This is a genomic window from Pseudomonas poae (assembly GCF_001439785.1).
GTDB lineage: Bacteria > Pseudomonadota > Gammaproteobacteria > Pseudomonadales > Pseudomonadaceae > Aquipseudomonas > Aquipseudomonas poae.
In genome coordinates this window covers 1-56510 of sequence record NZ_JYLI01000013.1, presented here as the reverse complement: position 1 = coordinate 56510, position 56510 = coordinate 1, and the positions used below count along the sequence as shown (strand labels likewise).

The window sequence follows — 56510 nt, the reverse complement described above, 5'->3', positions numbered from 1 at the left end:
GGGCTACAGTGCTGTGAATAAGCCTGGCATTCTACCGGACGCGACGCCGGCTGCCTGATCAAAAAACGTACACTTTCCTGTAGGCCTTATGGATAAAAGCCTACAGGCGCTTACGCTCAAGTTATCCACAGGCCGCTCCACAGCCATTGTGGGTAACGCCCAGCATTCAGTGACACCCTGATGACGTCCACACCCGCTGCGCGCTGTGGTGCAGGATGCCGTGGCGGCGCGCGAGGGCAGGGCGGTCCTTGCTGTAGCCGCCGCCGATCACGCCCATCACTGGAATGTCGCGGCCCAGGCAGTGGCGCATCACGGCTTCATCGCGGGCGGCGACGCCTGAGTCTGTCAGCTTGAGGTAGCCGAGCGCGTCGTCCTTGTGCACATCCACGCCGGCGTCATACAGCACCAGGTCGGGCTGGTACAGCGGCAGCAGATAGTTGAGGGCATCGTCGACGACCTTGAGGTAATCGGCGTCGCCCATGCCCATGGGCAGCGCAATGTCCCAGTCGCTTTGGGCCTTGCGCGCGGGAAAGTTCTTTTCGCAGTGCAGCGACACGGTGATGGCGTCCGGCGTGTCGTGGAGGATGCGTGCGGTGCCGTCGCCCTGGTGCACGTCGCAGTCGAAGATCAGTACGCGGTTGACGCGCCCGCTGGCCAGCAGGTAATGGCTGATCACGGCCAGGTCGTTGAAGATGCAGAAGCCTGCCGGGTAATCGTAGTGGGCATGGTGGGTGCCGCCGGCCAGGTGGCAAGCCAGGCCGTGTTCGAGGGCTTGCTCGGCGGCGAGCAGGGAACCGCCGACCGCCCGCACGGTGCGCCTGGCCAGGGCTTCGCTCCAGGGCAGGCCCAGACGGCGCTGGTCTTCGCGGGACAGTTCGCCGCTCATGTAGCGTGCGATATAGCCAGGTTCGTGGGCCAGGGCCAGAATCTGCGGCGGGCACAACTCCGGGCGCAGCAGGCGGCTGTCTTCGGTCAGCCCGGTGGACACCAGGTGGTCGCGCAGCAGGCGAAACTTGTCCATGGGAAACCGATGGTCTGCCGGGAACTCAGGGCTGTAGTCATCGTGGTAGATCAGTGGCAAAGGCATGGGATTTTCTGACGGGAACCTGCGAAGGATCTTACCAGCGCTGTACACTCACAAACACATGCCTCACGCACATGGCAAGGGAAGGGGACCCATGGAGCCGATACTCGAACTGCACAGCGCACGCCTGATCATGCGCCAATGGCGTGACAGCGACCTGCCGGAATTTGCGCGCATGTGCGCCGACCCACAGGTGATGCGCTATTTCCCGGCGACCTTGAGCCACCTCGAAAGCGCCGCGTTGATCGGCCGTATTCGCGGCCATTTCGCTGAATACGGCTTTGGCCTGTGGGCGCTGCAACGCAAGGACAGCGGCGAGTTCATCGGCCTCACCGGGTTGCAGCCTGTCAGCTTTGCGGCGGGCTTTACCCCTGCGGTGGAAATCGGCTGGCGCCTGGCCCGTGAACATTGGGGTTTGGGCTATGCCAGTGAGGCGGCTTGGACCGCGCTGCGCTGTGGGTTCGACCGCTTGCAGCTGGATGACATCGTCGCCTTCACCACCGAGGCCAATCTGCCATCACAAAAAGTCATGCAGGCCATCGGTATGCATTACGATCCCCAGGCAGATTTTGAACACCCCAAGGTCGCAGCCGATGATCCGCTGCGGCCACATGTTTTGTATCGCATCACCCGCGCCCAATGGTTGGACACGCTGCACGGATAAGCAGCCCGGAATGCCCCTAAGATTGTAGGAGTTGCTCTATGAGCCAAGTATTGGAAGATCTGGTGGACTTGCTGACCCTGGAGCCGATTGAGGAAAACCTCTTTCGCGGCCGCAGCCAGGACCTGGGTTTTCGCCAGTTGTTCGGCGGCCAGGTGCTCGGCCAGTCGTTGTCTGCCGCGAGCCAGACCGTTGAAGAAGCGCGCCATGTGCATTCCCTGCACGGCTATTTCCTGCGCCCCGGCGACGCGGCCCTGCCGGTGGTGTATTCGGTGGACCGCGTGCGTGACGGCGGCAGTTTCAGCACGCGTCGCGTGACGGCGATCCAGAAAGGCAACCCGATTTTCACCTGCAGTGCGTCATTCCAGTATGACGAGCAAGGCTTCGAACACCAGACCACCATGCCCGTTGTGGTGGGGCCGGAAAACCTGCCGTCGGAGCTGGAGCTGACCCAGCAGCGCGCGCACCTGATCCCCGAGCACATGCGCGACAAGCTGCTGTGCCCCAAGCCCATCGAAGTGCGCCCGGTCACCGAGCGGGACCCGTTCAATCCGCAGCCGTCCGACCCGGTCAAATACGTGTGGTTTCGCGCCGATGGTGCCCTGGCGGATGCGCCGGCGCTGCACAAGTACCTGTTGGCCTACGCCTCGGACTTCGGCCTGCTGACCACCTCGTTGCTGCCTCATGGCAAGACCGTGTGGCAAAAAGATATGCAGGTCGCAAGCCTCGATCACGCGCTGTGGTTCCACGCCGATCTGCGCGCCGACGATTGGCTGCTCTACGCCATGGACAGCCCGTGGGCCGGCAATTCCCGTGGTTTTTCGCGGGGCAGCGTGTACAACCGCGCCGGGCAACTGGTGGCGTCGGTGACCCAGGAAGGCCTGATTCGCCATCGCAAGGATTGGGCATGAGCCTGGCAGAGGTTAAGCACTGGGTGTTCGATATGGACGGCACCCTCACCGTGGCAGTGCACGACTTTGCGGCCATCCGCGTGGCCCTGGACATACCGCCCGAAGACGACATCCTTACCCATCTGGCCGCGTTGCCGGCCGATATCGCGGCGGCCAAACATGCCTGGCTGTTGGAGCACGAGCGCGATCTGGCGCTGGGCTCGACGGCAGCGGAGGGTGCCGTGGCGCTGGTGCGCGAACTGGCTGCGCGCGGCTATCGCCTGGGCATTCTCACCCGCAACGCGCGGGAGCTGGCCCATGTCACGCTGGCGGCGATTGGCCTGGCGGACTGCTTTGCGGTAGCGGATGTGCTGGGCCGTGAAGACGCACCGCCCAAGCCCGAGCCGGGTGGGTTGTTGAAGCTGGCGGCCGCCTGGGGTGTGGCGCCGAGCGAGATGGTGATGGTGGGGGATTACCGCTTCGACCTGGACTGCGGACGGGCGGCGGGGACGCGCACGGTGTTGGTGAACCTGCCGCAGAACCCGTGGCCGGAGCTGGCGGATTGGCATGCCCAGGATTGCACGGCTTTGCGCCGGATGATCCAGGCCAGTCAATAGACATCAACAGGTGGGAGGGGGCAAGCCCCACCCACCTTTTTTATCCGGTTTCGTCAGTTGAACAGGGCTTTCTGGCCCTCAGGCGAGGTAAACATCTTGTCGCCGTCATGCCCCACGCCGGGTACTTCCACCAGCCTGTGGCTCAACTGCGGATGGCGCAGCTTGAGGTAGTCAAAGTAGTTGTGTCCACGAATCAACCGATACGCGCCCTGGGTTTCAGCTTCGCAGCTTTTATCCAGCGCCGGGTGGTTGGGGTCGGTGTCTTGCTGGCCCAGCAAGTAGATGATATCCCGCGACACATAGGCCTGTTCCAACTGCTGGGGGCCCTGGCCCTTGGCGTAGTCGGGCAGGTTCTGCATGCCGTATTTCCAGTCGTTGAAGTCCGGGCAGCGGGCAGCGTCGAACTTCACCGGGCGTTGCGGGCTGAAGTACGCGTAGGACGAGGGGTTGGCCACCACGTAACGCAGGCTGATGCCTTCGGTTTGAAGGGTCGGATGAGCATGGCCGGTGAGGGCGAAGCGCTGCACCACTTGGCCGCCGCCGGAGTGGCCAGCGACCACGATCTGTTTCAGCGCCGGGAACAGTTTACGGTCGCTCAGGTGCTTGATGATCTGATCCAGTGCGCCAAACGAGCTGATCTGGCCTGGGCCGGTGGATGATGCGCCGCCCATCCAGTCATTGCCATGCCAGCGCAGCACCTGATCGCTCAAGTGGTTGCGTTTCACGTCTGCCTGGTTGAGAAACTGCGGCGCGATCACCAGCGTTTCAGCGCCGACGCCGGCCTGGCGGGCAGCGTCGACCCCGCTGTGCAGGTAGGTCTGCGCGTTGCGCAGGCGACCATGCACGATGATCAGCGCGCGCGTGACCTGGGGCATCGGCTGGCGCCAGTCCTGGCTCAAGCCCACACTCAGGTCGCCGGCCTGCAGGTGAAAGCGCTCAGGGCTGACCTCCTTGACGCCGTATTCGGCCGCCAGGGTTGAACAGCACACCAGTAAACCCAGTAGCACACCCCATCGTTTATTCATTCAAAGACTCTTGGCGGCAAAGGTGTCGCATTGAGTGATCTGGCCCCCTGCAAAGCCGGTCTTGAACCAGCGAACCCTTTGCGCCGAGGTGCCGTGGGTAAACGAGTCAGGCACCACGCGGCCTTGACCCTGTTGCTGCAAGCGATCGTCGCCAATCGCATTGGCCGCATTCAACGCTTCTTCGATATCGCCCGGTTCGAGCCAGTTCAAGCGCTTTTGCGCGCGGTTGGCCCATACCCCAGCGAAGCAGTCGGCTTGTAGCTCCTGGCGCACCAGCAGGCCGCCGTCGCCTTCCATCGGACGGCCCTGTTGACGAGCGGTCTGAATCTTGGCCGAGATGCCGAGCAGCGTCTGCACGTGATGCCCGACTTCGTGGGCGATCACGTAGGCCTGGGCGAAGTCGCCGGCGGCCTGGAAACGTTGCGACATTTCGCGGAAGAAATCCAGGTCCAGGTACACCTGCTGGTCGGCCGGGCAATAGAACGGGCCGCTGGCCGAGGTGGCGCCACCGCAGGCGGAATTCACCCGGCCACGGAACAGAATCAGTTTCGGGTTGGTGTAGGTCAGGCCGTTCTCCTGGAACACTTGGCCCCAGGTGTCTTCGGTGTCGCCCAGCACGGCACGCACGAAGTCAGCCTGCTCATCATTGGCCGGTGGTGCCTGGCGCGTTTGCGGGCTCACCGAAGGCGCCTGCTCGGCCTGGCCGGTCAACTGGCCGAGGATCTCCATCGGGTTCTGGCCGGTCAGCCAGCCAATGCCGACGATCAGCACAATCGCCGTGAGGCTCAGGCCCTTGCCACCGCCGAAGCGCATGCCGCCACCACCGCCGCCACTGTCATCCCGGGCATCCACCACGTTGTCGCTGCGTCGGCCTTTTTTCCATAGCATGGTGCAATCCTCTTGATGAAAGGTCCTACAAAAATATTGATGGAGTATGGCCTTATTGGCGGCAATACCCTTCGCCGGTGGCGACGATCAGGCAGTCTTTTTTATCCGCCAGCCATTTAAGGCCAGTGGCCTCACCGTCACCGGCGCGCAGCATCTGCGGGCCGTCCGGACGGGTGAAGGCGATACCGTTGTCGGCTTCTTCACCCTTGAAGGTGCCGGCGTCCTCGGCATCCAGACCATATTGCATGGTCAACAAGTAGTGCCCGCGGCCAACGGCGTCGTCTTTGGCGATGGTGAGGTTCAGGCCCTCGACGCCGATCCATTTGCCCACCCATTGGTCGGTGGGCGGGGTTGGTGGCACCAGGGTCGCTTGCACCGATGGCGGCGCGGGTTTGGTGGGTGCCTTGTGTTCCTGGTTACAGGCGGCGAGCAAGGCCAGGGTGGAGAGTAGAAACAAGGTTTTTTTCATGGCAGGCAGGCCTTGGTTAAAAAATGCGCAATACGGGCGTGAACGTGCAGGGTTGGACCCAAAGCCGGTGATTTAGTGCGCTGTTCGCCCGGTGTTTGGTTATGCTCGTGGGGCAGACGCCTGCCCGGCTGCTAGATTATTTGGTTGAGTGCCATCGCATTTGACTCGCCACACAAGAGAATTCAATGACTGTCAGTACCCCGCTTTCCGGCGTCAACCATCCGTTCAAAGGCATCCTGTTGATCGTGGTGGCGACGTTCCTGTTCTCCAGCCACGACGCGCTGTCCAAATACCTGGCCGGGTTCTACCCGATCGTGATGGTGGTGTGGGCGCGCTACCTGGTGCACACCTTGCTGATGGCCGGGATCTTCCTCCCGCAGTCGGGCCTGCGCGTACTGCGCAGCAAACGCCCCGGCATGCAGGTGGTGCGGGCATTGTGCCTGTTGGGCACCAGCCTGTTTTTCACCACGGCGCTGCATTACATCCCGCTGGCGGAAGCCACGGCGGTGAACTTCCTCGCGCCCATCCTGGTGACCGCGCTGTCGGTGCCGCTGCTGGGCGAGCACGTTACGCGGGGCCAGTGGCTGGCGGTGATCTGCGGGTTTATCGGCGTGGTGATCATCATCCACCCCGGCGGTGAACTGTTTACCCCGGCGGTGCTGCTGCCGTTGTGCTCGGCGCTGTTCTTCTGCTTCTACCAGTTGCTCACGCGCATCCTCAGCCAATACGACACGCCCACCACCAGCAACTTTTTCGCCGGGCTGTGCAACACCCTGGTGATGAGTGCGATGGTGCCGTTCTTCTGGCATGTGCCGAGCCTGTGGCATGGGGTGATGATGCTGGCGCTGGGCACTTGCGGCATGACCGCCCACCTGATGCTGACCCAGGCGTTCCGCTTCGCGGCGCCGGCATTGCTGGCGCCGTTCGGCTATTGCCAGATCGTGTTTGCGGGGTTGTTGGGCTGGCTGGTGTTCAGCCATACCCCCGACATGACCACGGTAGTCGGCATCGGGGTGATCTGCATGAGCGGGCTGGCCGCTGCCTGGCAGCAGCGGCGTCGCTGAATTACTCGTCTACCGTCGGGATCTTGCGCGGGGCCATGAAGTACATCCAGGTCAGCGCAATGAAGTACATCGCCGGGATCAGGGTGAACAGCACCGTGTAGTTGTTGTTGGTCACCGTGAGGATGTGGCCGACGATCTGAGTCATGAACATGCCGCCGATGGCCGCGCACATTCCGCCGAACCCGAACACTGTGCTCATCATGTGCTTGGGCGTGTAGTCCATCACCAGGCTCCAGATGTTGGCGGTCCAGGCCTGGTGCGCGCCGATGGCCAGGGAAATGGCAAACACCGCGACCCACAGCTGGCTGGAGCCGGCCGCCATGATCACGCCGACGATGCAGCAGGCGAACAGCAGCATCGACAGCAGCCGCGCCTTGATCGAGTTCATGCCACGGCCGATCAGGAATGACGACAGGATGCCACCGCCCACGCTGCCGAAGTCGGCGGTGAGGTAGATGATGATCAGCGGGATGCCCATCTGCGTCACGTTGATGCCCAGATTGTATTGCTGGTTCAGGAACGGCGGCAGCCAGTACAGGTAGAACCAGAACACCGGGGCGGTCAGGGCATAGGCGATGGCGAAGGCCCAGGTGCCGCGCATGCGCAGGATGCGGCTGAACGGTACGCCGGGTTGTTCCGGCTCGACTTCCCGTTGCACGTAGTCCAGTTCCGATTGTTTAACGCTCGGATGGTCTTCCGGGTTGTAGTACTTCAAACCCCAGAACACCAGCCAGATTGCGCCGAGTGATGCCATGCACAGGAACGCCGCCTGCCAGCCCCACACGTGCAGGATCAACGGCAGCAGCATCGGCGTCATCATTGCCCCGACGTTGGTGCCGGCGTTGAAAATGCCGGTGGCCACGGCGCGCTCACCGGCCGGGAACCACAGGCGGGTGGTCTTGACGCAGGCCGGGTAGTTGGCGGCTTCGGTCAGGCCCAGGATAAAGCGGCACACCATAAAGCCCACTGCCGAGGTGGCCAGGCCATGGGCGCCGGTGGCCAGGCTCCACAACAGCACGGCGCAGAAGAACACGCGTTTGACACCCACCCGGTCGATCAGGCGGCCCTGCAGCACGAAGCCGACGGCGTAGCCCACCTGAAACCAGAAGTTGATGTTGGCGTAGTCCATCGCCGTCCAGCTCATTTCCTTGGCGAGGATCGGTTGCATCACGCCCAGGGCGGCGCGGTCGATGTAGTTGAGGGTGGTGGCGAAGAACACCAGGGCCAGCATGCCCCAGCGAGTTTTACCCACGGCCAGGGCGCCGCGGATCTTGTCGCCGATGCCGGCGTGCGGGGTGCCCGGGCGCGTGGCCAGGGTAGGGTTTTGCAAAGGCATGAGGTCGTACCCGTTTTTTTGAAATTTTTATGGTGTGTTCTGGGTCTTTTCTTACGAGATCGATGGTGCGCAGCGGTTAAAAAATCGTCAATTCGCCAAATCGGCTAGTGTTCGATAATCGCACCAAAAACTAACCGGTTCGTACATTATGATTGCTGCGTGTTGGCTGGGGGCGAATAATTTGCCACAAACAACACGTGCCGGGAGAACTCCATGCAACGATCCATCGCTACCGTTTCCTTGAGCGGCACCCTGCCGGAAAAGCTCGAAGCCATTGCCGCCGCCGGTTTTGATGGGGTTGAGATCTTCGAGAACGACCTGTTGTATTACGACGGCAGCCCGCGCGAAGTTAGGCAAATGTGTGCCGACCTGGGGATTGCCATCACCTTGTTCCAGCCATTTCGCGACTTTGAAGGCTGCCGCCGCGACCGTCTGGCGCGCAACCTTGAGCGCGCCGAACGCAAGTTTGACCTGATGCAGGAGCTGGGCACCGACCTGGTGCTGGTGTGCAGCAACGCGTCCGCCGATTGCGTGGGCGATGAACGCATCCTGCTCGATGACCTCAGCCTTTTGGCCGAACACGCCGGTCGTCGTGGCTTGCGCATCGGCTATGAAGCGCTGGCCTGGGGCAAGCATGTGAACACCTGGCAGCAGGTGTGGAACCTGGTGCGCCAGGTCGATCATCCTGCCCTGGGTGTGCTGCTCGACAGTTTCCACACGCTGTCGCTCAAGGGCGACCCGAGTGGCATCGCCCAGATACCCGGCGACAAGATTTTCTTTGTGCAAATGGCCGACGCGCCGATCCTGGCCATGGACGTGCTGGAGTGGAGCCGGCATTTTCGCTGTTTCCCGGGCCAGGGCGAGTTCGACCTGGCGGGGTTTCTCGCGCCGATCATCCAAAGCGGCTACAGCGGGCCGTTGTCCCTGGAAATTTTCAACGATGGTTTTCGCGCCGCCCCCACGCGCGCGAATGCGGCCGATGGCCTGCGCTCGTTGCTGTACCTGGAAGAGAAAACCCGCCAGCGTCTGGCTGAGCAAGCGCCTGCGGCGCCAGTCGATATCCTCTTTGAAACACCTGCCGCCAGCGAGTACGACGGCATTGAGTTCCTCGAATTCGCCGTGGATGAAAGCCTTGGTGCCAAGCTCACCCACTGGCTGGAACGCCTGGGTTTTGCCAAGGCCGGGCAGCACCGCTCGAAAAATGTGAGCCTGCTGCGCCAGGGCGATATCAACCTGATCCTTAATTGCGAACCCTATTCTTTCGCCCACAACTTCTTCGAGGCCCATGGGCCGTCGTTGTGTGCCACGGCGATTCGGGTCAAGGACAGCGCCAAGGCACTGCAACGGGCAGTGGCCTACAAGGGCCAGCCCTATCGCGGCCTGGTCGGGCCCAATGAACTGGAACTGGCGGCCGTGCGTGCCCCGGATGGCAGCCTTATCTACTTGGTGGACCCGAGCGAAGGCGGCCTGTACGACACTGATTTCAACCTGCAATCGGCGCCGTCCGCCAGTGGCGGGCTGCTGCGCATCGACCATATGGCCATGGCGTTGCCGGCCGACAGTCTCGACAGCTGGGTGCTGTTCTACAAGAGCCTGCTGGATTTCGAAGCCGATGATGAAGTGGTGCTGCCTGACCCTTATGGCTTGGTGAAAAGCCGGGCGCTGCGCAGCCGTTGCAGCTCGATTCGCCTGCCGCTGAATATCTCCGAGAACCGCAACACGGCCATTTCCCACGCGCTGTCGAGCTATCGCGGCTCGGGCGTGCACCACATTGCCTTCGACTGCGCAGATATTTTCGCAGAGGTGCGCCGAGCCAAGGACGCCGGGGTGCCGCTGCTGGATATCCCGCTCAATTACTACGACGACCTCGCCGCCCGTTTTGATTTCGACGACGAGTTTCTCAGCGAGTTGGCGTATTACAACGTGCTGTACGACCGCGACGCCCAGGGCGGTGAGCTGTTTCACGTGTACACCGAAGCGTTCGAGGGCCGGTTTTTCTTCGAGATTTTGCAGCGCAAGAACGGCTATGCCGGTTATGGCGCGGCAAATGTGGCAGTGCGCCTGGCGGCTATGGCCAAGTCGCGCAGCGGCGCGGTTCGTCAGGCGCGCTTGTGATACACGGGGGCGGTGCTTCCTTCGGGAGGCGCCGCGCCCCATAATCGCAGCCTGCATAACACTCCGCCATGAGCGCACCATGACCCTGACTCCCGATCTCTCCGCCGTGTCAGACGCACCGCGCAAGAGTCGCAAGAACAATCCGGAAAAGACCCGCGAGAATATTCTCCAGGAAGCCATCGTCGAGTTTGTTCAGCAGGGCCTGTCCGGCGCCCGCGTGGACGCCATCGCCGAGCGCATCCACACCTCCAAACGCATGATCTATTACTACTTCGGCAGCAAGGAGCAGTTGTACGTCGAGGTGCTTGAAAAACTCTACGGCGACATCCGCAACACCGAAACCCGCATGAACCTCACCGCCCTGGAGCCGCGCGAAGCGATCCGGCGGCTGGTGGAGTTCACCTTTGATCACCATGATCAGAATGTGGATTTTGTGCGCATTGTGAGCATCGAAAATATCCACAATGCCGAGTACGTGAAGCGCACCGACACGATCAAGGCGATGAACAGCAAGATCCTCGAGGGCCTTGGTGAAACCCTGCGCCGGGGCGCCGAGTTGGGGTTGTTTCGCGAGGGGCTGGAGCCATTGGACGTGCACCTGCTGATCAACTCGTTCAGCTTTTACCGGGTGTCCAATCGCCATACCTTCAGTGAGATCTTTCAGATCGAGCTGTCGGATGAGGCGGTTAAACAGCGGCACCGCGAGATGATCTGTGAGTCGGTGCTGCGTTACCTGCAGGCCTGATTAAACGTTTTGAAATGCAATCCATGTGGGAGGAGGCAAGCTCCCGCTTATCAAACACAAAATAAAGTGTTGATTAAAAAAATGAAATTTCAGGAATCCACATTCCTGTGGCGAGCAGGCTTGTCCTGCATTGGGCTGCGCAGCAGCCCCAAATCCAGGCGCTGAGCCGTATCAGGTACACCGCGTGTTGCTGGATTGGGGGCGCTTCGCACCCCAACGCGGGGCAAGCCCGCTCGCCACAGAGGCTCCAGTTTGCTGCGCGATAGCGCTAAGTCGAAGACTTGGCGCAGCCTCCTAAATGTTCAGGTGTTCAGGGTCTGGAAGTGCGCAAGCATTCTTTGCGCATCCGCCACCTCACCACTGAACAATTCAAACGCTTTCACCGCCTGAAACACCGCCATATTGCCACCATCCAGCGTACGGCAACCCAAGGCCTTGGCATCGCGCAGCAGTTGGGTTTCCAGCGGGAAGTACACGATTTCCGCGACCCACAGTTCAGCACGCAACAGCGCTGCAGGCACCGGCGTGCCGGGCAATTTGGCCATGCCCATCGGCGTGGTGTTCACTAAACCATCGGCCTCGGCCATGGCGTTGTCCAACTGGCTGCCGACCTCGGCGCGGCCCGTGCCGAAGCGCAAGGTCAAGTTATCCACAAGCTCGCGCGATTTTGCAGCGTCCACGTCGAAAATACTCAACTGCTGCACACCCTCGGCCAGCAACGCATGGGCAACCGCCGCCCCGGCACCGCCGGCGCCCATCTGCACCACGCGCTGACGCGGCACATCATTGAGGTTACGCCTGAAACCTTCGGCAAAGCCCAGGCAGTCGGTGTTGTGACCGATGCGCTTGCCATTTTTGAACACCACGGTGTTTACCGCACCGATGCCGCGCGCTTCGTCCGACAAGTCATCGAGCAGCGGCAGGATCGCCTGCTTGCACGGGTAGGTAATGTTCAAACCGGTGAACTGCATCGATTCTGCGGCGCTCAGCAGGTCGGGCAGGGCGCTGACGGTCAGTTGCAACGGGTCCAGGTCGATCAGGCGATACAGGTAGCGCAAGCCCTGGGCGTCACCTTCCTGCTCGTGCAGGGCCGGGGTGCGGGAGGCCTGGATACCGGCGCCGATCAGGCCGGCGAGTACACGTGGTTTCATCAGGCGCATCCTTTGAGCGTATGACTGAAATGCTCCAGGGCCAGGTGATAACCATGGCTGCCAAAACCGGCCAGCACCGCCTTGGCGACCGGAGAGACGAACGAGTGATGACGAAAGGCTTCGCGCGCATGCACGTTGGAGAGATGCACTTCGATCACGGGCACTTCGCTGGCCACCAGCGCATCACGGAGGGCGACCGAGGTGTGGGTCCAGGCGGCGGGGTTGATCACGATGCCGGCGCAGCGTGCGCGGGCGCCGTGAATCCAATCGAGCAGTTCGCCTTCGTGATTGGTCTGGCGGAACTCGACTTTCAGCCCGAGCTGTTCGGCGCTACGCCCGCACAGAGCGGCGACATCGGCCAGGGTTTCATGGCCATAAGTGGCGGGCTCGCGGGTGCCGAGCAGATTGAGATTGGGGCCGTTGAGCACCAGCACGATGGGCGGCATTGGGGGATCTCCACAGTTCTTATTGGTGTGGAGATAAAATGTACTGGTTGGTTAGTTTGGTCAATGGATGGCGCTGGCTGTGTTCGATTATCGAACGGTTAATCGTGTTTTCAGACGTTGGAATGTGCGGTAACAACGCCGCATTCGACGAATTGGCCGGCATTACTAATCTGTGAAGCAGCTCTGGGATTAACGAGCCGGTTGTCGGGTTGGCAAAGAAGAAATGTAACCTGACGGAAAATAACCTAACGGATGGGTTACGATGCGAGTAGGCGCTTACAAGGGATATGTGATTTCGGTGTTTATCAGGGATGAGCACTGCCCGCCGCATGTGCACGTCAGGGGCAAGGAGTGGGATGCGCGCTTTCGCTTCAGCTTTCTGAACGCAGATGTGGAGCTATGGGACGTGGACCCCGAACGCAGACGGCCCCCCAAAGCGCTTCTGAATGAAATAGGCAAGGCAATAACGCAGCGGCACTACCTGGCTCGTGCGCGCAGGATTTGGTGGGAAAAACTGCAAACGGTTTGCCTGGAGAACCATTCCTGGGATTTGGACGCGAGTGAACTGGTTCCAGGGTTGGTCATTCGACGCGGTGTCCATGTCATCGCAAGTGCCTGGCACGACGTTGTGGCGCAACGAACAATTTTGAATCTGGTAAGAGCACCCAATTGCGTGGGGATTGATTTATGAAAATCGTGAAGGCCAAAGTCACACCTTATGTACCTCTTACTGATGCGGATATCGACAAGGCAATAGCACGGGGGCGCAAGCTCAAGCGTCTATACGCTACTGCGAGCAATGTGCGCTATGAAGACGGCTGCCTCTCCATCGGCTTCAGCGACGGCAGCCGTGTCGTGCTGCCTGTAGCCGGTCTTGCGGAGTTCGAAGGGTTTTCCCAGGAGGATTTCCAGCAGTTGGAACTCGGCTTTGGCGGCAAGGCACTGTGCTGCGAGCCTCAGGACCTCGACGTCTCGATCACCGGCCTGATCGCCACAAGCCAGCCGCTGATGGATCTGGCGACGAGCCTGGTGGCGTCACGCAACGGTCGCAAGAGCAGCGCGGCCAAATCCGCCGCCGCCCGTGCCAATGGCAAGAAAGGTGGCCGGCCACCCAAAAAAGCGCCGGACACCGGTGATTCCACCGACGCTTGACGCTGCACAGGGCTGGATCAACGACGGCTCAGCAACACGCCTGACTCCATGTGATGCGTCCACGGGAACTGGTCAAACAGGGCACACCGGGTGATGCGGTGGGTGTCATGCAGTTGCGCAATGTTCGCCGCCAGCGTCTCGGGATTGCAGGAGATGTACAGGATGTTGTCGAAGCGTCGGGTCAGCTCGCAGGTGTCCGGGTCCATGCCGGCGCGCGGTGGGTCGACGAATACGCTGCCGAATTCGTAGCTTTTCAGGTCGACGCCATGCAGGCGACGGAACGGACGTACTTCGTTCAGCGCCTGGGTGAGTTCTTCGGCGGAGAGGCGCACCAGGGTGACGTTATTCACCGCGTTTTCATCGAGATTGCTCAGCGCCGCGTTGACCGAGGTCTTGCTGATTTCGGTCGCCAATACCTTGCGCACGCGCGTGGCCAGGGGCAGGGTGAAGTTGCCGTTGCCGCAGTACAGCTCCAGCAAATCATCCGGGCGCTCGCCCAGCGCCTCGAACGCCCAGTTGAGCATCTTCTGGTTCACCGTGCCGTTGGGCTGGGTGAAGGCGCCTTCGGGTTGGCGGTAGCTGAAGGTGCGCCCGCCGACGTCGAGTTTTTCCACCACGTAGTCGTGGCCGATCACGTCGCGCTTGCCCTTGGAGCGGCCGATGATGCTCACGCCCAGATCATCCGCCAGTTTATTCGCCGCCGTGTGCCAGTGCTCGTCCAGCGGGCGGTGGTAGCACAGGGTGATCATCGCATCGCCGGCCAGGGTGGTAAGGAACTCCACCTGGAACAGCTTGTGACTCAGGGCGGCGCTGGCTTGCCAGGCGGCCTTGAGCTGCGGCATCAGCTGGTTGATGCGCTGGCTGGCAATCGGGAAGTCTTCGATCAGGATCGGCGTGCGCTTGTCGTCCTGGGAGAACATCGCGTAATGACGCTCGCCCTCTTCGCGCCACAGGCGGAATTCGGCGCGCAGGCGAAAGTGCTGCAACGGCGAGTCGAAGACCTGCGGCTCGGGCGCATCGAACGGTGCCAGCAGGTCACGCAGGCGCGTGACCTTGTCCTGCAATTGCGCGGTGTAGCGTGCGGCGTCAAAAGTCATGCGTTGAACCAGCCCAGCTTGATCACAAACAGAATCGACAGAATCACCAGCGCCGGGTTCAGCTCACGGTAGCGGCCCGAAAGCAGCTTGATGGCGGTCCAGGCGATGAAACCGAAGGCGATGCCGTTGGCGATGGAGTAAGTGAAGGGCATCGCCAGGGCGGTGATCACCACCGGCGCTGCCACGGTAATGTCATCCCAGTCGATTTCGGCCAGGCCCTGGGTCATCAGCACCGCCACGAACAGCAGCGCCGGCGCGGTGGCGAAGGCGGGTACGCTGGCGGCCAGTGGCGAGAAGAACAGCGCCAGCAGGAACAGAATGGCGACCACGATGGCGGTCAGGCCGGTACGGCCACCGGCGCTCACGCCCGCGGCGGATTCGATATAGCTGGTGGTGGTCGAGGTGCCCAGCAGGGAACCGGCCATGGCGGCGGTGCTGTCGGCGATCAGCGCACGGCCCATTTTCGGCATGTGGCCGTCCTTGCTCATCAGGCCGGCGCGCTTGGCGACGCCGATCAGGGTGCCGGAGTTGTCGAACAGGTCGACGAACAGGAAGGCGAAGATCACGCTGACCAGGCCGATGTCCAGCGCGCCCTTGATGTCCAGTTGCAGGAAGGTCGGGGCCAGGGACGGCGGCATCGAGGTCACGCCGCCAAACGGAGTAATGCCGAGCAGGATCGATACGATGGTCACCGCCAGAATGCCGATCAGGACCGCGCCGCGCACGGCCAGGGCTTCCAGCGCCACGATCAGCACGAAACCCAGGGTGGCGAGGATGGGCGCCGGTTGCTTGAGGTCGCCCATGCCAATCAGGGTGGCCGGGTTGGCGACCACGATACCGGCGTTATGCAGGGCGATCAGCGCGAGGAATAGACCGATACCAGCGGCAATCGCCGAGCGCAGCGGCAGGGGGATGCTGTTGATGATCCACTCACGGATACGGAAGATCGACAGCAGGAAGAACAGCACCGCCGAGATGAAGACCGCACCCAGCGCCACCTGCCAGGTGTGGCCCATGTGCAGGACGACGGTGTAGGTGAAGAAGGCGTTCAGGCCCATGCCCGGCGCCAGCGCAATCGGGTAGTTGGCGATCAGGCCCATCACGGTCGAACCGATGGCAGCGGCCAGGCAGGTGGCGACGAACACCGCACCCTTGTCCATGCCGGTCTCGCCCAGAATGCTCGGGTTCACGAACAGAATGTAGGCCATCGCCAGGAACGTGGTGATACCCGCAAGAATCTCGGTGCGCACGTTGGTGTTGTGGGCTTTGAGTTGAAACAGCTTTTCCAGCATGCCGGCTCCCTGTGACGCTATCTTGCGTCGTTATTTGTTGACCTCTAAGTCAAAGCACAAACTGCGCCAAGCGCCTGTGGTTTCAGAGAGGATCGGAAAAAGCGGCGCATCATACCAGCAGCCGAGGCTGTGTGGCGCGTGGCCTTGAGGCATACTGCGGCGACGTCAGATACCGGGTGGTCGACAGCATGAAAAAAGCCAACGCGTGGAGTCTAGCGCTGTTCCCCTTTATTGGCCTGTGGCTCGGCGCAGCACCGGCGTGGGGCGCTGCTGCACCGGCCTTGAGCGAGGTGCGTGTGTTCAAGGTCGAGTCGGCGCGCTGCACCGAGAGCATCCCGGACCGCGTGACCACCACCCAGATGTGCACGCACCGTGGGCCCACCCAGGTCTCGGTGATGGAAGTGGGCCTGGGCAACAATCCGGTCGGCCGCTTCAACGGCGCGGTGCTCAATGCTCGGCGCACGGCGGTGTGCCAGGTCGGCAACATCAGCCAGGCGTGCAACGGCGCAGGCCAACTGATGGGCTACATCTATGTGTTCGACCTGAACGTTGAGGGCCCCGGCGGCTTTGAATACAGCAACTCCTCGATCAACCCGCCGCGCAACACGCTCCAGACCCAACTCAATATCCTCTGATCAATCCGCTTGAACGCTCATACCCCCGGGAAGTCGTACCCCTGAGACGGCGATTTCCCTAACGCCGCGGATGTACACCAACCCGTGAGGTGTTTATGAGCGCGACCCCCAATGGCGCGGCGGCCCAACCGTTCGTCGCCCACCCGATACGCTTGACCCTCAACGGTCAGGAACGCCAACTGAACGTGTTGCCCTGGACCACCCTGTTGGACCTGCTGCGCGAACAACTGGACCTGGTCGGCAGCAAAAAAGGCTGCGACCACGGGCAGTGCGGCGCCTGCACCGTGTTGCGCGACGGCAAGCGCGTCAACGCGTGCCTGACCCTGGCGATCATGTGCGATGGCGCCGAGCTGACCACCATCGAAGGCCTGGCCGACGGCGATCAACTGCACCCGATGCAGCAAGCCTTCATCAAGCACGACGCCTTCCAGTGCGGCTACTGTACCCCCGGCCAGATCTGCTCCGCCGTGGGCCTGGTCAACGAGGGCCGCGCCCACGACAGCGCACAGATCCAGGAGCTGATGAGCGGCAACCTCTGTCGTTGCGGCGCCTACAGCAATATTCGCGATGCCATCGAAGACGCGCTGCCCGCGTGCCGTCAGCGGGGAGGTGAGCAATGAATCCCTTCCACTACAGCAAACCTGCCGACGTGCAGGAAGCGGTGCACCTGAGCAGTGCAGCCTCGCGCTTCATTGCCGGGGGCACCAACCTGCTGGACTTGATGAAAGAGAACATCAGCCGTCCCGAGCACCTGATCGACATCACCGGTCTGCCGCTGCGCGAGGTGGAAGAAACCGCCGACGGCGGCGTGCGTATCGGCGCGCTGGTCAGCAACGCCGACCTGGCCTGGCACCCGCTGATCGAGCAGCGCTACCCGCTGCTGTCCCAGGCCATTCTCGCCGGCGCCTCGCCGCAGCTGCGCAATATGGCCAGCACCGGCGGCAACCTGTTGCAGCGCACCCGTTGCTACTACTTCTACGACGCCGCCGTGCCGTGCAACAAGCGCGAACCCGGCAGCGGTTGCCCGGCGCGCACGGGGTTGAACCGCATCCATGCGATCCTCGGCGCCAGCGACCAATGCGTCGCCACCCATCCCTCCGACATGTGCGTGGCCCTGGCGGCGCTGGAGGCGCGGGTGCATGTGCACGGGCGCGCCGGTGCGCGGGTCATCGAGTTTGCCGATTTCCACCGCCTGCCTGGTGATGCCCCGCAGCGCGACAACCAATTGGCTGACGACGAGCTGATCACGGCTGTCGAACTGCCAGCCGATCACCTGGCCCGTCATAGCCACTACCTGAAAATCCGTGACCGCGCGTCCTATGCCTTCGCCCTGGTGTCCGTCGCGGCCGCCCTTGAGCTGGATGGCGACCGCATTGTTGACGCGCGCCTGGCCCTCGGCGGTGTGGCCCACAAACCCTGGCGTGACCGCGCGGTGGAAAGCGCCCTGATCGGCCAGTCGGTCAGCCGCGAAACCTTCAGCAACGCCGCCGACGCGCTGCTCAAGGATGCCGAGCCGCTTGAACACAATGGCTTCAAGGTCAAGCTGGCCCGTCGTGCAATTATCCGCGCCCTGAGCGACGCCGCCGTCGCAGGAGAACAGCCATGAGTGCTATCGGCAAACCCCTGGACCGCGTCGACGGTCTGCTCAAGGTCACCGGGCAAGCGCGCTACGCCGGTGAATTTCCCGAGGATGGTCTGCTGCACGGCAGCGTGGTCTCCAGCAACATCGCCAAAGGCCGTGTGCTGCGTATCAACGCTTCCAGGGCGCTGGCGCTGCCGGGCGTCGTGGCGGTGATCGACCACCTTAACCGGCCGAAAATCGCCAGCTACGATGACGCCTTCGCCGACGCTGATGCGGCCGAGGGTTCGCCCTTCCGGCCTTTATACAACGACCGCGTGTTGTACAGCGGTCAGCCGCTGGCGCTGGTCATTGCCGATAACCTGGAGCTGGCGCGTCACGCCGGATCCCTAGTGCACATCGAGTACGAGACCGAAGCCTTCGACACCGACCTAGTTGCGCAGCAGGAAAGCGCGCACCCCTCGTCGCAGACTCCGCCCAAGCCGCGCGGCAACTTCCAGGCCGAATGGTCCGGCGCGGCCATCAGCCTCGACCTGCACTACAGCACGCCGATCGAACACCACAATCCCATGGAGCCCCACGCCAGCACCGTGCTTTACCAGCCAGATGGCACCTTGCACATTCATGACAAAACCCAGGGCCCGCAAAACTGCCAGTCCTATGTGCAGGACGTGTTCGGCCTGGATAAAAGCCAGGTGCGCATTTTTGCCGCGTTTGTCGGCGGCGCGTTCGGCTCCGGCCTGCGTCCGCAGTACCAGTTGCCACTGGCGGTGATGGCTTCGCTGTCGCTCAAACGCTCGGTGCGCGTGACCCTCACCCGCCAGCAGATGTTCACCTTCGGCTACCGCCCGCGTACCTTGCAGCGCCTGCAGATGGGCGCGGCCGCCAACGGTCGCCTGCTGGCGCTGGGGCACACCGCGATTGGCCAGACCTCGCGCTTCGAGGACTTCAGCGAACACGTGGTGGAGTGGAGCGGCATGCTCTACCACTGCGACAACATTCAACTGACCTACAAACTGGTGCCGCTGGACGTGTACACCCCGCTGGACATGCGCGCGCCCGGCGCTGCCCTCGGTGTGATCGGCCTGGAATGTGCGATGGATGAACTGGCCTGCGCCCTGGCCATCGACCCGGTGCAACTGCGGCTGATCAACTACGCCGAGCGCAACCAGAACGAAGACAAGCCATGGTCCAGCAAAGCCCTGCGCGAGTGCTACAGCGAAGGCGCCGAGCGTTTTGGCTGGAGCCAGCGCAACCCGGAACCGCGCAGCATGCGCGACGGCCGTCAGTTGATCGGCTGGGGCATGGCTGGCGGCGTGTGGGAGGCCATGCAGATGAAGGCCAGCGCCAAGGCGCGATTGGACGCGGACGGCAAACTGACCGTGAGCAGCGCCACCACCGACATCGGCACCGGCACCTATACCGTGATGACCCAGATCGCAGCGCAAGCCAGCGGTGTGGCAATGACCGATATCAGCTTTCTGCTGGGAGATTCCTCCCTGCCCACCGCGCCGTTGCAAGGCGGCTCGTTTACCGTGTCGTCGGTCGGTACGGCGGTGCAGCAGGCGTGTGAAGCGCTAAATGCAAAGTTGCTGAAAATCGCTCAACAGACTTATCCGGCGTTCAAGGACGTGGATTCTGCGCGCTTCGAGGATGGCCAACTGCACGCCGGCGAACAACGCGTGTCCCTGGCGCAGTTGGTCAAGGACAGCGGCGAACAGGCGCTGGAAGTACAAGTCGACAGCGAGCCCGACAAAAAACGCGAAGGTTACGCCACGGCCACGCACTCGGCGGTGTTCGTCGAGGTGCGCGTGGATGAGGACCTGGGCACCATCAAGGTCAGCCGTGTGGTCAGCGCGATTGCCGCCGGGCGCGTGGTCAACCCTAAAATGGCACGCAGCCAGATCCTCGGCGGCGTGGTGTGGGGCATCGGCATGGCGCTGCATGAAGAGACCCAGGTCGATCATCAGTTGGGCCGCTACATGAACCACAGCCTGGCCGAATATCACATCCCGGTGAACGCCGATATTGGCGAGATCGATGTGGTGTTCGTCGAAGAACATGACGAGATCGTCAACGCGCTGGGCTCCAAGGGCGTGGGCGAGATCGGCATTGTCGGCGTGGCGGCGGCGGTGGCGAATGCGGTGTACCACGCTACCGGCAAACGGGTGCGGGAATTCCCGATTACCCTGGACAAGGTGCTCTAGCGAGCACGTGTGGGAGCGGGCTTGCTGCGGTTCCCGGACTGTTGTGGCGCGCAGATTCCCTGTGGCGAGCAGGCTTGTCCTGCGTTGGGCTGCGCAGCAGCCCCAAAACCAGGCGCTGAGCCGTATCAGGTATACCTCGTTTTGCTGGATTGGGGGCGCTTCGCACCCCAACGCAGGGCAAGCCTGCTCGCCACAATAAGCTCGCTCCCTGCTTTGCCTGAGTGGGTCAGGCGGAGGATTTTTCTTCCACGGGCACATGCATTCGGTCCCGATTCGCCAGGGTCGGGAACAGCTTGATCCACACGCCCGTCACGATCAGCGTACCCACGCCGCCCATCACCACGGCGGGCACGGTGCCGAACCAGTGGGCGGTAATGCCCGATTCAAATTCGCCCAGCTGATTCGACGCCCCGATAAACAGGCCGTTGACCGCGCTGACGCGTCCGCGCATTTCATCCGGGGTTTCCAGCTGCACGAACGACGCGCGAATGACCATGCTGATCATGTCCGCCGCGCCCAGCACCACCAGCACTGCCAGGGAAAACCAGAACGAGGTGGACAGACCGAAGGCGATAGTCGCCACGCCAAACACACCGACGGCGGTAAACATCACACGGCCCACCTTGCGGTCGACCGAGAACCGCGCCAGCCACAGCGACATCAACAGCGCGCCCACGGCCGGTGCCGAGCGCAGCAGGCCCAGGCCCCAGGGACCGGTCAGCAAAATGTCCTTGGCGAACACCGGCAGCAACGCGGTGGCGCCGCCCAGCAGTACGGCGAACAGGTCGAGGGAGATCGCGCCGAGAATGTCCGGGCGGCTACGGATAAAGCGGATGCCGGCCAGCAACGAGTCCAGCGTGGCCTTGCCTTTGTTCAGCGGCGTCTGGCGGGCGGGCAGGTTGAGCATCAGTACGCAGGCAATGAGATACAGCACCACGGTGGGGCCATACACCCAAACGCTGCCGAACGCGTAAAGCAGACCGCCGAGCGCCGGGGCGACGATGGTGGCCAGTTGCTGGGCCGACTGCGACGAGGCCACCGCCCGTGGAAACAACGTGCTCGGCACGATGCTCGGCAACAGCGCCTGGGTGGTGGGCTGTTCAAAGGAGCGAGCCGCGCCGAGCAGGAAGGCGAGGATAAAGATCATCTCGCGGGTCACATGGCCGGTCAGGCCGCCGATGGCCAGGGACAGCGCGATAAGGGCCTGCACGGTCTGGCAGATGGCCGCGACCCTGCGCCGCTCGTAACGATCCGCCACATGTCCGGTGTGCAGCATGAACAGCACGCGCGGCACGAACTCCACCAGACCGACCAGGCCCAGGTCGAGCACATTGCCGGTGAGTTGGTAGAGGTTCCAGCCAATGGCCACGGTGAGCATCTGAAATCCGCTGGCGGTAAAAATCCTTGCCAGCCAGAACGCGATGAAGGGGCGATGATGGCGTAAGAGCAGCGCGGGTTCACTGGGCATCGAATGGACTGGCCGGGGATTGAGGGAAGGGTGAGATTATCATCAAGCTGTAACAAATAGTTGCAAGAACGGCAGTGAGGCAGCCTGTCACGCGTCAATCGACCACACGGCCACTGACACAAAATGGGACTACTCTTTGATCAATGCTTGATCCAGATCAAACCCCGCGTCGGGATTGGGTCTGGCGGCCGCAAGGCCAGAATCCCTGCGTGGCTGGTAAAAAAAGAAACGAATTGAAATTCGCCACACTCCATATCCGTGGGGGCATTGGGTGCAGGCGCCTGCCCGCAGCCGGTATTACCTGACAGAGGAAAACTTATGTTCGGTTTGGAGGCGCTCGATCTCGCCCGAATCCAGTTCGCGTTCACCATCTCGTTCCACATCCTGTTCCCGGCCATCACCATTGGTCTGGCCAGTTACCTCGCGGTGCTGGAAGGCTTGTGGCTCAAGACCCGCAACGACACCTACCGTGATCTCTACCATTTCTGGTCGAAGATCTTCGCCGTCAACTTCGGCATGGGCGTGGTCTCGGGCCTGGTCATGGCCTACCAGTTCGGCACCAACTGGAGCCGCTTCTCGGACTTCGCCGGCGCCGTCACCGGCCCGTTGCTGACCTATGAAGTGCTCACGGCCTTCTTCCTCGAGGCCGGGTTCCTCGGCGTGATGCTGTTCGGCTGGAACAAGGTGGGGCGCAACCTGCACTTCTTTTCCACGGTGATGGTGGCCGTGGGGACGCTGATTTCGACGTTCTGGATCCTGTCGTCCAACAGCTGGATGCAGACGCCCCAGGGCTTTGAAATCATCGATGGCCGCGTGATCCCGACCGACTGGTTCGCCGTGGTCTTCAACCCCTCGTTTCCCTATCGCCTGGCGCACATGGCCACGGCGGCGTTCGTGGCGACGGCGTTCTTCGTCGGTTCCTCGGCGGCCTGGCATCTACTGCGCGGCAGAGACAACCCGGCGATCCGCAAGATGCTCTCGATGGCGATGTGGATGGCGCTGATCGTCGCGCCTATCCAGGCGGTGATCGGTGACTTCCATGGCCTCAATACCCTGGAGCACCAGCCGGCGAAAATCGCGGCCATCGAAGGTCACTGGGAAAACAAAGGCAATGAGCCGACCCCGCTGATCCTGTTCGGCTGGCCGGACATGAAGGCTGAAAAAACCAAATACGCGGTGGAAATTCCGTATATGGGCAGCCTGATCCTGACCCACTCCCTGGACAAACAGGTGCCGGCGCTCAAGGAGTTTGCGCCTGAGGACCGCCCCAACTCGACCGTGGTGTTCTGGTCGTTCCGGGTCATGGTCGGCCTGGGCTTGCTGATGATTTTTACCGGGCTGTTCAGTCTGTGGCTGCGCCGTGGCGACCGGATGTACACGTTCCGGCCGTTTCTCTATCTGGCGCTGTGGATGGGGCCGTCCGGCCTGATCGCGATCCTCGCCGGCTGGTTCACCACCGAAATCGGCCGCCAGCCGTGGGTGGTCTACGGGTTGATGCGCACGGCGGATGCGTCCTCCGGGCACAGCCTGGTGCAGATGACCATCACCCTGGTGCTGTTCGTGGTGGTGTACTTCGCGCTGTTCGGCGCGGGCCTGGGCTACATGATGCGCCTGGTGCGCAAAGGCCCGGTCACCCACGAAAGCACCGAACCGACCCACGGCGGCCCTGGCCAGAAACGCACACCGGCGCGTCCGCTGTCGGCGGCTGACGATGGCAGCGAGAACGACCACGACCACCTCCAGCACAAGGAGCAATGAGATGGGTATCGATCTTTCGCTGATCTGGGCCGTGATCATTATCTTCGGCATCATGATGTACGTGGTGATGGACGGCTTCGACCTGGGTATCGGCATCCTCTTTCCGTTTATTCCGGGCAAGGTCGACCGTGACGTGATGATGAACACTGTCGCGCCCGTGTGGGACGGCAACGAAACCTGGCTGGTGCTCGGCGGCGCAGCGTTGTTCGGCGCGTTCCCGCTGGCCTATTCGGTGGTGCTGTCGGCACTGTACCTGCCGTTGATCCTGATGCTGATCGGGCTGATCTTTCGCGGCGTCGCCTTCGAGTTTCGCTTCAAGGCCAAGGACCACAAGCGCCACCTGTGGGACAAGGCGTTCATTGGCGGCTCGATCGCGGCAACGTTCTTTCAGGGCGTGGCGCTGGGGGCGTTTATCGACGGCTTCCCGGTGGTCAACCGTCAGTTCGCCGGCGGCTCACTGGACTGGTTCACCCCGTTCACCCTGTTTTGCGGTGTGGCACTGATATTCGCCTATGCATTGCTCGGCTGCACCTGGCTGATCATGAAGACCGAAGGCAAGTTGCAGGCGCAGATGCACCGGCTGGCGCGGCCCCTGGCCTTCGTGGTGCTGGCGGTGATGGGCATCGTCAGCCTGTGGACGCCGCTGGCGCACGGCGACATCGCATCGCGCTGGTTCACCCTGCCGAACCTGTTCTGGTTCCTGCCAGTGCCGATTCTGGTGCTGGTGACGATGTACGGGCTGATCCGCGCGGTGGCGCGCCAGGCGCATTACACGCCGTTCCTGCTGACGCTGGTGCTGATCTTCCTCGGCTACAGCGGCCTGGGTATCAGCCTGTGGCCGAACATCATCCCGCCATCGGTCTCGATCTGGGATGCCGCCGCGCCGCCGCAGAGCCAGGGCTTCATGCTGGTCGGCACGTTATTCATCATCCCGTTCATCCTGGGGTACACCTTCTGGAGCTACTACGTGTTCCGCGGCAAGGTCACCCACGAAGACGGCTATCACTAGGAGGGTCGCACGATGTCCGGCAAACCTTCGTTGCACGAAATCGAACAGGCCGAGAAACAGCCACTGTGGCGGCGTCTGGGCTGGCTGGCGATGATCTGGACCGGCAGCGTGCTGGCCTTGTTCGTGATGGCCAGCCTGATGCGCATGTTCATGAACGCGGCGGGCCTGACCACCCACTGACATCCCTGTCCGGGCTTCGCGGCCCGGTTTTCAAGCCCTGCTCTTCCTCTGGAAGGGCAGGGCTTTTTTTACTTGCGAGCTTTGAGGATGACGAACTTGGGCGTGGCGGCGACTTGCTCGACGCCCCTGAACAGGCGCGCCAATTTGCTGTGGTAGCCCAGGTGGCGGTTGCCGACGATATACAGCGCGCCGCCGACCACCAGGGCTTCCCGGGCCTGCTGGAACATGCGCCAGGCGAGAAAGTCACCCACCACCTGTTGCTGGTGGAAAGGCGGGTTGCACAGCACCACGTCCAGCGATTGCGCCTCCTGACCGGCCAGGCCGTCACCTGCGCGCAGGATGACGTCACGGGCACCGAGCGCCGCGCGCCAGTTCTCGCCGGCCGATTGAACGGCCATATAGGACTCATCCACCAGGGTGTACTGCGCCTCGGGGTTGTGCAGCGCGCTGGCGATGGCCAATACGCCGTTGCCGCAACCGAGGTCGGCCACGCGGGCGCTGCCCAGGTTGGTCGGCAAGTGGGGGAGGAAGGCGCGGGTGCCGATGTCGAGGCCTTCGCGGCAAAACACGTTGGCGTGGTTGAGCAGCGTGATGGCGGGGGTGTCCAGGGTGTAGCGGCTAGGGTAGGGCGACACGGCTGCCGGGCGATCTTCCACGGTGGCGATCAGCAAGCGAGCCTTTTTCACCGCCAGCGATGCCTGCATCGGCCCGATATAGCGCTCGAGCAATTCGCCGGCCGCCCGTGGCAAGTGCTTGACCATCGCCCCGGCAATCACCTCGGCGCCCGGTGCCAACTGGCCTTGCAGGCGGATCAGCTGTTCTTCAAGCAATGCCAGGGTTTTGGGCACACGCACCAGCACCCGGTCGAACGGCCCTGCGGGCACCTGGCTGGCTGGCACAAACGGCACGGCATCGAATGCCCTGGCGTTGCGCACAAGATTTTTTTCCAGACCCTGCGCGGCCAGGAACGAGTCACCGCTGGAGGTCACCTGCACCCGGCCTTCCAGGCTGGCCGCCAACGCGCCGAAACTGTCGTTGAGCACCAGCACCCGGGTGGCCGACGTCGGTTGCTGCGCGGCCAGGTGGCTGAGCAGGTACTCGTCGGCCGCATCGAATGCCTGCAGCGGGTCATTGTGTTGTTCTGGCTGGCGAATCAGGTCGAGCTGGGCGAAGGGGCTGTCGAGCAGGGGCATGGCCGGGGAAACTCTGGGTCATCGATGGGCGTTGGGCGGGAAGACCTGCCTCAACCATCTGAGCGAACTGCGAGGCGGACCCTCGGGGCTGCATCAACGCTCAGATTCGGCCGCAAATGTTACTTTTTTTTCGATGGGATTACATGCGGTGTTTGGCAGCGGTCAAAACAGACCGGCCTTGGACGCGCAGAGTACGGCGGCGATCTTGCTGTTGACGCCCAGCTTCTTCAGGCAACTGCTGATATGAAAACCCACCGTGCGCTCAGCCAAACACAGAATGGTGGCGATCTCGGACGCTGTCTTGCCCATGGCCGACCAGCGCAGGATTTCCGTTTCCCGTGGCGTCAGTTTGCAGGGCGGGCTGATGCCGGGGCTGTCGGCAAACTTCTGCGCGACTACCGCGTGCATCGCGTGACACATCCAGAGCACCTGCCCGGCTTTTTCGTACAGCTCTTCCGGGCTGACCTCGCCCTTGCTGCGGCCCAGGGTCAGCATGCTGAACACGCCCTGGAAATCATGCACCGCCTGGGTCCATCCCAGATGCACGCCAAACGACTTGGCCAATGTCCACAAATCAGGGGTGGCAGCGAAGGTTTTTTCCTCCCAGACAATAGGCAATACACTGCGTTTGCAATGAGCGACTATTGGATCAACTTCAAAGAAGTGTGCTTGTTTATAAGTACTAATCCATTCATTTGGATAGTTATTTAAGTTGATAGGTTTCGTTTGGTTGGTTGGTTGTTGTGAGCTCATTGTAAACGAACAGTATTCAAATCCGAGCTCGTAAGTCTGATTAAGCACCATCTCATAAACAGTGGTGATCTTGTTCTCGCCTTCCAGCTTGGAAAGCCTCGTGTTTCGCCAGTTAACCATCGGGAACGCTCCATGAGTTTTGGTGTGACTTGGGTACGTCCTCGCTCCCAATGCGGCACGAAAACAGTGTAGGACATGGCTTGCAGAATTGAACGAAAAATCTTTTTTTAATGTCAGGTTATATTTTTAATTTTCTGTACGGATGCCATGGTTTTGTATAACTTAAATGATTAAGTAGTTGATTTTCAGGCTCTCTACTTACAGGTTGTCGCTAATTAATGGCGGGGCTGGAGGCGGCGTAATAGCGAAATGTTCAGTGAGCGTTATAAGTGCGCGATGGTAAGCAAGTGTATCTAAAAATTAACAAAGTACGCTTCATCGCAAAGCTGCGCGGTGGCAGACAGTGGCAATGCCAGTACAAACCAACGGTGTTTACCCGCCAAGGTTTGAGGGACACTAGGGCACCTGTAGAACGGAGCCCCCCATGACGGCCAGTGCTGAGAAATTTACCCGCCAGACCTTGCTCGATGTGCAATCGCTGACCCCCAGCCTGTTTACCCTGCGCACCACCCGCGACGCCGGCTTGCGGTTCACCGCAGGCCAGTTCGTGCGCCTGGGCGTGACCAAGGCGGATGGCAGCACCGTGTGGCGCGCCTATTCCATCGTGTCTTCGCCATTTGACGAGCACCTCGACTTCTTCTCCATCGTGGTTCCTGGCGGCGAGTTCACCAGTGAGCTCAGCCGCTTGAAGGTGGGCGATACCTTGATGGTGGAGCGCCAGGCCACGGGCTACCTGACCCTGAACCGCTTCGTGGATGGGCGCGACTTGTGGCTGCTGGGCACCGGGACTGGCGTGGCGCCGTTCCTGTCGATCCTGCAGGATTTTGAGGTGTGGGAAAAATTCGAGCGCATCGTCCTGGTGTACAGCGCTCGCGAGGCCAGGGAGTTGGCGTATCAATCGCTGATCCGGGAGCTGGGCGAACGCGAGTACCTGGCCGAGTTCGCGCACAAGCTCACCTACGTACCCATCGTCACCCGCGAGCAATATCCTGGCGCGCTGAATGGGCGCATTACCACCCTGATCGAGAACGGCGAACTGGAACGCGCCGCCGGCGTCGCGCTCACGCCTGAACACTCTCGCGTGCTGATCTGCGGCAACCCGCAGATGGTCGATGACACGCGTCAGTTGCTCAAACAGCGCGACCTGCAGTTGAGTCTGAGCCGGCGCCCCGGACAGGTGGCGGTGGAAAACTACTGGTAAACAAAAGGCGCCCGCAGGCGCCTCTTTTTGCGAAAACGTATGGTTTACAGCGGCTTGTCGTTCTGCGCCTTGAGCAGATCGCGGATCTCACCCAGCAGCACTTCTTCTTTGGTCGGCACCGGTGGCAGGCTGGGGGCCTTGGCTTCTTCACGTTTGAGGCGGTTAATGACCTTCACGCCCATGAAAATCGCAAACGCGACGATGAGGAAGTCGACCACGCTCTGGATAAACTTGCCGTAGGCCAGCACCACGGCCGGTGCATCGCCCTGGGCGGCCTTGAGCGTTACCGCCAGGTCGGCGAAGTCCACGCCGCCGATCAACAGGCCCAGGGGAGGCATCACCACGTCGCCCACGAATGAGGACACGATTTTGCCGAAGGCGGCGCCGATGATGATACCGACAGCCATGTCGACCACGTTACCTTTGACCGCGAAGGCCTTGAATTCACTGATCACGCTCATAGGTTATTCCTTGTTACACATGAGAAGGGTGGGGCTCAGTGTAAGGCAGTCATAGCGGGCTTGCCCGACACAACTATTAACACTGCGAAGTTTTATCGACACACCAAATCGCAAATAGTTTGCAAAGTGCCACCAATCGCGCGCGAAATACGCGCTATTTGACGGGGTTGCGAGAATAATTTCTCAATCGTCCTGGTGGGCTTTTTCTATTTATCTTCTGACTCGCGGGTCACTAGCCTCTGGCAAGCACAACTGAATGTGCGTTAAAAAAACCAGAGGAAACCTCGATGAATAATTCAACGAACCGTGGGCCCCTATTCGCGCGACATGCGTTGCTGCTGGCTACCGCCAGCCTGCTCTCGCTGTCCGTACAGGCCGCTAACCTCACCCGTGACAATGGTGCCGCCGTGGGCGACAACCAGAACTCCCAGACCGCTGGCCCCAATGGCCCGGTGCTGCTGCAGGACGTGCAATTGATCCAGAAGCTGCAGCGCTTTGACCGCGAACGCATTCCGGAGCGGGTAGTGCACGCGCGGGGCACTGGCGCCCACGGCACCTTCACTGTCACCGACAACCTCAGCGACCTGACCAAAGCCAAGGTATTCGCCGCCGGCGAAGCCACGCCGGTCTTCGTGCGTTTCTCGGCCGTGGTGCATGGCAACCACTCGCCGGAAACCCTGCGTGACCCACGCGGCTTCGCCACCAAGTTCTATACCGCCGAAGGCAACTGGGACCTGGTCGGGAATAACTTCCCCACGTTCTTTATTCGCGACGCCATCAAGTTCCCGGACATGGTCCACGCATTCAAGCCCGACCCGCGTACCAACCTGGATGACGACTCCCGTCGTTTCGACTTCTTCTCCCATGTACCGGAGTCCACCCGTACATTGACCGAGTTGTACTCCGACTCGGGGACTCCGGCCAGTTACCGCGAAATGGACGGCAACGGCGTACATGCCTACAAACTGATTAACGCCAAAGGCGAAGTGCACTACGTCAAGTTCCACTGGAAGAGCCTGCAAGGCATCAAGAACCTTGATCCCAAGCAAGTTACCGATGTGCAGGGGCGTGACTACAGCCATATGACCAATGACCTGGTCACTCATATCAACAAGGGCGATTTCCCCAAGTGGGACTTGTACGTGCAAGTGCTCAAGCCTGAAGACTTGGCCAAGTTCGATTTCGACCCGCTGGATGCCACCAAGATCTGGCCAAACGTACCCGAGCGCAAAGTCGGGCAAATGGTGCTCAACCGCAACCCGGCGAACGTCTTCCAGGAAACCGAGCAGGTGGCCATGGCCCCGGCCAACCTGGTACCGGGCATCGAGCCTTCGGAGGACCGTCTGCTGCAAGGCCGGGTGTTCTCCTATGCCGATACCCAGATGTACCGTCTGGGCGCCAACGCCCTGCAACTGCCGATCAACGCGCCACGGGTGACCGTCAACAACGGTAACCAGGACGGCACGCTTAACAGCGGCAAAACCACCAGCGGCGTGAATTACCAGCCAAGCCGCCTGGAAAATCGCGAAGAGCCGCAAGCCGCGCGTTACAGCCAGTCGGCCCTCACCGGCAGCACCCAGCAGGCGAAGATCCAGCGCGAGCAGAACTTCAAGCAGGCCGGCGACCTGTACCGCTCCTACACCCCCAAAGAGCGCCAGGACCTGATCGACAACTTCGGCGGCTCGCTGGCCACTACCGATGACGAGAGCAAGCACATCATCCTGTCGTTCCTCTACAAGGCAGACCCGGAGTACGGCACCGGCGTGACCAAGGTCGCCAAGGGTGACCTGGCTCGTGTGAAAGCGCTGGCCGAAAAACTCAAAGACTGACCCGCAGGCTGTGGTCGGCGCGCTACAGGGCGCCGACCCTTTGGAGGACACCATGCGTATTTCCATCGGATTACTGATTGCCATGCTGGCCTTCGGCGCCCATGCCGAATCGCCCGACCCGGTCGCGCTCAAGGCGCAGCTTCAGGACTATTACTTCGACGCCGCCCGCCGTGGCGACCTCGACATGCTCAATACTTTCATCGAGTCGGGCTACGCGCTCAATACCCAGGACGACAAGGGCTACACCGCGCTGATCCTGGCCGCCTATCACGGTGAAAGCGCCTACGTTGATCGCCTGCTGGCGGCCGGTGCCGATGCGTGCGTGCAGGACAAGCGCGGCAACACCGCGCTGATGGGGGCAATCTTCAAGGGCGAGCTTAAAATCGCGCAGCGGCTGCTGGCCACCGACTGTAATCCCGACCAGCGCAATGGCGCCGGGCAAACGGCAGCAATGTACGCCGGGTTGTTCAAACGGGTCGAACTGCTCGATGAACTCAAGGCCAAGGGCGCCGATCTCAACGCGCAAGACCCGGTCGGCAACAGTGCGGCACGTTTGGCCAGCGGTGAAATCCGGACCCCGGCGTCGCGCTGAGCTATCATCGCGGTTTTTCGGTTGGAGGTTCTCAAATGGCAAAGGCCAAGCGCATGTACGGCTGCACCGAGTGCGGCGCGACCTTTCCCAAGTGGGCCGGCCAGTGCACCGAGTGCGGGGCGTGGAACACCCTCACGGAAACCATGATCGAGAGCGGCGGCGCTGCGGCCCCCACCGGTCGGGCTGGCTGGACCGGGCAACAGGCGCAGATCAAGACCCTGGCCGAAGTAAGCGTCGAAGAGATTCCGCGTTTCTCCACCGCCTCCGGTGAGCTCGACCGCGTCCTCGGCGGCGGGCTGGTGGACGGCTCGGTGGTGCTGATCGGCGGCGACCCGGGCATCGGTAAATCGACGATCCTGCTGCAAACCCTGTGCAGCATCGCCAGCCGCATGCCGGCGCTGTACGTCACCGGGGAGGAATCCCAGCAGCAGGTCGCCATGCGCGCCCGCCGCCTGGGCCTGCCGCAGGATCAACTGCGGGTGATGACCGAAACCTGCATCGAAAGCATCATCGCCACCGCCCGCATCGAAAAACCCAAGGTGATGGTGATCGACTCGATCCAGACGATTTTCACCGAACAACTGCAATCGGCGCCGGGCGGCGTGTCCCAGGTGCGCGAGAGCGCGGCGCTGCTTGTGCGCTATGCCAAGCAGAGCGGCACGGCGATTTTCCTGGTGGGCCATGTGACCAAGGAGGGCGCATTGGCCGGGCCGCGGGTGTTGGAACACATGGTCGACACCGTGCTGTATTTCGAAGGTGAGTCCGATGGCCGCCTGCGCCTGCTGCGCGCGGTGAAGAACCGTTTCGGCGCCGTCAACGAATTGGGCGTGTTCGCCATGACGGACCGGGGGCTCAAGGAAGTCTCCAATCCCTCGGCGATTTTTCTCACGCGTGCCCAGGAAGAAGTCCCGGGCAGCGTGGTCATGGCAACCTGGGAAGGCACCCGGCCGATGCTGGTGGAAGTGCAGGCGCTGGTAGACGACAGCCACTTGGCCAACCCGCGCCGCGTCACCCTCGGTCTGGACCAGAATCGCCTGGCAATGCTGCTGGCGGTACTGCACCGCCACGGCGGCATTCCCACCCACGACCAGGACGTGTTCCTCAATGTGGTGGGCGGGGTCAAGGTACTGGAGACCGCCTCCGACCTGGCCTTGATGGCCGCAGTGATGTCCAGCCTGCGCAATCGGCCATTGCCCCATGACCTGCTGGTGTTTGGCGAGGTGGGCCTGTCGGGCGAAGTACGGCCGGTGCCCAGTGGACAGGAGCGCTTGAAGGAAGCGGCCAAGCATGGCTTCAAGCGGGCGATTGTGCCCAAGGGCAATGCACCGAAGGAATCGCCGCCGGGCATACAGATTATCGGGGTGACACGCCTGGAGCAGGCGCTGGATGCACTGTTCGAATAACCCACTGTAAGACCAGCGAGGCGACACCGTCCCTGTGGCAAGCCCTGATGCCGTTCAGTTAAGGAAAATGTGTGGGCTTATTGTGGCGAGCGGGCTTGCCCCGCGTTGGGGTGCGAAGCGCCCCCAATCCAGCAAAGCGCGGTGTACCTGATACGGCTCAGCGCCTGGTTGTGGGGCTGCTGCGCAGCCCAACGCAGGACAAGCCTGCTCGCCACAGGGGATTTACGCTTGACTGAACGGCATTGGGGCAAGCCCGCTCGCCACAACAAGCACAATTGATGCGTGTCGGTTGCTAGAGCTCCAGCAGGGCGGCCAGCTCTCGGTGCAGTTCTTCTTCGTCCCCAAGGTTCAGCTCGATCAACCGCCGCAAATGGCTGATCGAGTCCAGGTCGATGTGTTCGCACACAAACCCCAATTGGCCGTGATCGTCATGGGTCAGCCGGACCTGCATGCGCACGTCGGTCTCGGCATCCAGATGGATGTCCACCTCAAAGGGGTCAGCGCCATTGCCAAGCCAGGGCGTCGGGCGCTGTATCAGCAGGCCCTTGAGCGATAAATCCACCAGTTGCACCGGCCATTCCTGCCCGTTTTGCTGAAGTTCAGTCCTGGCGTCAAACGCGATTCGGCGAAAGCGGCGGCGGTCGGAGGCGTGCTCGGTCATGGTTAAACCCTCTGTGAATGCGGAGATTGTAGCCCCCGCCATCATTGGGCGGGTATTTCTGCTTTTTTGCCGTTGCAAGGCTCTAGACCAACGTGGGGGGTGGCCTTTAAGGCAAGGAGCGCTAAACTCCGGATGGCTGTCTTTCTGTCCACCCTGGCTGGAATATAAAAATGAAAAATAATAATAGCCTGCTACGCCACCTGCCCTGGCTGGTGCTGGCAGTTGTAGGAGCATGCGCCCTGGGCGTAGTGGCCTTGCGCCGCGGCGAGGCGATCAACGCCTTGTGGATTGTGGTCGCAGCCGTGGCCATCTATCTGGTTGCGTACCGTTACTACAGTCTGTTCATCGCTAACAACGTGATGCAACTCGACCCGCGTCGGGCCACGCCCGCAGTGGTCAACAACGATGGTCTGGACTATGTGCCGACCAACAAACACATCCTGTTCGGCCACCACTTTGCGGCGATTGCCGGTGCAGGCCCGCTGGTCGGTCCGGTACTGGCGGCGCAGATGGGTTACCTGCCCGGCACGTTGTGGCTGATTGCCGGCGTGGTACTGGCAGGTGCAGTGCAGGACTTCATGGTCCTGTTCCTGTCCACCCGCCGTAACGGCCGCTCCCTGGGCGACATGGTGCGCGAGGAGATGGGCCGCATTCCCGGCACCATCGCGCTGTTCGGCTGCTTCCTGATCATGATCATCATCCTGGCGGTGCTGGCGCTGATCGTGGTCAAGGCCCTGGCCGAGAGCCCGTGGGGCATCTTCACGGTGATGGCGACCATCCCGATTGCGATGTTCATGGGCATCTACATGCGTTACATCCGCCCCGGTCGCATCGGTGAAATTTCGATCATCGGCGTGGTGCTGCTGCTCGGTTCGATCTGGCTGGGCGGGCAGATTGCCGCCGACCCGGTCTGGGCCAAGGCCTTTACCTTCACCGGTATCCAGATCACCTGGATGCTGATCGGCTACGGCTTCGTCGCAGCGGTACTGCCGGTGTGGCTGATTCTCGCACCGCGTGACTACCTGTCCACCTTCCTCAAGATCGGCACCATCATTGCGCTGGCAATCGGCATCCTGGTGACCATGCCCGATCTGAAAATGCCGGCACTCACCCAGTTCATTGACGGCACTGGCCCGGTGTGGAAGGGGGGCCTGTTCCCGTTCCTGTTCATCACCATCGCCTGTGGCGCGGTTTCGGGGTTCCACGCGCTGATCTCCTCGGGCACCACGCCCAAGCTGCTCGCCAGTGAAAGTCACGCCCGTTACATCGGGTACGGCGGCATGCTGATGGAGTCGTTCGTGGCCATCATGGCGATGGTCGCCGCTTCGGTGATCGAGCCGGGTGTGTACTTCGCCATGAACAGCCCGGCCGCGATTGTCGGCACCGACGTGGTGACCGTGGCGCAGACCGTCAGCAGTTGGGGGTTTGCAATCACCCCCGAAGCGCTGTCGGCCGTGGCCCATGACATCGGTGAAACCACCATCCTGGCGCGTGCCGGCGGTGCACCGACCCTGGCCGTGGGGATCGCGCAGATCCTGCACAGTGTGCTGCCGGGTGAAAACACCATGGCGTTCTGGTACCACTTTGCGATCCTGTTCGAAGCACTGTTCATCCTGACCGCAGTGGACGCCGGCACCCGTGCCGGGCGCTTCATGCTGCAGGACCTGCTGGGCTCCTTCGTGCCGGCGCTTAAACGCACCGAGTCCTGGACCGCCAACCTGATTGCCACCGCAGGCTGCGTGGCGATGTGGGGCTATCTGCTGTACCAGGGCGTGATCGACCCGCTGGGTGGCATCAACACCTTGTGGCCGCTGTTCGGCATCTCCAACCAGATGCTCGCGGGTATCGCGCTGATGCTGGCGACGGTGGTGCTGATCAAAATGAAGCGCCAGCGCTACATCTGGGTGACCATGCTGCCGGCGGTGTGGCTGCTGATCTGCACCACCACGGCGGGCTTCATCAAGCTGTTCGACGCCAACCCTGCGATCGGTTTCCTGTCCCTGGCCAAGAAATACAGCGATGCCCTGGCCAACGGTCAGATCCTCGCACCGGCCAAGAGCATCGACCAGATGCAGCACGTCATCTGGAATGCCTATACCAACGCAACGCTGACGGCGCTGTTCCTGTTCGTGGTGTTCAGCATCCTGTTCTATGCGCTCAAGGTTGGCGTGGCCGCCTGGGGTAACAAGGAACGTACGGATAAAGAAGCACCGTTCCAGGCCGTACCAGACGCCTAAACGAGGATTGCGAACATGTTCAATGACATCAGTCGCCTCGGTAAATACCTCGGTCAGGCCGCGCGCCTGATGGTCGGCATGCCCGACTACGACACCTACGTCGAGCATATGCAAACCAAACACCCGGACAAGCCGATGATGGACTACAAGGCGTTCTTTCGTGAACGCCAAGAGGCCCGTTACGGCGGCAAGGGTGGGCCCAAGTGCTGCTGACCCGGTAAGTTAGGCTTGCAGTGATCCCGTGTGGGAGCGGGCTTGTGTGGGAGCTGGCTTGCCTGCGATAGCAGCACCGCGGTGTAGCTGATACACCGCGGTGCCTGCATCGCGGGCAAGCCCGGCTCCCACATAGGTCTGCTCCCACATTTGTTTCTGTGTTCCTTCAATAATAAGGAGAATTTTTTGTACTCTCCCATTCCCGTCACCGTGCTCAGCGGTTTCCTTGGCGCCGGCAAGACCACCTTGCTGCGCCATCTGCTCAAGGCCGAACACGGCCTTAAAATCGCCGTGATCGAAAACGAATTCAGTGATGCCGGCATCGATACCCAGCTGTTGGGCGCCGAGCCGGTGCAAGTCATGACCCTGTCCAACGGCTGCGTGTGCTGCACCATCCACACCGACCTGACCAAGGCCCTCTACCTGTTGCTCGAACGCCTGGACAGCGGCGAGATCGCCTTCGACCGCCTGGTGATCGAGTGCACGGGCCTTGCCGACCCCGCGCCGGTGGCCCAGACCTTCTTCATCGACGAGGACTTGCGTGAGCGCTACATCCTCGACGGCATCATCACCCTGGTGGACGCCGCCCACGCCGAGCATCACCTGACCCAGACCATCGCCCAGGCGCAGATCGGCTTTGCCGACCGATTGCTGGTGAGCAAGCGCGACCTGGTGGACGACGCCACGTTCGACGCCCTCAGCGAGCGCCTGACCCGCATCAACCGGCGCGCGCCGATTCGGGTGGTTGACCACGGCAAAATCGACCTGGCCGAGTTGCTCGATGTACGCGGTTTCAACCTCAACGCCGGCATGAGCCTGCGGCCGGTGAGCAAGGCACCGTCCATCGACCGTATTTCCAGCCTGGTGCTGCGCACTGATCAGCCGCTGGATATCGACCGGCTCAGTGAGTTCATGAACGAGCTGCTCGAAGACCACGGCAAGCAACTGCTGCGCTACAAGGGCGTTCTGAACATTGCCGGCGAAGACCGGCGCATGGTGTTCCAGGGCGTACTGAAGTTGTACGGCTTCGATTGGGATACCGAGTGGGCCGAAGGCGAAGTGCGCGAGAGCGTGATTGTGTTTATTGCCGATGAGCTCCCGGAGCAGAAAATTCGCGACGGCTTTGCCAAGGTTTACCAATCTTGAATTGAAATACAGTGTTTTCAGGCATAAAAAAGCCCGGCTCCAGAGCCGGGCTTCTTGTTCAAGCAACTGCAATCAAGCGCCGTACACCGGCAGCTTCTGGCAGATGGCCTTAACCTTCTCACGTACAGAATCAATCACTGCTTCGTTGTTCAGGTCCGCCAGGATGTCGCAGATCCAGCCGGCCAGTTCCTTGCACTCTGCTTCCTTGAAGCCACGGGTGGTCACAGCCGGTGTACCGAAGCGCAGGCCGGAGGTGACGAACGGCGAACGTGGGTCGTTCGGCACGGAGTTCTTGTTCACGGTGATGAAGGCTTTGCCCAGCGCGGCGTCAGCGTCCTTACCGGAAATATCCTGCTTGATCAGCGACAGCAGGAACAGGTGGTTTTCAGTGCCGCCGGACACCACGTCAAACCCGCGCTCGATGAACACGCCAGCCATGGCCTTGGCGTTTTTCACCACTTGCTGCTGGTAGGTCTTGAACTCAGGCTGCAAGGCTTCCTTGAAGCAGATCGCCTTGGCCGCGATCACGTGCTCCAGCGGGCCGCCCTGGGCGCCCGGGAATACGGCGGAGTTCAGCTTCTTTTCGATTTCGGCGTTGGCGCGCGCCAGGATCAGGCCGCCCCGTGGACCGCGCAGGGTTTTGTGGGTAGTGGTGGTGACCACGTCAGCGAAAGGCACCGGGTTCGGGTAGACGCCAGCGGCGACCAGACCGGCCACGTGGGCCATGTCGACGAACAGGTAGGCGCCGACTTTGTCGGCGATGGCGCGAAAACGCGGGAAATCCAGGATCTGCGAGTAGGCAGAGAAGCCGGCCACGATCATTTTCGGCTTGTGCTCAACGGCCAGGCGTTCGACTTCGTCGTAGTCGATCAAGCCGTTGGCGTCGATACCGTATTGAACGGCGTTGTACAGCTTGCCGGAGGAGGACACGCTGGCGCCGTGGGTCAGGTGACCGCCGTGGGCCAGGCTCATGCCCAGGATGGTGTCGCCGCCTTGCAGCAGGGCCAGGTACACCGCGCTGTTGGCCTGGGAACCGGCGTGAGGCTGGACGTTGGCGTAATCGGCGCCGAACAGCTCCTTGGCACGGTCAATGGCCAGTTGCTCAACCACGTCGACGTACTCGCAACCACCGTAGTAGCGCTTGCCCGGATAGCCTTCGGCGTACTTGTTGGTCAGTACCGAACCTTGAGCTTCCATCACCGCAGGGCTGGTGTAGTTTTCCGAAGCGATCAGCTCGATGTGCTCTTCCTGGCGCACGGCTTCTTGCTCCATGGCGGCGAAGAGATCGGCGTCGTACTTGGCAATAGTCAAATCACGGCTGAACATGGCAGTCCTCAAGGATCGGGGGCAGAAAAGGAGGGCATTCTAACCCAATGGGTTTTGGATGGCATATGAAAGGACATCATGTCGCGCACAAGCGGGATTCATCTGGGGATAAGCGGCGCCAGGGCCGGCCCTGTCGCGGGCAAGCCCGGCTCCCACATTTTGATCTGTGAACCCAATCAAAGGTGGGAGCTGGCTAGCCTGCGATGAGGCCATCCGCCCCAGCAAAAAAACTCAGTCGAACATGAACAGCGCATCATTGCTGAACTGCGCCTCGAACCGATTCGCCGGCATCGGCCGTCCGAACAGGTAACCCTGCACCTCATCGCAACCATGTTCCCTGAGGAAATCCAGCTGCTCGTGGGTCTCCACGCCTTCGGCGATCACCGCGAGGTTGAGGCTGTGGGCCATGGCAATAATGGCGCGGGCGATCTGCGCGTCCTGCTCGCCGGACGGCAGGCCGTCGACGAACGTGCGGTCGATCTTCAACACGTCGATGGGGAACTGCTTGAGGTAATTGAGCGAGGAATAGCCGGTGCCGAAATCGTCCACCGCAATGCTCAAACCCAGGTTTTTCAGGCTGGCGAGGATTTGCATGGCTTCGTTGACCTCGCGCATCAAAATGCTTTCGGTCAGCTCCAGCTCCAGGCACGCGGGCGGCAGGCCGGTGTCCTTGAGGATGGTGGCGATGCGCGTGCCCAACTGGCCATCGGAGAACTGCCGCGCCGAGATGTTCACCGAAACTTTCGGCACACGCACCTTGCTCTGGTGCCAGGTTTTCAACTGGAGACAGGCCTCGCTGAGCACCCAGTCGCCCACGTCCACCACCAGCCCCAGCTCTTCCAGCACCGGAATGAAGTCCCCCGGCGGCACCAGGCCACGGCGCGGGTGACGCCAGCGCAGCAGCGCCTCGGCGCCGGTCAGGCGTTTGCCGTCGCCGCTGAACTGCGGCTGGTAATACAGCACGAATTCGTCCTGCTCCAGCGCGTGGCGCAGGTCGCTTTCCAGCTCCAGACGCTCCAGCGCGCTGGCGTTCATGTCGGCCTGGTAGAACTGGAAATTGTTCTTGCCGCGTTCCTTGGCGTGATACATCGCGGTGTCGGCGTTTTTCATCAGCTGGCTCAGCTCATTGCCGTCCTGCGGGCTCAAGGCAATGCCGATACTGGCGGTCACGAAAAACTCGCGGCCTTCCAGCACAAAGGGTTTTACCAGGCTGGCGAGGATTTGCTCGGCCACGTGGATCGCCCGGTTCAGTGCCAGTTCGCGGCTGGCCCCCGGTTGCAGGAGCAAGGTGAACTCGTCGCCGCCCATGCGTGCCACGGTGTCGTCCTCGGCCACGCAGCCGAGCAGGCGGATAGCCATTTCCTTGAGCATGCGGTCGCCGGCGGCGTGTCCGAGGGAGTCGTTGATCGGCTTGAAGCGGTCGAGGTCGAGGAACATCAGCACCACCCACGACTTCTGCCGCTCGGCCGACTGCAACGCGGTGTGCAGGCGGTCCTGGAACAGCGTGCGGTTGGGCAGGTGGGTCAGGGCGTCGTAATACGCCAGGCGATGGATGCGCTGTTCGCTGGCCTTGCGCTCGCTGATATCGCTGAAGAAGCACACATAGCTGGCCAGGTCGCCTTCGTCGTCGAACACGGCAGTAATGCCTACCCAGGCCGGGTAATGCTCACCGTTGCGCCGCTTGAGCCACACTTCGCCTTCCCAGGTGCTGTGCTGGTGCAACTGCTTGAGCACGTAGCGCAGGTGAGCTTCCTGTTGTTCGTCTACGGTGAGCATGTTCGGCAACTGGTCGAGCACATCCGTCACGGCATAGCCGCTGACCCGGCTGAACGCCTCGTTGGCCTGCACGATATAACCGGCCGGGTCGGTGATCAGGATCGCCGAGGTGGAATGCTCGAATACCGTGGCCGCCATGCGCAGGTCTTTCTCGGCGCGGCGTTGCTGGCTGATATCGCGGCCCACGCCGAGGATGCCCTCGAAAGCGCCTTGTTCGTCCCACACAAGCACCAGGCGCATCTCGATCGGTACTTTGCGCCCGTCTGCGCGCAGGCAGTCGAACAGAAACAGTTGGGTGTGAGTCTGTTCACGCAGCACCGCCAGCGCCAGCGGATCTCCGGCTGCGCGTTTGACTTGTTCGAACAGCGCGCTGACGCCGGTCAGTTGCTGTGGGTTGGCGATGATCGACTGCCAGCCGTGCTTGAACACCCAGTCCACGTCATAACCCAGCACCGCATTGACTGACGGGCTGAGGTAGTTGAGAGCCAATTGGCTGTCGGTGGAGCAGATCACGTCGCTGATACTCTCGGCCAGCATGCGGTAGCGTTGTTCGCTGTCACGCAGGGATTCGCTGGCTTCGATCTGGTCGGTAATGTCTTTGGCCACGCCAATGATGCGCGTCACCTGCGCGGTGTTATCGCGGGCCAGGGCCTGTTCGCGGATATCGAAACGCCGCCATTGGTTGTTGCGATGGCGAAAACGCAGCTGGCAGTGCAATTGTGTCGAATAGCCGACCTCACGCTGCTGCTGGCGCTGGTCCTGGTAATGCTCGGCGTCTTCGGGGTGCAGCAGGATCTCCCAGAAGTACTCGCCCATCTGCGCAAGCTCTGGCTGGTCGTAGCCCAGGGTATGGCCGAGGTGGTGGTTGCTGAAGATCATGCGCTGGCTGATCACGTCCTGCACATACAGGTGGTCGGGCACGGTGCGCACCACGTCCGACCAGAAGCTTTCGCGTTCCACCAGCGATAGCTCGATCAGCTTGCGGCTGGTGATGTCATTGATGCTGAGGATTACCGACTTGAAGTCGTCCAACTGTTCCGGCAGGCGCATCACCAGCCACAGGTATTGCGGGTTACCGGCGACATCGTTGAGCTGGATCTCCAGCTCCAGCTGTTTTTGCTGGGTCAGCACCGCGTCGAGGACCTGATAGCCAATCGAGGTGGCGTTGTGCGGCGAATCATCGAGCAGGCGCTGCCAGGCCTGGTCGCAGGAGCTGACATTCAATAAACGCACGGCCACCTGGTTGACCTCGGTGATCCGCAGCCCTTTGAGCAATTGCCTGCGCGCTTCGGGATTGTCCTGCAGCCAGGCGCGCAGTTGCTCGCCGGTGCGCAGCTGTGCCTTGTCGAAGAACGCTTTGAGGCTCGACAGGTCGAGCACGCACAGGGCCACGCCGGTGCCTTCGAAAATATCCTGATAGCGGCGCCGGCCTTCATTCACCTGGCGCTGGCGCCGACGCATGTTCAGCAGCACGATCACCGGGATCAGCGAAAATGCCAGGCCCAGCAGGCATTTGCCGATAAACGCCGGCAGCAGTTGTTCGAGCACCGCGCTGCGGTCGAACAGGCCGCGCAGCTGCCAGTCGCTTTTGCTCAATGGCGTGATCAGCACGCTGTTATTCAGCTCGTCCGCGGTCAGGGTGTTGGCGCCTTGCACCGGCATGCCCCCTTCGCGACTGACCACCTGATGGTTGATGCGGTTTTCGATGGCCCACATCGGCCTTTGACTCTGGCCGTCCTGGCGGGTGAGGTTGGTGAGGTAGTCGGGGCCCAGGCGCAGCGCCCAGTACACCCGTGAGCCGCCGCTGGGCTGGTGCAGCAGCAGGTAGATGAGGCTGCCGTCGTTGTTGTTGCTCAGGTAATAGGACTGGCCGTGGCTGCGTTGCACCAGTTCTTCAAGCCATACGCTGTCCTGGCTGTCGGCTGCGCTGTCGCTGATGATCGCGCCGCTGGGGGCGAGCAGGGCGAGGCTGCGCAGCTCGGGCAGCGAGCGTTGCAGGCTGCGCATCAGGGCTTGTTGCTGTTCGCTGTCACGCGGGGGTTCGACCATGGGCAGCAGATTCAGCGCGATTTTTGCGCTCAGGGCCATGTTCAGGCTGATTTGCTCGGCCAGGTCGGCGCTGTAGTCGATGGTGTATTGCTGCTGGTTCTTCTGGTTTTGCTGCAATTGGTCGAACAACTGCCAGAACAACAGCGCGAGCAGCATCAGCACCAGGGTCGCCAATGCGCCTTTTAGGGTGCCGTGCAGGGGCGCTCCCGTTGCCAGATGGGCGGCGCGCAGGGGCGAGGGTGGCGTGACGTTGGACAAGCTGTAATCCTGCGGTTTGGCGGACTGGCGCGCGGCGTGCACTATAAGCCGGACGCCCGGAGGGCGGCTAGCATGCCTTGAGTTGTGGCAAAGTGCCAGCCCTGGCCTGGCTGGACTGACCAAGCGCATTCAGGTAGCTTTGCCGGTTACACGAGGGCGTTCCAGCCCCAGACATTCAGGCTTTTTCCGCTCGCTGGCATTGATCATAGTCAAAGGTCGGCGCCGCGCATGGCCTGGCACGGGCTTCGCCCGCTCAATTCATCAGTCACTGACGCTAGGTTCACCATGGCTCAATACGTCTTCACCATGCATCGGCTGGGAAAAGTTGTTCCGCCGAAGCGGGAAATCCTGAAAAACATTTCGCTGTCCTTCTTCCCCGGCGCCAAGATCGGCGTGCTCGGTCTCAACGGCTCGGGTAAATCCACGCTGTTGAAAATCATGGCCGGCGTCGACACCGAGTTCGAAGGCGAAGCGCGCCCGATGCCGGAACTGAATATCGGTTACCTGCCGCAAGAGCCGATCCTGGACCCGACCAAGACCGTGCGTGAAGTGGTCGAAGAGGCCGTCAGCGTGATCAAGAACGCCCAGGCGCGCCTGGACGAGGTCTACGCGGCTTACGCAGAAGAAGACGCCGACTTCGACAAGCTTGCCGCCGAACAGGCCAAGCTCGAAGCCATCCTGCAGGCCAGCGACGGTCACAACCTGGAACGCCAGCTGGAAGTGGCCGCCGATGCGCTGCGCCTGCCGGCGTGGGACGCCAAGGTCGACGTCCTCTCCGGTGGTGAAAAACGTCGCGTGGCCCTGTGCCGCCTGCTGCTGTCGGCCCCCGACATGCTGCTGCTCGACGAACCGACCAACCACCTGGACGCCGACTCCGTCGCCTGGCTGGAGCATTTCCTGCACGACTTCCCGGGCACCGTGGTTGCGATCACGCACGACCGTTACTTCCTCGACAACGTCGCCGGCTGGATCCTCGAACTCGACCGTGGCGCCGGTATCCCTTACGAGGGTAACTACTCCGGTTGGCTGGAAGCCAAGTCCGACCGTCTGGCCGCCGAATCCAAGCAGCAATCGGCCCACGAAAAAGCCATGAAGGAAGAGCTGGAATGGGTGCGCAAAGGCGCCAAGGCCCGCCAGTCCAAATCCAAGGCGCGTCTGCAACGCTTTGAAGAAATGCAGTCGCAGGAATTTCAGAAGCGCAGCGAAACCAACGAGATCTATATTCCGGCCGGCCCGCGCCTGGGTGACAAGGTCATCGAGTTCAAGAACGTTTCCAAAGGCTATGGCGACCGCGTGTTGATCGACAACCTGTCGTTCTCCATGCCAAAAGGCGCGATCGTTGGCGTTATCGGCGGTAACGGTGCGGGTAAATCCACCCTGTTCCGCATGCTGATGGGCAAGGAAACGCCGGACTCGGGCAGCATCGAGATCGGCGAAACCGTGCAGCTTGCTTGCGTGGATCAGAGCCGCGACGACCTCGATGGCAGCAAGACCGTGTTCCAGCAGGTGTCCGACGGTTCCGACCAGATTCGCATCGGCAACTATGAAATCCCGTCGCGCACCTATGTGGGCCGTTTCAACTTCAAGGGCGGCGACCAGCAGAAGTTCGTCAAGGACCTGTCCGGTGGTGAGCGCGGTCGCTTGCACCTGGCCCTGACCCTGAAAGAAGGCGGCAACGTGTTGCTGCTCGACGAACCGTCCAACGACCTCGACGTTGAAACCCTGCGTTCGCTGGAAGAAGCCCTGCTGGACTTCCCGGGCGCCGCCATTGTGATCTCTCACGATCGGTGGTTCCTTGACCGCGTCGCCACTCACATCCTGGCGTACGAAGACGATTCTCAGGCGGTGTTCTTCGAAGGCAACTACACCGAGTACGAAGCGGACCGTAAGAAGCGCCTGGGCGATGCGGCTGCGCAGCCGCACCGGGTAAGGCACAAAAAGCTGGCCTGATTCGGGCGGGTGGTTAAAAAAGCGGAGTCCCTTGGGGCTCCGTTTTTTTTTCATCCTGTTGCAGGCTCCAGCTAAGCGTCGGGCTCAATGCGCAACACTTCAATCAACTGATCGCCCACGGGCCGTTTCCACAGCACCTCGTCGCCCACCTGAGCGCCCAGCAGTGCACGACCCAGGGGCGAGCCCCAGTTGATCAGGCCTGCGGTGGCGTCGGCCTGGTCTTCCCCGACCAGTTGAATGCGCTGCTGTTCGTCCTGCTCATTGGCGAAGGTGACCCAGTTGCCGATCTGCACCTTGTCGGTCGACGTGGCTGGTGCAACCACGTGCGCGCTTTGTACGCGCTGGTTGAAGTAGCGCAGGTCGCGCTCCAGGTCAGCCTGACGTTGTTTATCGGCCTGCTCACCCTTGGCGGACTCGGCGCTGTATTCAGCTTGCAGCTGTGCAACTTTGGCCTGCAACTGCGCCAACCCGTGCGCCGTCAGGTGATTGGGCTGTTCGCTGACCTGGCGCTCCACCGGCTGATCGGCCTGGGCGGCGGCATTGTCTTCGTTCACAAAAGCTCGGCTCATGACATTCTCCTCAATGGAGGTTGGGCCCTATGCGCCGCTCGATCGTTCCCGCTCTCTGCGTGGCAGCGATCTATTGGTCGCGGTAGGCCCTGGCGGCGTCGCGGTCTTTCTCCCGCTGCCAGGCGCGCTCGCGGTAGTCCCCGCGGTTGTCTATGTAGTCACGCAGTTCTTCGTGTTCACGCATGGCCTTGCACTGGCGAAAGCCGTCTTCCCAGCCTGCGGCGTATTCCCGCTCGTTCAGGTAGCGCGGTACATTCTTGCGAAACTCCCCGCTGATCACCCCGGCTGCCTGGCGTCCGCTGCTGCAGCCATCATCGAAGCCATCGGCAAAGGCCGGCGGGTATCCCTTGGCGATCAACTCCTGATGAGTTGTCTGGCAACCCGATAACCACAACACCGCGCCCAGCATCACCGCATACCGCCACATGGCGTACTCCCTGGCCGTTTCTCGGCTTATGGGCGCAAGTCTAGTCAGGGATTTGTCGGGGCGGCGTGAAAGGCGGGTGAGAACGCTGTGATATGGACTCTCCACAGTTTAATTTTCATCTGGTTTGGATCAGTGCCCAACGTCCCCAGGCTGTATCTTCGCGAACCACCCCCACACGCCCACGGTCTTGCCGAAGTCCTGGGGTGGGATCACGCGTTGCCGGAGGGTGCGCAGGTAGACGTTGAACATCTTGTCGAAGCCTGTAATCAGCAGAAAACCCAGCGCATAACCGCCGAGGTTTGGGTTCAAGGCGCAGATCAAGGCCCCCGTGGCGATCATCGAATAGCCGACACCGCTCAGCAGCCGCAGGGGCAGCGCCACTCGGGCGAGGAAAAACAGGATGATGATCGTCGTGACCGCTCCCGCAGCCTGCAGACCGGCGTAGCTGTTTTTGCCTGCGCTGTACACACAGCAAGGCCAGATAGACCTGGCTGATAGGCAGGATTTTGATAGGCGAGTATTTGTCGCACAGGGCTCCGCACAACGGAAACGCGAGATAACGTGGCAGCGATTTGACGAAGAAGGCCAGCCCCGCCCAGGCGGCGCTGTTGGTGGTCTGGAATACCACCAGCGGCACGATGAACAGCAGGATTTGATCGGCCAGCCTGGATAGAAACAGCGAGATGAAAAAACGCCAGGTAGTCCTTACGCATCCTGAAACGAAGACGGGGCGACGAAGTTTTTGAGAACCTCCGAAAGCCTCCATGGCGAGCGGGCGTGCCCTAATACCGTTCAGTTAAGCGCAGATTCCCTGTGGCGAGCAGGCTTGTCCTGCGTTGGGGTGCGCAGCAGCCCCAAAACCAGGCGCTGAGCCGTCTCAGGTACACCGCGTTTTGCTGGATTGGGGGCGCTTCGCACCCCAACGCGGGGCAAGCCCGCTCGCCACAGCGGTCCCATGTGTTGGAGTGGTCAGTAGTGGTACCACTTCACTTCCAGCATCACTTCATTCACCGGCGTCGACAGGTGGCTGTACTCGCGCTGAGCGCTCAGGCGCAAGCCCAGGTTGCGGGACAACTCCCACTGCTGGTTCAAGCTGATGCTGCGGCGCACTTCGCCATTGGTGAAGAAGTCGCCCTTGGCCTCCAGGCTGAGGTTGCCCAGCGGGTTTTTCCACAGCACGCCGGTGTTGAAGCCGGCGGCGGGGGAGATGGCCTCGCTGAAGTCGTTGTTGTGCTCCACGCGCACGGTGCCCAGGGCGAAGCCAAGCATGTCGTCGCTCAGTTGCCAGGTGCCGCCGGCGCCGCCATTGACGTGGGCCACCAGGGTTTCGTCGTCGTGTTTACCCGGCACGCGTTCCATCCCGCCGGTGACTTGCCATGACCAGGGTTGCAGCAGGGCGTTGCGCGGAGTCAGGGAGCGAATGGTGGCCAGGTCCAGTTGCTGCAGTTGCCAGTGATTGCCTTCGTACTGGCGCAGTTTCATCTGCAGGATTTCGATCTGCGCACCCAAAGGGAAACCTTCGGCATTGTCGTTGAGGTCGTGGTAGGCCATGCGCAGGCCGTATTCGCCGAACGCCCTGTCGCCTCGAGTGCCGATGCCAGCCTGCCAGGTGCGTGATTCATGACCGTTTTCCGGCAGGCCCGGTGGCGTGATTTTCAGGTCCGGTGCCGGATTCTGGTTGATGGCGCGCAGCAATTCGAAACTGCGCTGGGAGCGCGCGGTGTCGCGCTCCAGACCATTGGCGCGGTAGCGGCCAAGGCGGTAGGCCGCGTCGATGACCAGCGCCTGACGGTCACGCGGGAGCGCCTTGAAAGCCGGTGCCTGCAACTGCTTTTGGTCATCGCTGATCTTCAGCACCCATTGCTGCTCGTCGCTGTCCAGCGGCTTGGCGCGCTCCAGCAGCTCGCGCTCGCGGGACGGGCGATAATCGATCTTCTCCACCAGCCCCGCATCCTTGACCGCCTTGACCGTGTCGGTGGGGATGGCGGTGAGGGGGAATTGCTCGGTCAGGCGCAGGCCGGGGCGGGCCACTTGCAGCAGTTCCAGCAGGCGATAGGAGCAGTTTTCATCGAAAAAGAAGTAGTCGAACTTGATCTGCTTGAGTTCCCACACGTGCTCGACCATGCGCTTGGTCTCGACTTCGGTGAGGTTGAGGCGGTATTCCCACAGGTCGCGGTTTTCGAGGCTGCGGTATTCCGAGAGTTTTTCCTGATACGGCACCAGCGCGAACAGGCCGGGGTAGCCGCCTGCGAGGCCCTTCCAGGCGTAAAGGATGCTGTTGTCAGAACCTTCTATGTAAGCGCCAAAGTTGATCGCGTAGCTGAGCAGCGCGGTCTTGTCCCGTTGCACATCCGCCTGGTCGATACGCAGCAGGGTGTGGCCGAACATCGACGACGGGCTGTTGAGATAGGCCGCCGGGAAAATCATCACCGCGCTGTGGGGCGCGACGTCCTTGAACCACTGGGTGAATTCCTTGCACTCAAGCGCAGGCAGGTCGTTCAGTTGCAACTGCGCCTTGAGCCAGCGAGTGCGTGCTGGGTAAACGCATTGGGCGTGTTTTTCGCCAAGGCTGGCCGGAGCATACAACGCTTCAACGGTGGCCTTGAGCTCGGCATCCGGGTGGTGGGCACCGTCGGCTGCGAGAAAGAATTTGTTGTCGCTGATATAGCTGCGCCAGCCTTTGATCTTGCCGGCTTCGTAATGGCCCAAAGATAGCCAGAACGGATCGTTGGCCAATTGCTGCAAACGTTGATCATCAATATGCGGGGCCGCGTGCAGCGGGGCGCAGGCCAAGAGTGCCAGCCAGGCAAAGCGTTTGAGCATAAGGGCAACTTAAGTCGGAAAAAGTGAGACCCAAAGGGGCGGGGGCCCAAAAATAAAACCCGCGCCTCAAGAGGCGCGGGCAGGTCGAGCTTAAGCCTGGGTAGCGTATTTCGCCAGACGCGAATCACTTTTCAGTACAGCAATGGTGTTGTTGTGCACGTCGTCAGCAGTCACGTCAGCCTTGCTGAAGATCTGCTGGAAGTGCTCGTGGGTCACGGCAGCAAAGTGCTCACGATCTTCTGGCGCCACGCCCAGTACCACGGCGTAGGTGGTCAGCGCTTCGCCGTTGCCCTTGGCCATGTCTTCGGACAGCTCGTTCATCATGCCATTCATGGCAATCCAGGACTTGCCGCCGTAGGTCAGGGCGCTGTTGGTGCTGCAACCGTTGGTGCCCGAGGTCATGCCGAAGGTGGCGTTACCCGAGGTGCCGTTGGTGGTGGAAGCCAGGAAGTGGGCTGGTGTGCCGCGCTGGCCTTCGAACAACATGTTGCCCCAACCGCAGTTCGGGCCGCCTGGTGCTTCTGCCATTGCATTGAGGGAGACGACGGTGAAAAGAGTACCAAGAAGGATCCGTTTCATAGCTTTGTTCTCTTTGTGTGCAAACCAATGGACAAGGGGTTCAGGCGCTTGATCACGCCCTAGGGGCCAGTTATTAGTCCAACCCGCGCAGTTTGGAGTTTAGGCACGTTCCAAGGGTTCCGTGGGTTTTTATAAAACAATGGCCGCTGTCGCGATTTTTTTGCAGGACGCGTTCGGTGTCTATGCTTTCCCTACGGCTCGCCTTGCCAGAGCGCGCAAGGGGGAGCCAGAATGCCGTTATCTGCCCCGCCTGATGTAAGGAAGCCCGATGCCTGATCCTGTTGCTGCCAGCTTGCGTCTAGCGCCCGAAGCGCTGACTCGCCCTTTCTCCGCTGAACAGTTCAGCTTCTCGACCACCAATGATTTGGAGCCCTTTCGCGGTGTGCTTGGCCAGGAACGTGCAGTTGAAGCCTTGCAGTTCGGCGTGGCCATGCCGCGCCCCGGTTATAACGTGTTTGTCATGGGCGAGCCGGGCACAGGTCGCTTTTCGTTCGTCAAACGCTACCTGAAAGCTGAAGGCAAGCGCCTGCAGACTCCGTCGGACTGGGTTTATGTGAACAACTTCGACGAGCCGCGCGAACCGCGTGCCCTGGAGTTGCCAGGCGGCTGCGCGACGGCGTTCATTGCCGATATCAACGGCTTGGTCGACAACCTCGTGGCGACTTTCCCGGCGGTGTTCGAGCACCCGACGTACCAGCAGCGCAAAAGCGCTATCGACCGCGCGTTCAACCAGCGCTACGACAAGGCTTTGGACGTGATCGAGCGCCTGGCCCTGGAAAAGGACGTTGCGCTGTACCGCGACAGCACCAACATCGCCTTCACCCCGATGCTCGACGGCAAGGCGCTGGACGAGGCCGAGTTCTCGCAGTTGCCGGAGGCGGACCGCGAACGCTTCCATACAGATATTTCCGAACTGGAAGAGCGCCTCAACGAAGAGCTGGCCAGCCTGCCGCAGTGGAAACGTGAGTCGAACAACCAGCTGCGCCAGTTCAACGAAGAAACCATCACCCTGGCCCTGCAACCCTTGCTCGCGCCGTTATCGGAAAAGTACGCCGAGAACGCAGGCGTTTGCGGTTACCTACAAGCCATGCAGGTGTACCTGCTCAAAACCGTGGTCGAGCAACTGGTGGACGACGCCAAGACCGACGCCCAGGCGCGCAAACTGCTGGAAGAGCAATACTGCCCGAGCCTGGTGGTGGGTCATGCGGTCAACGGCGGCGCGCCAGTGGTGTTCGAGCCGCATCCGACCTATGACAACCTGTTTGGCCGCATCGAATACAGCACCGACCAGGGCGCGCTCTACACCACGTATCGCCAGTTGCGCCCGGGCGCGCTGCACCGCGCCAATGGCGGTTTCCTGATCCTTGAGGCCGAGAAAATGCTCGGCGAGCCGTTCGTGTGGGATGCGCTCAAGCGGTCGCTGCAATCGCGCAAACTGAAGATGGAGTCGCCCCTGGGCGAACTGGGCCGCCTGGCCACCGTGACCCTCAACCCGCAGATGATTCCGTTGCAGGTCAAGGTGATCATCATCGGTTCGCGGCAGTTGTATTACGCACTGCAGGACGCCGATCCGGACTTCCAGGAGATGTTCCGGGTGCTGGTGGACTTCGACGAAGACATCCCGATGGTCGACGAAAGCCTGGAGCAGTTCGCCCAGTTGCTTAAAACCCGTACGTCGGAAGAAGGCATGGCGCCGCTGACCTCGGACGCAGTGGCGCGGTTGGCCACTTACAGCGCGCGGCTGGCGGAACACCAGGGGCGCTTGTCGGCGCGCATCGGTGATTTGTTCCAGTTGGTGAGCGAGGCGGATTTCATTCGCCACCTGGCGGGTGACGAGATGACCGATGCCGGGCATATCGAGCGCGCGCTCAAGGCCAAGGCCACGCGCACGGGACGGGTCTCGGCGCGGATTCTGGATGACATGCTCGCCGGGGTGATCCTGATCGACACGGCCGGCGCTGCGGTGGGCAAGTGCAACGGCCTGACGGTGCTGGAAGTCGGCGACTCGGCGTTCGGCGTGCCGGCGCGGATTTCCGCCACGGTGTACCCGGGCGGCAGCGGCATTGTCGACATTGAGCGCGAGGTTAACCTCGGGCAGCCGATTCACTCCAAAGGTGTGATGATCCTCACCGGTTATCTGGGCAGCCGGTATGCCCAGGAATTCCCGCTGGCGATCTCCGCGAGCATCGCGCTGGAGCAGTCCTACGGTTATGTGGACGGTGACAGTGCGTCCCTCGGCGAGGCGTGCACGTTGATCTCCGCGCTGTCGAAAACGCCGCTCAAACAGTGCTTTGCCATCACCGGTTCGATCAACCAGTTTGGTGAAGTGCAGGCGGTGGGCGGGGTCAACGAGAAGATCGAGGGCTTCTTCCGCCTCTGTGAAGCGCGCGGGCTGACCGGTGAGCAGGGCGCGATCATTCCCAAGGCCAATGTGGCCACGCTGATGCTGGATGAGAAAGTGCTACAGGCCGTGCGCGCCGGGCAGTTTCACATCTACGCGGTGCGCCAGGCGGATGAAGCGCTGAGCCTGCTGGTGGGCGAGGATGCCGGCGAGCCGGACGACGAAGGGCAGTTCCCCGAAGGCACGGTGAATGCGCGGGTGGTGGAGCGCTTGCGTGCGATTGCCGAGATGATCAGCGAGGAAGACCTGAAAGAGGCGGAGAAGGAGCTGGCGCAGTTGGCGTTGGCCGAGGCCAAACCGACCTGACACTGAGCAGCCAATGAGGGAGGGGGCAACCCCCTCTTCTCAAATACACACTATTTTTTTGAGTTTAAAGACTGAAATTTCAGGCAGCCACCTCCCCGTGGCGACAAGGCTTCTTGTGGCGAGCGGGCTTGCCCCGCGTTGGGCTGCGCAGCAGCCCCAAAACCAGGCTCTGCGCAGTGTCAGGTACACCGCGTTTGTCTTGATCGGGGGCGCTTCGCACCCCAACGCGGGGCAAGCCCGCTCGCCACAGAGGTTCCAGGTTGCTGCGAGAGGTTAAATTGACGGTTTATCGTCATTGGTCTCTACAGCCTTGGTTTGTCTTGGTTTTCTTCTATTCTGAGTTAAGCCAGTCTACCGACGGGCGCCGCCATGCCGCGCAACCTTTGCCTTACCCGTCAAGGCCTGGGCCGCTGAAACCCCGCTGGGCATCGTCGTCGGCGGCCTCACGCTGCAAGGCTATATGCAGAGGCGCGAGCCGCCGATATGGGGCCTGCCTTTGCAGGCCTATCTACGCCAATCCAATCGCAGGCAAGAACGCCTCGTCCTGTAATCGCCGTGTTATTTGCTTTCAGGCTTGTCCAGCTTCACTTCAAAGCCGTATTGCACGGTGCTCAGGTCGGTGCGCTGGTAGCTTTCCAGACTGGTCGGCTGGCCGTAGAAATAATGCACGTCAAACATCGCCGTGCCGTATTCCTCGGCGCGGTGGCTCACGCCGAGGATTTCCTTGAGGTAATTGCCGCTGGCGTCCTTGGCGTAGAAGCGCCAGCTGTCGGCGGGGAAGGCTTGTTGATCGACGATCAGCGCGTTGTCCTTGAGCGACAAGCCCTTGGGCAGGCTGGCTGCATCCAGCGTGGATTTTTCGATGGTGGCCAGGAACAGCGGGATCGAGCCCACCACGAACGCCGGGTTCTCCGGGAACAAGGTGAGGTCGTAGGTGAGCATGCCGCGCGCCGGGTTCAGCTCGAAGGCCTCGGTGGGCAACTCGATAGGATCGCCGCGCTCGCCTTTTTCGTCGGCGGTAAAAAACGTCACTGGCGCTTCACTGCTGTTGCGCTCGGCGCCCACCAGATCGTCGTTGAAGGTAAAGGGGTGATCGAACACCACATGCGCGGCGCTGGCATCGTCGGCGGACTGGCTGATGGTGACGCTGTTTTTCAGCTGGTCTTCAGTCATCGACGCGTCCTTGAGCCAACTGGCGGCGCCGTCGTCGTACACCGTGACGGGCATCGGCAAGGCTTGCACGGTCTTTTCCAGGCTGTTCTTGTCAAACCGCAGGACCGGCAGTTCAAGGTCCTTGCGGGTGACAGTGACCCTGGAAAAGTCCAGCACGTTGACTTGCAGGGTATCGATCACGCCATTGAAGTAGACCTTGGCGTAATACCGGCCCTGTTTTTGCTCGAAGGCTTTTTGCTCATCGGTCAGCTGTTTTTCAAGGGCTGGCGACCAGGCCTTTTGCTTTTGCAGCTCGGCCAGTTGTTTTTCGTAGAACGCCACTTGCGCCGCGCTTTCGTTGATCGAGCCCGAGCGGGTCAGAAATTGCCCGGTAGCGTCCCGTGCCTGCACCAGCAGCGGGTTGGGCGAATCATCTGCCAGTTCCGGCGCCAGGGGCGCGCTGTTGGTGAGTTCGAGCTCGGCGTAGTTCTTTTCAAGCAGCAGCAGGTGAACGGTGACCGTGCCTTCGGTGCGCGGGTGACCGACGTCCTTTTTCGACAGGTCGAAGCTGAGCACCTTGCCTGGGGCCACCACTTCCACGGTGCCCTTGAGACTCACCGGCTGCGGCTGGCTCTTGTTTTCGGTCTCGATGCCGTCGAAGAAGGGGTAGGTCACCGTCAGGTCGTCGGGGTTGGTCAGGTTGGAGCTGCTGGGGCTCAACTGGATACCGGGGTCGGTTTCCGACCATTCCGGCTGGAACGGAATCACTTTGTTGTTGCTCAAGGTGACCGACTGCCACTCCAGGTTGTGGGGGAATGGAAACTGCTCCGGCGTATTGAAGCTGAACGGGAAGACCGGCTGCAGATCCGTCAGATAGTCCGAATGGGAGGCCCTGCGCAGCACGAACAGGCCGTTGATGTAGGTGTCGACCAGTGCCTGGGGCGTGGGGTAGTGCTTGAGCAGGGCCAGGGTGTCTTCGCCGTACTCGGCCTCGATGGGTTTGCTGGCGAGCTTGGTCTGGGCACGCTCTAGCAGCAACAGCGAACCGCCGAGGTCAGCGATGGCGTCGCGCAGCTTGGGGTCCTGGATGCCGTCGAGGGACTGTTCGAACTTGGCGGTTTTCTCTTCGAGAGTGGCCTGCTTCTGCTCTTCGCTGGGAGAACAGCCGCTGGCCAGCAGCAATGCCGCGCACAGGCCAACGCTGGCCAAGGGAGATCGCACATCCATCATTGCAAGTTTTCCTGTCCGACAGCATTGAGTCGATTTGATGGGCTCGACACTAGCAGATAAACGCGCTTACAGATGCCGTACACGTCAGTTTTCTCGCGGTGACAGGCGGCTGGCAGCGGCTGATATACTCGCCGCCATTTCTAGCCACGCTGTGTGAGATTCAATGGAACGTTTTATCGAAAATGCTATGTACGCCTCGCGCTGGCTGCTGGCGCCGATCTATTTCGGTCTGTCCCTGGGCTTGTTGGCGCTGGCGCTGAAATTCTTCCAGGAAGTGATCCACCTGCTGCCGAGCGTGTTCTCGATGGCCGAGTCCGAGCTGATTCTGGTGCTGCTGTCGTTGATCGACATGGCCCTGGTCGGCGGCCTGCTGGTGATGGTGATGATTTCCGGCTACGAGAACTTCGTCTCGCAGCTCGATATCGATGAAAACAAGGAAAAGCTCAACTGGCTCGGCACCATGGACTCTTCGTCGCTGAAGATGAAAGTGGCGGCGTCCATCGTGGCGATTTCCTCCATCCACCTGCTGCGCATCTTCATGGACGCCAAGAACGTCGATCCGCAGCATTTGATGTGGTATGTGATCATCCACATGACCTTCGTGATCTCGGCGTTCGCCATGGGTTACCTCGACAAGCTCACCAAGCACTGATGCGCCGCGTCGGCCTTACTGCTCGATGAAGTAGTAGGGTTGGCGATTGATCGACATCTGTTTGGTCACCGTGACCGGTTCCTGCAAGTGTTCGGTGCGATCCACCAGCGCCACATTGCCGGGTTTGGCGCTCAGGTAGCTGCGCAATTGCGGTTCGGTGTGCAGAATCGGCAAGTAAGCCCGCAGATAAAACACGCTGGCGCCCGCGATCCGCTCGTTGGGTTGAAACAGCACCACGTTTTTGCCCTGGTCCAGCAGTGTCTGGATCTCGCTGATCACCGGCACGAACGAGTGGCGCACGTCCGCTTTGGGCGCGAACCAGAAGGCCGCCGTGAGGTAGCAGGCGATGGCCAGGGTGAATACCGCGCCGATCACGCGCCGATGATGCGCGTACACCGCAGGCTTGTGTTCCTTGAGCCACGCGAGCAGCACGCGCACATATTCAGCGGCCAGCACGGCGGCGGCCGGCGTCAGCGCCATCAGGTATACCGTGCGCTTGCTGGATGCCAGGGTCAGCAAGGTAAATTGCGCCACCAGCCACACGCTGAAAAACAGCCGATAACGGTTTTGCACAAGGCTTTTGCGAAAGTGCCACAGCCCCAGGTACACCAGGATATTCCACGGCAAAAACGCTTCGGGCAGCTTCACCAGGTAGTAGTAGAACGGCTCGTAATGCCCGGCTTCGACAAACGAGCCGCTGAAGCGACCGACGCTGTTGGTCAGCAGCACTTCGCCCACCGCCTGCATCCCGTCGCGCTGAAACAGAAACCCCAGCCAGATCACCAGCGGCACCAACGCCAACAGGGTAAACAGCGCCGGCTTGAGCCAGTCGCCGATGCTCAGGCGCTTGTCCATCAGGCTGGTGCTGACCAGGTACACAAAGATCACGATGCCCGGCATCGCCAGGCCCAGCACGCCCTTGCTCAAGGTGGCGATGACCATTCCGGCCGCAAACAGCGCCCAGGCCCAGGTGCTGGGACCTTCGCGATCAGGCCGCACGGCCTGGTAAAACGCCAACAGCGCGGTCGTCACGCCCAGACTGAGCAATGAATCTTCACCCACGCCCCGCACATTGCTCCAGTAACTGGCCATGGTCGCCAGGATCAACGCCGCGCTGAACGCCAACGTCTTCGGCCGCCCGAAGGTGCGCAGCATCCCGTACAACAGCATCACGCTGAACAGCCCGGCAAACGCCGAGGCCAGACGCACCGCCCCGGTGCTGGCGCCAAACAGCCGAATCGCTCCGGCGTCGAGCCACAAACTCAGGGGCGGTTTTTCCAGAAACGGTTCCTGAAACAGGCGTGGCACCACCCAGTCGTTGTCCAGGTGCATGGCCATGGCGATCCCGGCCACGCGGGCTTCGGTGGAACCTTGCAGTTCATGGTTACCCAGAGCGAAGAAGAACAACAGACCAGCAAGCAGGAGCAGCAAAGGAGCAGGACGCGTCATGGAGTGTGGCTACCGGGGCAGGGGACCGCTCGGGGGAGCGGACATGGCAATCGGTGAGTATAGGGAGGTATTTCTTAACAATTCGTGAACGAGAGTGCGGTTTGGTTACGAAACCGGAGGATCGCTACGCTTTTCAATATGGCGCTTGCCGCCGGTTCTACTTAATGGCGTCACTCTATTGCAATTTCAGAGCGCTCATCTAGCTGACTTAGTGCGTTTGAACGTTCATTCCACCATTCAGGCCGGGTCACTACCTCTGCTGCGGTGAAATCCCTGATTAGTTTCACAATATCGAAGGATCGAAGACCGTCCATGGACTTGCCCCTACAAAACCGGACACCAACTCCCCGTCAAATTGATGCTGCTGCCAAGCGCCTGAACTCCCTCGGTGAGCGATAGTTCAAGGCGCTGTGCGGATGCTGCTCGTTGTAATGCTCGAAGGCAATTGCCAGGTTGCGCAGCGCCGTTTCTCGATCCGGCTTGGGCATGTGCGCAACGTAGTCACGTTTGATCGTCTTCACGAAGCTCTCGGCCATGCCGTTGCTCTGCGGGCTGCGCACCGGGGTGGTCACCGGCTGCAAACCGATCTGTCGAGCAAACAGGCGTGTCTGTTCGGCGGTGTACGCCGAGCCGTTGTCGCTTAGCCATTGAACCGGCGTTGCAGGCAGTTGATCACCGAAGCGTTTCTCTACGCTCTCCAGCATCAAGTCGCGGATGTCATCGCCGCTGTACCCGGTCGGACTCGCGACCCAGCCGATGGCTTCGCGGTCACAGCAATCCAGGGCGAAGGTCACGCTCAGTTTGGCGCCGTCCTCACAGCGGAACTCAAAGCCGTCCGAGCACCAACGCGTATCACTGGTTTGCACCGCAATACGACCCTCGTGCC

The 56510-nt window shown here is 61.4% G+C and carries 48 protein-coding genes and 1 pseudogene; 25 read left to right on the top strand and 24 right to left on the bottom strand.

The window, feature by feature from the left end:
- Positions 1–166: 166 nt before the first annotated feature.
- A complete protein-coding gene (locus TU75_RS16540; protein WP_003236948.1) occupies positions 167–1087 on the bottom strand; it encodes a histone deacetylase family protein in 921 nt (306 codons plus the stop codon).
- A 91-nt stretch (positions 1088–1178) separates the two neighbouring features.
- Here TU75_RS16540 and TU75_RS16535 point away from each other — a divergent pair, with 91 nt between their 5' ends.
- Genes TU75_RS16535 through TU75_RS16525 form a run of 3 tightly spaced genes read left to right on the top strand, consistent with a single transcriptional unit; the run spans position 1179 to position 3252 of the window.
- Positions 1179–1748: a GNAT family N-acetyltransferase gene (locus tag TU75_RS16535; protein WP_015373014.1), complete on the top strand. Its 570-nt coding sequence runs from the start codon at positions 1179–1181 to the stop codon at positions 1746–1748.
- 38 nt (positions 1749–1786) lie between these two features.
- Positions 1787–2656 (top strand): acyl-CoA thioesterase II, encoded by an 870-nt coding sequence (gene tesB, locus TU75_RS16530; protein ID WP_015373013.1) that lies wholly within the window; start codon positions 1787–1789, stop codon positions 2654–2656.
- Positions 2653–3252, top strand: coding sequence for an HAD family hydrolase (locus tag TU75_RS16525; protein ID WP_015373012.1), 600 nt, complete (start codon positions 2653–2655; stop codon positions 3250–3252). The genes tesB and TU75_RS16525 overlap by 4 nt, the downstream gene beginning before the upstream one ends.
- A 53-nt stretch (positions 3253–3305) precedes the next feature.
- Here the strand turns inward: TU75_RS16525 and TU75_RS16520 are convergent, their stop codons facing one another.
- The 3 genes from TU75_RS16520 to TU75_RS16510 are packed head-to-tail and all read right to left on the bottom strand — an operon-like array spanning position 3306 to position 5634.
- Positions 3306–4277: a hypothetical protein gene (locus tag TU75_RS16520; protein ID WP_060549524.1), complete on the bottom strand. Its 972-nt coding sequence runs from the start codon at positions 4275–4277 to the stop codon at positions 3306–3308.
- Positions 4278–5165, bottom strand: coding sequence for a KPN_02809 family neutral zinc metallopeptidase (gene ypfJ, locus TU75_RS16515; RefSeq protein WP_060549523.1), 888 nt, complete (start codon positions 5163–5165; stop codon positions 4278–4280).
- Positions 5166–5217: 52 nt separating this feature from the next.
- The gene (locus TU75_RS16510; RefSeq protein ID WP_003236937.1) at positions 5218–5634 is read right to left on the bottom strand and encodes a lipoprotein; all 417 of its coding nucleotides are present in this window, start codon (positions 5632–5634) and stop codon (positions 5218–5220) included.
- Positions 5635–5819: 185 nt separating this feature from the next.
- Here TU75_RS16510 and TU75_RS16505 point away from each other — a divergent pair, with 185 nt between their 5' ends.
- A complete protein-coding gene (locus TU75_RS16505; RefSeq protein WP_003236935.1) occupies positions 5820–6698 on the top strand; it encodes a DMT family transporter in 879 nt (292 codons plus the stop codon).
- A 1-nt stretch (position 6699) separates the two neighbouring features.
- Here the strand turns inward: TU75_RS16505 and TU75_RS16500 are convergent, their stop codons facing one another.
- The gene (locus TU75_RS16500; protein ID WP_003236932.1) at positions 6700–8034 is read right to left on the bottom strand and encodes an MFS transporter; all 1335 of its coding nucleotides are present in this window, start codon (positions 8032–8034) and stop codon (positions 6700–6702) included.
- Positions 8035–8247: 213 nt separating this feature from the next.
- Here TU75_RS16500 and quiC point away from each other — a divergent pair, with 213 nt between their 5' ends.
- Complete coding sequence (gene quiC / locus TU75_RS16495) at positions 8248–10149, top strand: 3-dehydroshikimate dehydratase QuiC (protein WP_003236930.1); 1902 nt, start codon at positions 8248–8250, stop codon at positions 10147–10149.
- Between the two features lie 79 nt (positions 10150–10228).
- Positions 10229–10894 (top strand): TetR/AcrR family transcriptional regulator, encoded by a 666-nt coding sequence (locus TU75_RS16490; protein ID WP_003236928.1) that lies wholly within the window; start codon positions 10229–10231, stop codon positions 10892–10894.
- A 302-nt stretch (positions 10895–11196) separates the two neighbouring features.
- Here the strand turns inward: TU75_RS16490 and TU75_RS16485 are convergent, their stop codons facing one another.
- Both TU75_RS16485 and aroQ read right to left on the bottom strand, forming a co-directional pair.
- On the bottom strand, positions 11197–12048 hold the full coding sequence (locus tag TU75_RS16485) for a shikimate dehydrogenase (protein ID WP_162276128.1): 852 nt from the start codon (positions 12046–12048) through the stop codon (positions 11197–11199).
- Positions 12045–12491, bottom strand: coding sequence for a type II 3-dehydroquinate dehydratase (gene aroQ / locus TU75_RS16480; RefSeq protein WP_003236925.1), 447 nt, complete (start codon positions 12489–12491; stop codon positions 12045–12047). The genes TU75_RS16485 and aroQ overlap by 4 nt, the downstream gene beginning before the upstream one ends.
- Positions 12492–12753: 262 nt before the next feature.
- Here aroQ and TU75_RS16475 point away from each other — a divergent pair, with 262 nt between their 5' ends.
- Entirely contained in the window at positions 12754–13182 is a 429-nt protein-coding gene (locus TU75_RS16475; protein ID WP_060549521.1) for a DUF4160 domain-containing protein, read from the top strand.
- Positions 13179–13643 (top strand): DUF2442 domain-containing protein, encoded by a 465-nt coding sequence (locus tag TU75_RS16470; RefSeq protein WP_060549520.1) that lies wholly within the window; start codon positions 13179–13181, stop codon positions 13641–13643. Before TU75_RS16475 ends, TU75_RS16470 begins: the two co-directional genes overlap by 4 nt.
- Positions 13644–13660: 17 nt before the next feature.
- On the opposite strand, the gene trmA is transcribed toward TU75_RS16470, so the two are convergent.
- Positions 13661–14740 carry a tRNA (uridine(54)-C5)-methyltransferase TrmA gene (trmA, locus tag TU75_RS16465; RefSeq protein ID WP_060549519.1) on the bottom strand — a complete coding sequence of 360 codons (1080 nt, stop codon included), beginning with the start codon at positions 14738–14740 and terminating at the stop codon, positions 13661–13663.
- Positions 14737–16032, bottom strand: coding sequence for an NCS2 family permease (locus TU75_RS16460; protein ID WP_015373004.1), 1296 nt, complete (start codon positions 16030–16032; stop codon positions 14737–14739). Before TU75_RS16460 ends, trmA begins: the two co-directional genes overlap by 4 nt.
- A 188-nt stretch (positions 16033–16220) precedes the next feature.
- Between TU75_RS16460 and TU75_RS16455 the strand changes: the two genes are divergently transcribed.
- From TU75_RS16455 to TU75_RS16440, 4 genes are all read left to right on the top strand, one after another.
- On the top strand, positions 16221–16667 hold the full coding sequence (locus TU75_RS16455; protein ID WP_060549585.1) for a DUF4879 domain-containing protein: 447 nt from the start codon (positions 16221–16223) through the stop codon (positions 16665–16667).
- 95 nt (positions 16668–16762) lie between these two features.
- Positions 16763–17287, top strand: a complete 525-nt coding sequence (locus TU75_RS16450) for a (2Fe-2S)-binding protein (RefSeq protein ID WP_003236916.1) — start codon at positions 16763–16765, stop codon at positions 17285–17287.
- Positions 17284–18273, top strand: a complete 990-nt coding sequence (locus TU75_RS16445; protein ID WP_015373002.1) for an FAD binding domain-containing protein — start codon at positions 17284–17286, stop codon at positions 18271–18273. Before TU75_RS16450 ends, TU75_RS16445 begins: the two co-directional genes overlap by 4 nt.
- Positions 18270–20453: a xanthine dehydrogenase family protein molybdopterin-binding subunit gene (locus TU75_RS16440; protein ID WP_060549518.1), complete on the top strand. Its 2184-nt coding sequence runs from the start codon at positions 18270–18272 to the stop codon at positions 20451–20453. The genes TU75_RS16445 and TU75_RS16440 overlap by 4 nt, the downstream gene beginning before the upstream one ends.
- Positions 20454–20679: 226 nt before the next feature.
- Here TU75_RS16440 and TU75_RS16435 read toward each other — a convergent pair whose 3' ends face one another.
- On the bottom strand, positions 20680–21921 hold the full coding sequence (locus TU75_RS16435) for an MFS transporter (RefSeq protein WP_060549517.1): 1242 nt from the start codon (positions 21919–21921) through the stop codon (positions 20680–20682).
- 318 nt (positions 21922–22239) lie between these two features.
- On the opposite strand from TU75_RS16435, the gene TU75_RS16430 reads away from it, so the two are divergent.
- From TU75_RS16430 to TU75_RS26720, 3 genes are read left to right on the top strand one after another with little or no spacing between them, the layout of a single operon-like run.
- Positions 22240–23679, top strand: coding sequence for a cytochrome ubiquinol oxidase subunit I (locus TU75_RS16430; protein ID WP_015373000.1), 1440 nt, complete (start codon positions 22240–22242; stop codon positions 23677–23679).
- Between the two features lies 1 nt (position 23680).
- Positions 23681–24688 carry a cytochrome d ubiquinol oxidase subunit II gene (cydB, locus tag TU75_RS16425; protein ID WP_003236906.1) on the top strand — a complete coding sequence of 336 codons (1008 nt, stop codon included), beginning with the start codon at positions 23681–23683 and terminating at the stop codon, positions 24686–24688.
- Between the two features lie 12 nt (positions 24689–24700).
- Positions 24701–24868: a DUF2474 domain-containing protein gene (locus TU75_RS26720; RefSeq protein ID WP_003236903.1), complete on the top strand. Its 168-nt coding sequence runs from the start codon at positions 24701–24703 to the stop codon at positions 24866–24868.
- Between the two features lie 68 nt (positions 24869–24936).
- Here TU75_RS26720 and TU75_RS16420 read toward each other — a convergent pair whose 3' ends face one another.
- Together TU75_RS16420 and TU75_RS16415 are read right to left on the bottom strand one after the other, a co-directional pair.
- Complete coding sequence (locus TU75_RS16420; RefSeq protein WP_060549516.1) at positions 24937–26061, bottom strand: methyltransferase; 1125 nt, start codon at positions 26059–26061, stop codon at positions 24937–24939.
- Between the two features lie 162 nt (positions 26062–26223).
- Positions 26224–26934 carry a helix-turn-helix transcriptional regulator gene (locus TU75_RS16415; protein WP_060549515.1) on the bottom strand — a complete coding sequence of 237 codons (711 nt, stop codon included), beginning with the start codon at positions 26932–26934 and terminating at the stop codon, positions 26224–26226.
- Between the two features lie 424 nt (positions 26935–27358).
- On the opposite strand from TU75_RS16415, the gene TU75_RS16410 reads away from it, so the two are divergent.
- A complete protein-coding gene (locus TU75_RS16410; protein WP_060549514.1) occupies positions 27359–28135 on the top strand; it encodes a ferredoxin--NADP reductase in 777 nt (258 codons plus the stop codon).
- A gap of 44 nt (positions 28136–28179) precedes the next feature.
- Here TU75_RS16410 and mscL read toward each other — a convergent pair whose 3' ends face one another.
- The gene (mscL, locus tag TU75_RS16405) at positions 28180–28596 is read right to left on the bottom strand and encodes a large-conductance mechanosensitive channel protein MscL (RefSeq protein WP_003235148.1); all 417 of its coding nucleotides are present in this window, start codon (positions 28594–28596) and stop codon (positions 28180–28182) included.
- Between the two features lie 287 nt (positions 28597–28883).
- Here mscL and TU75_RS16400 point away from each other — a divergent pair, with 287 nt between their 5' ends.
- Genes TU75_RS16400 through radA form a run of 3 tightly spaced genes read left to right on the top strand, consistent with a single transcriptional unit; the run spans position 28884 to position 32420 of the window.
- Complete coding sequence (locus tag TU75_RS16400; RefSeq protein ID WP_003235147.1) at positions 28884–30425, top strand: catalase; 1542 nt, start codon at positions 28884–28886, stop codon at positions 30423–30425.
- 52 nt (positions 30426–30477) lie between these two features.
- Positions 30478–31017, top strand: coding sequence for an ankyrin repeat domain-containing protein (locus tag TU75_RS16395; protein ID WP_003235146.1), 540 nt, complete (start codon positions 30478–30480; stop codon positions 31015–31017).
- A 35-nt stretch (positions 31018–31052) separates the two neighbouring features.
- Entirely contained in the window at positions 31053–32420 is a 1368-nt protein-coding gene (gene radA / locus TU75_RS16390; protein WP_003235145.1) for a DNA repair protein RadA, read from the top strand.
- A gap of 292 nt (positions 32421–32712) precedes the next feature.
- Here the strand turns inward: radA and TU75_RS16385 are convergent, their stop codons facing one another.
- A complete protein-coding gene (locus TU75_RS16385) occupies positions 32713–33081 on the bottom strand; it encodes a PilZ domain-containing protein (protein ID WP_060549513.1) in 369 nt (122 codons plus the stop codon).
- Positions 33082–33251: 170 nt separating this feature from the next.
- Between TU75_RS16385 and TU75_RS16380 the strand changes: the two genes are divergently transcribed.
- From TU75_RS16380 to yjiA, 3 genes are all read left to right on the top strand, one after another.
- Complete coding sequence (locus TU75_RS16380) at positions 33252–35318, top strand: carbon starvation CstA family protein (protein ID WP_003235143.1); 2067 nt, start codon at positions 33252–33254, stop codon at positions 35316–35318.
- A 15-nt stretch (positions 35319–35333) separates the two neighbouring features.
- Positions 35334–35531 carry a YbdD/YjiX family protein gene (locus TU75_RS16375; RefSeq protein ID WP_003176208.1) on the top strand — a complete coding sequence of 66 codons (198 nt, stop codon included), beginning with the start codon at positions 35334–35336 and terminating at the stop codon, positions 35529–35531.
- Positions 35532–35717: 186 nt separating this feature from the next.
- The gene (yjiA, locus tag TU75_RS16370) at positions 35718–36677 is read left to right on the top strand and encodes a GTPase (protein ID WP_060549512.1); all 960 of its coding nucleotides are present in this window, start codon (positions 35718–35720) and stop codon (positions 36675–36677) included.
- 72 nt (positions 36678–36749) lie between these two features.
- Here the strand turns inward: yjiA and glyA are convergent, their stop codons facing one another.
- A complete protein-coding gene (glyA, locus tag TU75_RS16365) occupies positions 36750–38003 on the bottom strand; it encodes a serine hydroxymethyltransferase (RefSeq protein WP_060549511.1) in 1254 nt (417 codons plus the stop codon).
- Between the two features lie 231 nt (positions 38004–38234).
- Positions 38235–42086 carry a bifunctional diguanylate cyclase/phosphodiesterase gene (locus tag TU75_RS16360; RefSeq protein WP_060549584.1) on the bottom strand — a complete coding sequence of 1284 codons (3852 nt, stop codon included), beginning with the start codon at positions 42084–42086 and terminating at the stop codon, positions 38235–38237.
- Between the two features lie 285 nt (positions 42087–42371).
- On the opposite strand from TU75_RS16360, the gene ettA reads away from it, so the two are divergent.
- The gene (ettA, locus tag TU75_RS16355) at positions 42372–44036 is read left to right on the top strand and encodes an energy-dependent translational throttle protein EttA (RefSeq protein WP_003235139.1); all 1665 of its coding nucleotides are present in this window, start codon (positions 42372–42374) and stop codon (positions 44034–44036) included.
- Positions 44037–44107: 71 nt separating this feature from the next.
- On the opposite strand, the gene TU75_RS16350 is transcribed toward ettA, so the two are convergent.
- From TU75_RS16350 to TU75_RS16330, 5 genes and pseudogenes are all read right to left on the bottom strand, one after another.
- Positions 44108–44605 carry a GreA/GreB family elongation factor gene (locus tag TU75_RS16350; protein ID WP_015372994.1) on the bottom strand — a complete coding sequence of 166 codons (498 nt, stop codon included), beginning with the start codon at positions 44603–44605 and terminating at the stop codon, positions 44108–44110.
- Between the two features lie 70 nt (positions 44606–44675).
- Positions 44676–45032 (bottom strand): hypothetical protein, encoded by a 357-nt coding sequence (locus TU75_RS16345; RefSeq protein ID WP_003235137.1) that lies wholly within the window; start codon positions 45030–45032, stop codon positions 44676–44678.
- Positions 45033–45206: 174 nt separating this feature from the next.
- Positions 45207–45745, bottom strand: a pseudogene (locus TU75_RS26715) (MFS transporter); the annotation flags it as partial.
- A 256-nt stretch (positions 45746–46001) separates the two neighbouring features.
- Positions 46002–47855, bottom strand: a complete 1854-nt coding sequence (locus tag TU75_RS16335; RefSeq protein WP_060549509.1) for an Lnb N-terminal periplasmic domain-containing protein — start codon at positions 47853–47855, stop codon at positions 46002–46004.
- A 90-nt stretch (positions 47856–47945) separates the two neighbouring features.
- Complete coding sequence (locus tag TU75_RS16330; protein ID WP_003235134.1) at positions 47946–48434, bottom strand: DUF3015 domain-containing protein; 489 nt, start codon at positions 48432–48434, stop codon at positions 47946–47948.
- A gap of 268 nt (positions 48435–48702) precedes the next feature.
- Here TU75_RS16330 and TU75_RS16325 point away from each other — a divergent pair, with 268 nt between their 5' ends.
- A complete protein-coding gene (locus TU75_RS16325) occupies positions 48703–51141 on the top strand; it encodes a Lon protease family protein (RefSeq protein ID WP_015372990.1) in 2439 nt (812 codons plus the stop codon).
- Positions 51142–51699: 558 nt separating this feature from the next.
- Here the strand turns inward: TU75_RS16325 and TU75_RS16315 are convergent.
- Entirely contained in the window at positions 51700–53523 is a 1824-nt protein-coding gene (locus TU75_RS16315; RefSeq protein WP_082630438.1) for a hypothetical protein, read from the bottom strand.
- A gap of 163 nt (positions 53524–53686) precedes the next feature.
- On the opposite strand from TU75_RS16315, the gene TU75_RS16310 reads away from it, so the two are divergent.
- Entirely contained in the window at positions 53687–54175 is a 489-nt protein-coding gene (locus TU75_RS16310; protein WP_003235131.1) for a TIGR00645 family protein, read from the top strand.
- A gap of 15 nt (positions 54176–54190) precedes the next feature.
- On the opposite strand, the gene TU75_RS16305 is transcribed toward TU75_RS16310, so the two are convergent.
- Entirely contained in the window at positions 54191–55624 is a 1434-nt protein-coding gene (locus TU75_RS16305; protein ID WP_060549507.1) for an ArnT family glycosyltransferase, read from the bottom strand.
- A 350-nt stretch (positions 55625–55974) separates the two neighbouring features.
- Positions 55975–56510, bottom strand: a 536-nt coding sequence (locus TU75_RS16300; RefSeq protein WP_156422780.1) for an integrase core domain-containing protein, incomplete at its 5' end; no start/stop codon positions are given.

What these genes read in the sequence shown, in the direction of transcription:
- TU75_RS16455 (WP_060549585.1), top strand. Translation starts at nt 16,221, where the DNA reads ATGAAAAAAGCCAACGCGTGGAGTCTAGCGCTGTTCCCCTTTATTGGC.
- TU75_RS16510 (WP_003236937.1), bottom strand. Translation starts at nt 5,634, where the DNA reads ATGAAAAAAACCTTGTTTCTACTCTCCACCCTGGCCTTGCTCGCCGCC.
- TU75_RS26720 (WP_003236903.1), top strand. Translation starts at nt 24,701, where the DNA reads ATGTCCGGCAAACCTTCGTTGCACGAAATCGAACAGGCCGAGAAACAG.
- TU75_RS16400 (WP_003235147.1), top strand. Translation starts at nt 28,884, where the DNA reads ATGAATAATTCAACGAACCGTGGGCCCCTATTCGCGCGACATGCGTTG.
- TU75_RS16410 (WP_060549514.1), top strand. Translation starts at nt 27,359, where the DNA reads ATGACGGCCAGTGCTGAGAAATTTACCCGCCAGACCTTGCTCGATGTG.
- TU75_RS16375 (WP_003176208.1), top strand. Translation starts at nt 35,334, where the DNA reads ATGTTCAATGACATCAGTCGCCTCGGTAAATACCTCGGTCAGGCCGCG.
- cydB (WP_003236906.1), top strand. Translation starts at nt 23,681, where the DNA reads ATGGGTATCGATCTTTCGCTGATCTGGGCCGTGATCATTATCTTCGGC.
- TU75_RS16525 (WP_015373012.1), top strand. Translation starts at nt 2,653, where the DNA reads ATGAGCCTGGCAGAGGTTAAGCACTGGGTGTTCGATATGGACGGCACC.
- ypfJ (WP_060549523.1), bottom strand. Translation starts at nt 5,165, where the DNA reads ATGCTATGGAAAAAAGGCCGACGCAGCGACAACGTGGTGGATGCCCGG.
- quiC (WP_003236930.1), top strand. Translation starts at nt 8,248, where the DNA reads ATGCAACGATCCATCGCTACCGTTTCCTTGAGCGGCACCCTGCCGGAA.
- TU75_RS16420 (WP_060549516.1), bottom strand. Translation starts at nt 26,061, where the DNA reads ATGCCCCTGCTCGACAGCCCCTTCGCCCAGCTCGACCTGATTCGCCAG.
- TU75_RS16325 (WP_015372990.1), top strand. Translation starts at nt 48,703, where the DNA reads ATGCCTGATCCTGTTGCTGCCAGCTTGCGTCTAGCGCCCGAAGCGCTG.
- TU75_RS16475 (WP_060549521.1), top strand. Translation starts at nt 12,754, where the DNA reads ATGCGAGTAGGCGCTTACAAGGGATATGTGATTTCGGTGTTTATCAGG.
- TU75_RS16535 (WP_015373014.1), top strand. Translation starts at nt 1,179, where the DNA reads ATGGAGCCGATACTCGAACTGCACAGCGCACGCCTGATCATGCGCCAA.
- TU75_RS16380 (WP_003235143.1), top strand. Translation starts at nt 33,252, where the DNA reads ATGAAAAATAATAATAGCCTGCTACGCCACCTGCCCTGGCTGGTGCTG.
- ettA (WP_003235139.1), top strand. Translation starts at nt 42,372, where the DNA reads ATGGCTCAATACGTCTTCACCATGCATCGGCTGGGAAAAGTTGTTCCG.
- TU75_RS16305 (WP_060549507.1), bottom strand. Translation starts at nt 55,624, where the DNA reads ATGACGCGTCCTGCTCCTTTGCTGCTCCTGCTTGCTGGTCTGTTGTTC.
- trmA (WP_060549519.1), bottom strand. Translation starts at nt 14,740, where the DNA reads ATGACTTTTGACGCCGCACGCTACACCGCGCAATTGCAGGACAAGGTC.
- tesB (WP_015373013.1), top strand. Translation starts at nt 1,787, where the DNA reads ATGAGCCAAGTATTGGAAGATCTGGTGGACTTGCTGACCCTGGAGCCG.
- TU75_RS16310 (WP_003235131.1), top strand. Translation starts at nt 53,687, where the DNA reads ATGGAACGTTTTATCGAAAATGCTATGTACGCCTCGCGCTGGCTGCTG.
- TU75_RS16500 (WP_003236932.1), bottom strand. Translation starts at nt 8,034, where the DNA reads ATGCCTTTGCAAAACCCTACCCTGGCCACGCGCCCGGGCACCCCGCAC.
- TU75_RS16505 (WP_003236935.1), top strand. Translation starts at nt 5,820, where the DNA reads ATGACTGTCAGTACCCCGCTTTCCGGCGTCAACCATCCGTTCAAAGGC.
- mscL (WP_003235148.1), bottom strand. Translation starts at nt 28,596, where the DNA reads ATGAGCGTGATCAGTGAATTCAAGGCCTTCGCGGTCAAAGGTAACGTG.
- TU75_RS16385 (WP_060549513.1), bottom strand. Translation starts at nt 33,081, where the DNA reads ATGACCGAGCACGCCTCCGACCGCCGCCGCTTTCGCCGAATCGCGTTT.
- aroQ (WP_003236925.1), bottom strand. Translation starts at nt 12,491, where the DNA reads ATGCCGCCCATCGTGCTGGTGCTCAACGGCCCCAATCTCAATCTGCTC.
- TU75_RS16520 (WP_060549524.1), bottom strand. Translation starts at nt 4,277, where the DNA reads ATGAATAAACGATGGGGTGTGCTACTGGGTTTACTGGTGTGCTGTTCA.
- TU75_RS16450 (WP_003236916.1), top strand. Translation starts at nt 16,763, where the DNA reads ATGAGCGCGACCCCCAATGGCGCGGCGGCCCAACCGTTCGTCGCCCAC.
- TU75_RS16335 (WP_060549509.1), bottom strand. Translation starts at nt 47,855, where the DNA reads ATGCTCAAACGCTTTGCCTGGCTGGCACTCTTGGCCTGCGCCCCGCTG.
- TU75_RS16395 (WP_003235146.1), top strand. Translation starts at nt 30,478, where the DNA reads ATGCGTATTTCCATCGGATTACTGATTGCCATGCTGGCCTTCGGCGCC.
- glyA (WP_060549511.1), bottom strand. Translation starts at nt 38,003, where the DNA reads ATGTTCAGCCGTGATTTGACTATTGCCAAGTACGACGCCGATCTCTTC.
- radA (WP_003235145.1), top strand. Translation starts at nt 31,053, where the DNA reads ATGGCAAAGGCCAAGCGCATGTACGGCTGCACCGAGTGCGGCGCGACC.
- TU75_RS16350 (WP_015372994.1), bottom strand. Translation starts at nt 44,605, where the DNA reads ATGAGCCGAGCTTTTGTGAACGAAGACAATGCCGCCGCCCAGGCCGAT.
- TU75_RS16430 (WP_015373000.1), top strand. Translation starts at nt 22,240, where the DNA reads ATGTTCGGTTTGGAGGCGCTCGATCTCGCCCGAATCCAGTTCGCGTTC.
- TU75_RS16540 (WP_003236948.1), bottom strand. Translation starts at nt 1,087, where the DNA reads ATGCCTTTGCCACTGATCTACCACGATGACTACAGCCCTGAGTTCCCG.
- TU75_RS16415 (WP_060549515.1), bottom strand. Translation starts at nt 26,934, where the DNA reads ATGGTTAACTGGCGAAACACGAGGCTTTCCAAGCTGGAAGGCGAGAAC.
- TU75_RS16460 (WP_015373004.1), bottom strand. Translation starts at nt 16,032, where the DNA reads ATGCTGGAAAAGCTGTTTCAACTCAAAGCCCACAACACCAACGTGCGC.
- TU75_RS16470 (WP_060549520.1), top strand. Translation starts at nt 13,179, where the DNA reads ATGAAAATCGTGAAGGCCAAAGTCACACCTTATGTACCTCTTACTGAT.
- TU75_RS16315 (WP_082630438.1), bottom strand. Translation starts at nt 53,523, where the DNA reads ATGATGGATGTGCGATCTCCCTTGGCCAGCGTTGGCCTGTGCGCGGCA.
- TU75_RS16490 (WP_003236928.1), top strand. Translation starts at nt 10,229, where the DNA reads ATGACCCTGACTCCCGATCTCTCCGCCGTGTCAGACGCACCGCGCAAG.
- TU75_RS16435 (WP_060549517.1), bottom strand. Translation starts at nt 21,921, where the DNA reads ATGCCCAGTGAACCCGCGCTGCTCTTACGCCATCATCGCCCCTTCATC.
- TU75_RS16445 (WP_015373002.1), top strand. Translation starts at nt 17,284, where the DNA reads ATGAATCCCTTCCACTACAGCAAACCTGCCGACGTGCAGGAAGCGGTG.
- TU75_RS16330 (WP_003235134.1), bottom strand. Translation starts at nt 48,434, where the DNA reads ATGAAACGGATCCTTCTTGGTACTCTTTTCACCGTCGTCTCCCTCAAT.
- TU75_RS16345 (WP_003235137.1), bottom strand. Translation starts at nt 45,032, where the DNA reads ATGTGGCGGTATGCGGTGATGCTGGGCGCGGTGTTGTGGTTATCGGGT.
- TU75_RS16440 (WP_060549518.1), top strand. Translation starts at nt 18,270, where the DNA reads ATGAGTGCTATCGGCAAACCCCTGGACCGCGTCGACGGTCTGCTCAAG.